The 56,911-nt window shown below is 55.7% G+C and carries 53 protein-coding genes (2 of these 53 only partly in view); 30 read left to right on the top strand and 23 right to left on the bottom strand.

The genetic code is table 11. The features are described from left to right. Together grxC and ACOTXD_RS18080 are read right to left on the bottom strand one after the other, a co-directional pair. Positions 1 to 220 carry the 5' portion of a glutaredoxin 3 gene (gene grxC / locus ACOTXD_RS18085; RefSeq protein WP_045332955.1) on the bottom strand. Its footprint begins 32 nt before the window's first position, so only the first 220 of its 252 coding nucleotides appear in the window; its start codon is at positions 218 to 220; its stop codon lies off the left edge, out of view. 11 nt (positions 221 to 231) lie between these two features. Continuing rightward, positions 232 to 663 carry a rhodanese-like domain-containing protein gene (locus ACOTXD_RS18080; protein ID WP_003860840.1) on the bottom strand — a complete coding sequence of 144 codons (432 nt, stop codon included), beginning with the start codon at positions 661 to 663 and terminating at the stop codon, positions 232 to 234. 248 nt (positions 664 to 911) lie between these two features. Between ACOTXD_RS18080 and gpmM the strand changes: the two genes are divergently transcribed. From gpmM to ACOTXD_RS18065, 3 genes are read left to right on the top strand one after another with little or no spacing between them, the layout of a single operon-like run. Further along, the gene (gpmM, locus tag ACOTXD_RS18075; protein ID WP_023323979.1) at positions 912 to 2,456 is read left to right on the top strand and encodes a 2,3-bisphosphoglycerate-independent phosphoglycerate mutase; all 1,545 of its coding nucleotides are present in this window, start codon (positions 912 to 914) and stop codon (positions 2,454 to 2,456) included. Positions 2,457 to 2,489: 33 nt separating this feature from the next. Next, positions 2,490 to 3,749 carry a murein hydrolase activator EnvC gene (gene envC / locus ACOTXD_RS18070; protein ID WP_241237773.1) on the top strand — a complete coding sequence of 420 codons (1,260 nt, stop codon included), beginning with the start codon at positions 2,490 to 2,492 and terminating at the stop codon, positions 3,747 to 3,749. Between the two features lie 3 nt (positions 3,750 to 3,752). Further along, on the top strand, positions 3,753 to 4,685 hold the full coding sequence (locus tag ACOTXD_RS18065; protein ID WP_003860850.1) for a divergent polysaccharide deacetylase family protein: 933 nt from the start codon (positions 3,753 to 3,755) through the stop codon (positions 4,683 to 4,685). Positions 4,686 to 4,696: 11 nt separating this feature from the next. On the opposite strand, the gene ACOTXD_RS18060 is transcribed toward ACOTXD_RS18065, so the two are convergent. After that, the gene (locus tag ACOTXD_RS18060; RefSeq protein ID WP_023323978.1) at positions 4,697 to 5,497 is read right to left on the bottom strand and encodes a glycosyltransferase family 2 protein; all 801 of its coding nucleotides are present in this window, start codon (positions 5,495 to 5,497) and stop codon (positions 4,697 to 4,699) included. A gap of 205 nt (positions 5,498 to 5,702) precedes the next feature. On the opposite strand from ACOTXD_RS18060, the gene ACOTXD_RS18055 reads away from it, so the two are divergent. Both ACOTXD_RS18055 and ACOTXD_RS18050 read left to right on the top strand, forming a co-directional pair. Beyond that, the gene (locus ACOTXD_RS18055) at positions 5,703 to 6,908 is read left to right on the top strand and encodes a glycosyltransferase (RefSeq protein ID WP_022650156.1); all 1,206 of its coding nucleotides are present in this window, start codon (positions 5,703 to 5,705) and stop codon (positions 6,906 to 6,908) included. 15 nt (positions 6,909 to 6,923) lie between these two features. Beyond that, the gene (locus tag ACOTXD_RS18050; RefSeq protein ID WP_061856863.1) at positions 6,924 to 7,838 is read left to right on the top strand and encodes a hypothetical protein; all 915 of its coding nucleotides are present in this window, start codon (positions 6,924 to 6,926) and stop codon (positions 7,836 to 7,838) included. Between the two features lie 27 nt (positions 7,839 to 7,865). On the opposite strand, the gene tdh is transcribed toward ACOTXD_RS18050, so the two are convergent. Beyond that, positions 7,866 to 8,894, bottom strand: a complete 1,029-nt coding sequence (gene tdh / locus ACOTXD_RS18045) for an L-threonine 3-dehydrogenase (RefSeq protein ID WP_017383610.1) — start codon at positions 8,892 to 8,894, stop codon at positions 7,866 to 7,868. Between the two features lie 9 nt (positions 8,895 to 8,903). After that, positions 8,904 to 10,100 carry a glycine C-acetyltransferase gene (gene kbl, locus ACOTXD_RS18040; protein WP_061856864.1) on the bottom strand — a complete coding sequence of 399 codons (1,197 nt, stop codon included), beginning with the start codon at positions 10,098 to 10,100 and terminating at the stop codon, positions 8,904 to 8,906. A 213-nt stretch (positions 10,101 to 10,313) separates the two neighbouring features. Between kbl and rfaD the strand changes: the two genes are divergently transcribed. The 6 genes from rfaD to ACOTXD_RS18010 are packed head-to-tail and all read left to right on the top strand — an operon-like array spanning position 10,314 to position 16,499. Continuing rightward, on the top strand, positions 10,314 to 11,246 hold the full coding sequence (gene rfaD, locus ACOTXD_RS18035; RefSeq protein WP_003860858.1) for an ADP-glyceromanno-heptose 6-epimerase: 933 nt from the start codon (positions 10,314 to 10,316) through the stop codon (positions 11,244 to 11,246). 2 nt (positions 11,247 to 11,248) lie between these two features. Further along, positions 11,249 to 12,295, top strand: coding sequence for an ADP-heptose--LPS heptosyltransferase RfaF (rfaF, locus tag ACOTXD_RS18030; protein ID WP_003860863.1), 1,047 nt, complete (start codon positions 11,249 to 11,251; stop codon positions 12,293 to 12,295). A 3-nt stretch (positions 12,296 to 12,298) separates the two neighbouring features. Beyond that, positions 12,299 to 13,282 (top strand): lipopolysaccharide heptosyltransferase RfaC, encoded by a 984-nt coding sequence (gene rfaC, locus ACOTXD_RS18025; protein ID WP_061856865.1) that lies wholly within the window; start codon positions 12,299 to 12,301, stop codon positions 13,280 to 13,282. A 3-nt stretch (positions 13,283 to 13,285) separates the two neighbouring features. Continuing rightward, positions 13,286 to 14,395 (top strand): glycosyltransferase family 9 protein, encoded by a 1,110-nt coding sequence (locus ACOTXD_RS18020; protein WP_126501154.1) that lies wholly within the window; start codon positions 13,286 to 13,288, stop codon positions 14,393 to 14,395. Between the two features lie 5 nt (positions 14,396 to 14,400). Further along, entirely contained in the window at positions 14,401 to 15,300 is a 900-nt protein-coding gene (locus ACOTXD_RS18015) for a glycosyltransferase family 2 protein (protein WP_022650152.1), read from the top strand. Continuing rightward, complete coding sequence (locus tag ACOTXD_RS18010; protein ID WP_022650151.1) at positions 15,288 to 16,499, top strand: O-antigen ligase family protein; 1,212 nt, start codon at positions 15,288 to 15,290, stop codon at positions 16,497 to 16,499. Before ACOTXD_RS18015 ends, ACOTXD_RS18010 begins: the two co-directional genes overlap by 13 nt. Before the next feature lie 26 nt (positions 16,500 to 16,525). Here ACOTXD_RS18010 and ACOTXD_RS18005 read toward each other — a convergent pair whose 3' ends face one another. Next, positions 16,526 to 17,479 (bottom strand): polysaccharide deacetylase family protein, encoded by a 954-nt coding sequence (locus tag ACOTXD_RS18005; protein ID WP_045346022.1) that lies wholly within the window; start codon positions 17,477 to 17,479, stop codon positions 16,526 to 16,528. A 150-nt stretch (positions 17,480 to 17,629) separates the two neighbouring features. Here ACOTXD_RS18005 and rfaQ point away from each other — a divergent pair, with 150 nt between their 5' ends. The 7 genes from rfaQ (at position 17,630) to coaD (ending at position 24,522) form a co-directional block, all read left to right on the top strand. Beyond that, entirely contained in the window at positions 17,630 to 18,700 is a 1,071-nt protein-coding gene (rfaQ, locus tag ACOTXD_RS18000; protein WP_003860870.1) for a putative lipopolysaccharide heptosyltransferase III, read from the top strand. Continuing rightward, positions 18,697 to 19,824: a glycosyltransferase family 4 protein gene (locus ACOTXD_RS17995; protein WP_023315168.1), complete on the top strand. Its 1,128-nt coding sequence runs from the start codon at positions 18,697 to 18,699 to the stop codon at positions 19,822 to 19,824. The genes rfaQ and ACOTXD_RS17995 overlap by 4 nt, the downstream gene beginning before the upstream one ends. 2 nt (positions 19,825 to 19,826) lie before the next feature. Beyond that, positions 19,827 to 20,927 (top strand): glycosyltransferase, encoded by a 1,101-nt coding sequence (locus tag ACOTXD_RS17990; RefSeq protein WP_061856867.1) that lies wholly within the window; start codon positions 19,827 to 19,829, stop codon positions 20,925 to 20,927. A gap of 11 nt (positions 20,928 to 20,938) precedes the next feature. Then, the gene (locus ACOTXD_RS17985; RefSeq protein WP_023323972.1) at positions 20,939 to 21,928 is read left to right on the top strand and encodes a glycosyltransferase; all 990 of its coding nucleotides are present in this window, start codon (positions 20,939 to 20,941) and stop codon (positions 21,926 to 21,928) included. 66 nt (positions 21,929 to 21,994) lie between these two features. Further along, positions 21,995 to 23,269, top strand: coding sequence for a lipid IV(A) 3-deoxy-D-manno-octulosonic acid transferase (gene waaA / locus ACOTXD_RS17980; protein ID WP_003860874.1), 1,275 nt, complete (start codon positions 21,995 to 21,997; stop codon positions 23,267 to 23,269). After that, positions 23,269 to 24,039 carry a glycosyltransferase family 2 protein gene (locus tag ACOTXD_RS17975; protein WP_023315166.1) on the top strand — a complete coding sequence of 257 codons (771 nt, stop codon included), beginning with the start codon at positions 23,269 to 23,271 and terminating at the stop codon, positions 24,037 to 24,039. The genes waaA and ACOTXD_RS17975 overlap by 1 nt, the downstream gene beginning before the upstream one ends. Positions 24,040 to 24,042: 3 nt before the next feature. Further along, complete coding sequence (gene coaD, locus ACOTXD_RS17970; RefSeq protein WP_015570040.1) at positions 24,043 to 24,522, top strand: pantetheine-phosphate adenylyltransferase; 480 nt, start codon at positions 24,043 to 24,045, stop codon at positions 24,520 to 24,522. Positions 24,523 to 24,524: 2 nt separating this feature from the next. On the opposite strand, the gene mutM is transcribed toward coaD, so the two are convergent. The 4 genes from mutM to radC all read right to left on the bottom strand — a co-directional run bounded on the left by mutM (position 24,525) and on the right by radC (position 26,716). Then, positions 24,525 to 25,334, bottom strand: coding sequence for a bifunctional DNA-formamidopyrimidine glycosylase/DNA-(apurinic or apyrimidinic site) lyase (gene mutM, locus ACOTXD_RS17965; protein ID WP_003860879.1), 810 nt, complete (start codon positions 25,332 to 25,334; stop codon positions 24,525 to 24,527). A 72-nt stretch (positions 25,335 to 25,406) separates the two neighbouring features. Then, positions 25,407 to 25,574 (bottom strand): 50S ribosomal protein L33, encoded by a 168-nt coding sequence (gene rpmG, locus ACOTXD_RS17960; protein WP_003024094.1) that lies wholly within the window; start codon positions 25,572 to 25,574, stop codon positions 25,407 to 25,409. 22 nt (positions 25,575 to 25,596) lie between these two features. Then, positions 25,597 to 25,833: a 50S ribosomal protein L28 gene (gene rpmB / locus ACOTXD_RS17955; protein ID WP_002436699.1), complete on the bottom strand. Its 237-nt coding sequence runs from the start codon at positions 25,831 to 25,833 to the stop codon at positions 25,597 to 25,599. A 217-nt stretch (positions 25,834 to 26,050) separates the two neighbouring features. Next, a complete protein-coding gene (gene radC, locus ACOTXD_RS17950) occupies positions 26,051 to 26,716 on the bottom strand; it encodes a RadC family protein (RefSeq protein ID WP_006812419.1) in 666 nt (221 codons plus the stop codon). 173 nt (positions 26,717 to 26,889) lie between these two features. Between radC and coaBC the strand changes: the two genes are divergently transcribed. The 3 genes from coaBC (at position 26,890) to slmA (ending at position 29,255) form a co-directional block, all read left to right on the top strand. Next, on the top strand, positions 26,890 to 28,101 hold the full coding sequence (gene coaBC, locus ACOTXD_RS17945) for a bifunctional phosphopantothenoylcysteine decarboxylase/phosphopantothenate--cysteine ligase CoaBC (protein WP_168714451.1): 1,212 nt from the start codon (positions 26,890 to 26,892) through the stop codon (positions 28,099 to 28,101). Then, entirely contained in the window at positions 28,079 to 28,537 is a 459-nt protein-coding gene (gene dut, locus ACOTXD_RS17940) for a dUTP diphosphatase (RefSeq protein ID WP_061856870.1), read from the top strand. Before coaBC ends, dut begins: the two co-directional genes overlap by 23 nt. Before the next feature lie 121 nt (positions 28,538 to 28,658). After that, complete coding sequence (slmA, locus tag ACOTXD_RS17935) at positions 28,659 to 29,255, top strand: nucleoid occlusion factor SlmA (protein ID WP_003860901.1); 597 nt, start codon at positions 28,659 to 28,661, stop codon at positions 29,253 to 29,255. An 82-nt stretch (positions 29,256 to 29,337) separates the two neighbouring features. Here slmA and pyrE read toward each other — a convergent pair whose 3' ends face one another. Both pyrE and rph read right to left on the bottom strand, forming a co-directional pair. Then, on the bottom strand, positions 29,338 to 29,979 hold the full coding sequence (gene pyrE, locus ACOTXD_RS17930) for an orotate phosphoribosyltransferase (protein ID WP_048209851.1): 642 nt from the start codon (positions 29,977 to 29,979) through the stop codon (positions 29,338 to 29,340). 66 nt (positions 29,980 to 30,045) lie between these two features. After that, positions 30,046 to 30,762 carry a ribonuclease PH gene (gene rph, locus ACOTXD_RS17925; RefSeq protein ID WP_015570044.1) on the bottom strand — a complete coding sequence of 239 codons (717 nt, stop codon included), beginning with the start codon at positions 30,760 to 30,762 and terminating at the stop codon, positions 30,046 to 30,048. Between the two features lie 125 nt (positions 30,763 to 30,887). Here rph and ACOTXD_RS17920 point away from each other — a divergent pair, with 125 nt between their 5' ends. Beyond that, positions 30,888 to 31,751 carry a YicC/YloC family endoribonuclease gene (locus ACOTXD_RS17920; protein ID WP_061856871.1) on the top strand — a complete coding sequence of 288 codons (864 nt, stop codon included), beginning with the start codon at positions 30,888 to 30,890 and terminating at the stop codon, positions 31,749 to 31,751. A 208-nt stretch (positions 31,752 to 31,959) separates the two neighbouring features. Beyond that, the gene (locus ACOTXD_RS17915; RefSeq protein ID WP_015570045.1) at positions 31,960 to 32,577 is read left to right on the top strand and encodes a trimeric intracellular cation channel family protein; all 618 of its coding nucleotides are present in this window, start codon (positions 31,960 to 31,962) and stop codon (positions 32,575 to 32,577) included. A gap of 26 nt (positions 32,578 to 32,603) precedes the next feature. Here ACOTXD_RS17915 and etk read toward each other — a convergent pair whose 3' ends face one another. The 8 genes from etk to ligB form a co-directional block, all read right to left on the bottom strand. Then, complete coding sequence (gene etk / locus ACOTXD_RS17910) at positions 32,604 to 34,781, bottom strand: tyrosine-protein kinase (RefSeq protein WP_061856872.1); 2,178 nt, start codon at positions 34,779 to 34,781, stop codon at positions 32,604 to 32,606. 22 nt (positions 34,782 to 34,803) lie between these two features. After that, positions 34,804 to 35,247, bottom strand: a complete 444-nt coding sequence (locus tag ACOTXD_RS17905) for a protein-tyrosine-phosphatase (RefSeq protein ID WP_015570047.1) — start codon at positions 35,245 to 35,247, stop codon at positions 34,804 to 34,806. Then, on the bottom strand, positions 35,235 to 36,368 hold the full coding sequence (locus ACOTXD_RS17900) for a polysaccharide export protein (RefSeq protein ID WP_032646765.1): 1,134 nt from the start codon (positions 36,366 to 36,368) through the stop codon (positions 35,235 to 35,237). Before ACOTXD_RS17900 ends, ACOTXD_RS17905 begins: the two co-directional genes overlap by 13 nt. A 43-nt stretch (positions 36,369 to 36,411) precedes the next feature. Then, the gene (locus tag ACOTXD_RS17895) at positions 36,412 to 38,505 is read right to left on the bottom strand and encodes a YjbH domain-containing protein (protein ID WP_073970496.1); all 2,094 of its coding nucleotides are present in this window, start codon (positions 38,503 to 38,505) and stop codon (positions 36,412 to 36,414) included. Continuing rightward, positions 38,505 to 39,242 carry a capsule biosynthesis GfcC family protein gene (locus tag ACOTXD_RS17890; protein ID WP_023323967.1) on the bottom strand — a complete coding sequence of 246 codons (738 nt, stop codon included), beginning with the start codon at positions 39,240 to 39,242 and terminating at the stop codon, positions 38,505 to 38,507. The genes ACOTXD_RS17895 and ACOTXD_RS17890 overlap by 1 nt, the downstream gene beginning before the upstream one ends. Next, on the bottom strand, positions 39,239 to 39,883 hold the full coding sequence (locus ACOTXD_RS17885; protein ID WP_022650141.1) for a YjbF family lipoprotein: 645 nt from the start codon (positions 39,881 to 39,883) through the stop codon (positions 39,239 to 39,241). Before ACOTXD_RS17885 ends, ACOTXD_RS17890 begins: the two co-directional genes overlap by 4 nt. A 115-nt stretch (positions 39,884 to 39,998) precedes the next feature. Then, complete coding sequence (locus ACOTXD_RS17880) at positions 39,999 to 40,295, bottom strand: hypothetical protein (protein WP_061856874.1); 297 nt, start codon at positions 40,293 to 40,295, stop codon at positions 39,999 to 40,001. 708 nt (positions 40,296 to 41,003) lie between these two features. After that, positions 41,004 to 42,674 (bottom strand): NAD-dependent DNA ligase LigB, encoded by a 1,671-nt coding sequence (gene ligB, locus ACOTXD_RS17875; protein WP_061856875.1) that lies wholly within the window; start codon positions 42,672 to 42,674, stop codon positions 41,004 to 41,006. Between the two features lie 250 nt (positions 42,675 to 42,924). Here ligB and gmk point away from each other — a divergent pair, with 250 nt between their 5' ends. From gmk to recG, 5 genes are read left to right on the top strand one after another with little or no spacing between them, the layout of a single operon-like run. Continuing rightward, positions 42,925 to 43,548, top strand: coding sequence for a guanylate kinase (gene gmk, locus ACOTXD_RS17870; RefSeq protein WP_421766475.1), 624 nt, complete (start codon positions 42,925 to 42,927; stop codon positions 43,546 to 43,548). Between the two features lie 54 nt (positions 43,549 to 43,602). Then, positions 43,603 to 43,878 (top strand): DNA-directed RNA polymerase subunit omega, encoded by a 276-nt coding sequence (rpoZ, locus tag ACOTXD_RS17865; protein WP_000135058.1) that lies wholly within the window; start codon positions 43,603 to 43,605, stop codon positions 43,876 to 43,878. 19 nt (positions 43,879 to 43,897) lie between these two features. Beyond that, on the top strand, positions 43,898 to 46,012 hold the full coding sequence (gene spoT, locus ACOTXD_RS17860; protein ID WP_003860921.1) for a bifunctional GTP diphosphokinase/guanosine-3',5'-bis pyrophosphate 3'-pyrophosphohydrolase: 2,115 nt from the start codon (positions 43,898 to 43,900) through the stop codon (positions 46,010 to 46,012). A 4-nt stretch (positions 46,013 to 46,016) separates the two neighbouring features. After that, the gene (trmH, locus tag ACOTXD_RS17855) at positions 46,017 to 46,706 is read left to right on the top strand and encodes a tRNA (guanosine(18)-2'-O)-methyltransferase TrmH (RefSeq protein WP_003860922.1); all 690 of its coding nucleotides are present in this window, start codon (positions 46,017 to 46,019) and stop codon (positions 46,704 to 46,706) included. A 3-nt stretch (positions 46,707 to 46,709) separates the two neighbouring features. Then, complete coding sequence (recG, locus tag ACOTXD_RS17850; protein WP_003860923.1) at positions 46,710 to 48,791, top strand: ATP-dependent DNA helicase RecG; 2,082 nt, start codon at positions 46,710 to 46,712, stop codon at positions 48,789 to 48,791. A gap of 3 nt (positions 48,792 to 48,794) precedes the next feature. On the opposite strand, the gene gltS is transcribed toward recG, so the two are convergent. Next, complete coding sequence (gene gltS / locus ACOTXD_RS17845) at positions 48,795 to 49,997, bottom strand: sodium/glutamate symporter (protein WP_023315156.1); 1,203 nt, start codon at positions 49,995 to 49,997, stop codon at positions 48,795 to 48,797. Positions 49,998 to 50,222: 225 nt separating this feature from the next. Here gltS and xanP point away from each other — a divergent pair, with 225 nt between their 5' ends. Continuing rightward, a complete protein-coding gene (gene xanP, locus ACOTXD_RS17840; RefSeq protein WP_003860925.1) occupies positions 50,223 to 51,614 on the top strand; it encodes a xanthine/proton symporter XanP in 1,392 nt (463 codons plus the stop codon). Between the two features lie 118 nt (positions 51,615 to 51,732). After that, positions 51,733 to 53,427 (top strand): AsmA family protein, encoded by a 1,695-nt coding sequence (locus ACOTXD_RS17835; protein ID WP_061856876.1) that lies wholly within the window; start codon positions 51,733 to 51,735, stop codon positions 53,425 to 53,427. Between the two features lie 84 nt (positions 53,428 to 53,511). On the opposite strand, the gene yicI is transcribed toward ACOTXD_RS17835, so the two are convergent. Both yicI and ACOTXD_RS17825 read right to left on the bottom strand, forming a co-directional pair. Then, entirely contained in the window at positions 53,512 to 55,830 is a 2,319-nt protein-coding gene (gene yicI, locus ACOTXD_RS17830; protein WP_032661006.1) for an alpha-xylosidase, read from the bottom strand. Positions 55,831 to 55,842: 12 nt separating this feature from the next. Next, positions 55,843 to 56,911, bottom strand: partial view of a glycoside-pentoside-hexuronide family transporter gene (locus ACOTXD_RS17825; protein ID WP_032646751.1) — the 3' portion only. 323 nt of this gene lie beyond the right edge of the window; only the last 1,069 of its 1,392 coding nucleotides appear in the window; its start codon lies beyond the right edge, outside the window; the stop codon is at positions 55,843 to 55,845.

Below are 56,911 nucleotides of genomic sequence, written 5' to 3'. Positions count from 1 at the left end.
CGTCGAGCGCATACAAGTCATCACAGCCGCCAATGTGCTGCGCATCAATAAAAATCTGTGGAACCGTTGTGCGACCACTGCGTTGGATCATCTCTTCGCGTTTAATCGCGTCACCATCGATCGGCAGTTCCTTGAACTTTACGCCTTTGCTGGACAGCAGCGCTTTCGCTCGGTGGCAGAACGGGCACGTTGCTTTGGTGTAGATCTCAATATTGGCCATCACTTAACTCCTTATTTACCGCGCACTAAAGGAAGATTCTCCCCGCTCCAGCCGGAGATGCCTTCTTTCAGCACCGTTACGTTTTCAAAGCCTGCTTTATGCAGTGCGTTGGCAGATTCCTGCGCCTGCATGCCAGTGCCGTCAACAACAATAATCGGCTGGGCTTTATGCTTCTCCAGCTCACCAATGTTGTTCGCTTTAATTTCCGCTGGCAGCAGGTTGATAGCACCTGCAATATGGCCCTTGCGGAAATCGTCGCGCTGACGCAGATCGACAACCACGGCGTCCTCTTTGTTGATCAGACGTGTCGCTTCACCGCGGGTGATCACCTTAATTTTAGACGTCAGTCCCTTAAATGTGGTGAACAGTACAGCGACCAGCAGGCCAATCCACGCGATGCTCAGAACCGGGTGGCGGCTAACGAATTGCATAATTTCTTGCATGGGGGGTAACAACTCCCGACTAAGTGATTAAAAAAACCAGGACAGGAGTATACCTGTGCGCTGTGGCAAATACAGCCAGCGACATAAAGCTAATCTATTTTCTGCGGCATGCCACGTAAAAAAAGCCTCAAAATGGCCTGAGAACAGCCTTGCCCCCGCGCTTTCTTTGATCTTCTGCGGCTATTTTATCGATTCAGCTGTAGTAAAATTACGCAAAATTTTTGTCTCTTGAGCATGAGGTTGTCGCAATGTCGGTTTCTAAAAAACCTATGGTACTGGTGATTCTGGATGGCTATGGCTACCGTGAAGATCAACAGGATAACGCCATTTTCAACGCCAAAACCCCGGTTATGGATGCGCTATGGGCAAAACGTCCCCACACCCTGATTGATGCGTCTGGCCTGGAAGTGGGTCTGCCGGATCGTCAGATGGGCAACTCAGAAGTGGGTCACGTTAACCTGGGTGCGGGCCGTATCGTTTATCAGGACCTGACGCGCCTGGACGTTGAAATCAAAGAACGTACATTCTTTGCCAACCCAACGCTCACCGGAGCGGTTGATAAAGCCGTTGCCGCAGGCAAGGCTGTTCACATTATGGGTCTGCTCTCTGCGGGCGGCGTTCACAGCCACGAAGATCACATCATGGCGATGGTAGAACTGGCCGCTGAGCGCGGTGCGGAAAAAATCTATCTGCACGCCTTCCTGGATGGTCGCGATACGCCACCACGCAGCGCAAAAGGTTCTCTTGAAGCGTTTGAAGACAAATTTGCCGCACTGGGCAAAGGCCGCGTGGCGTCCATCATTGGTCGTTACTATGCCATGGACCGCGACAACCGCTGGGACCGCGTTGAGCAAGCCTATGATCTGCTGACCCTGGCAAAAGGCGAGTTCCAGTTCCCGACCGCCGTTGAAGGCCTGGAAGCGGCTTACGCGCGTGATGAAAACGACGAATTTGTGAAGGCAACCGTGATCCGCGCTGAAGGCCAGGCCGATGCCGCCATGGAAGATGGCGATGCGCTGATCTTCATGAACTTCCGTGCCGATCGCGCGCGCGAAATCACCCGCGCCTTCGTCAACAGCGATTTTGACGGTTTCGCCCGTAAGAAAGTGGCGAAGATTGATTTCATCCAGTTGACCGAATATGCAGCGGATATCAAAGCCCCATGCGCGTATCCGCCCGCCTCGCTGGCAAACACCTTCGGCGAGTGGATGGCGAAAAATGACAAAACGCAGCTGCGCATCTCCGAAACTGAGAAGTATGCGCACGTGACATTCTTCTTTAACGGCGGCGTAGAAGAGCCGTTTAAAGGCGAAGACCGCATCCTGATTAACTCACCGAAAGTCGCCACTTACGATCTCCAGCCAGAAATGAGCTCTGCGGAGCTGACCGAAAAACTGGTGGCCGCGATCGAAAGCGGTAAATACGACACCATCATCTGTAACTATCCGAATGGCGATATGGTGGGCCACACCGGCGTGATGGAAGCAGCCGTTAAAGCGGTTGAAGCGCTGGACCACTGCGTTGAGCAGGTTGCGAAAGCGGTTGAATCCGTAGGCGGCCAACTGCTGATTACCGCTGACCACGGTAACGCAGAACAGATGCGTGACCCGGCAACCGGTCAGGCACATACCGCCCATACCAACCTGCCTGTTCCACTGATTTATGTGGGTAATAAATCAGTGAAAGCAGTGGAAGGCGGCAAGCTTTCCGACATCGCGCCAACCATGTTGTCGCTGATGGGTATGGAAATCCCTGAAGAGATGACTGGCAAGCCGCTGTTCATCGTGGAATAATCGCTCCCCATGAGGGGAAAGGCGATTTTTTCAATCACATGGGTCGTGAAGCCGCTTCGGTTATCAGTCAGACCTCTGCTTTGCGCCAGCGCACTCAGCGCTGGCGTATTGCTGTGCGCCGCATCCGCCCATGCGGATGACCGCGATCAGCTTAAATCCATTCAGGCCGATATCGCCGCCAAAGAGCGTGCGGTACGTCAGCAGCAACAGCAGCGCGCCACCCTGCTCGCCCAGCTTAAAAAGCAGGAAGAGGCCATTTCCGCCGCCGCGCGTAAGCTGCGTGAAACACAAAACACCCTTGCCCAGCTCAATAAGCAAATCGATGAAATGAACGCGTCGATTGCGAAACTGGAGCGTCAGCGCGATGCCCAGGAGCGGAACCTTGCTGCACAGCTTGATGCTGCTTTCCGTCAGGGTGAACACACAGGTCTTCAGCTGATCCTCAGCGGTGAAGAGAGCCAGCGAGGTCAGCGTTTACAGGCCTATTTCGGCTATCTTAACCAGGCGCGTCAGGAGACCATTGCGCAGCTGAAACAGACGCGCGAAGAAGTCACCACGCAAAAAGCCGAGCTGGAAGAGAAGCAGAGCCAGCAGCAAACGCTGCTCTACGATCAGCAGGCGCAGCAGGAGAAGCTTGAGCAGGCGCGCAATGAGCGTAAGAAGACGCTCGCCGGGCTGGAGTCCTCTATCCAGGCAGGACAAAGCCAGCTGAGCGAAATGCGCGCCAACGAATCGAGACTGCGTAACACCATTGCCCGGGCAGAAGCCGCGGCCAAAGCGCGCGCCGAAAAAGAAGCGCGCGAAGCGCAGGCGGTGCGTAACAAGCAGCAGGAAGCCTCCCGGAAAGGCACCACCTACAAACCGACTGAAAATGAACGTTCCCTGATGTCCCGTACCGGCGGCCTCGGCTCCCCGCGTGGTCAGGCTTACTGGCCCGTTCGCGGTACGATCCTGCATCGCTATGGCGAACAGTTGCAGGGTGAGCTACGTTGGAAGGGGATCGTTATCGGTGCGTCTGAAGGTAGCGAAGTGAAAGCCATCGCCGATGGCCGCGTGATCCTGGCCGACTGGCTACAGGGTTATGGGCTCGTGGTGGTGGTTGAACACGGTAAAGGCGACATGAGTCTTTACGGCTACAACCAGAGTGCGCTAGTCAGCGTTGGCACTCAGGTGCGCGCGGGTCAACCCATTGCCCTTGTGGGCAGCAGTGGCGGTCAGGGCCGCCCGTCACTCTATTTCGAAATTCGTCGTCAGGGTCAGGCGGTCAATCCACAGCCGTGGTTGGGAAGATAAGTTTTGCTTCAATTTCGTCGAATTGTTGTTTCCGTAGTCAGCGCACTGGCGCTGGCTGCACCGGTTTATGCAGGCAAACTCGCGATTGTGATTGATGACTTCGGTTATCGACCACACTATGAAAATCAGGTGCTGGCGATGCCGTCAGCCATCTCTGTCGCCGTCCTGCCTAATGCGCCTCACGCGCATGAAATGGCGACCAAAGCTCACAATGGCGGCCATCAGGTCCTTATCCATCTGCCGATGGCCCCCCTCAGCAAGCAGCCGCTGGAAAAAGATACCCTGCGCCCGGACATGAGCAGCGACGAGATCGATCGCATCATCCGCGATGCGTACAATAAAGTGCCGTATGCCGTGGGTCTGAATAACCATATGGGCAGCGCGATGACCTCCAGCCTGTACGGTATGCTGAAAGTGATGCAGGCGCTGGAGCGTTACAACCTCTATTTCCTCGACAGCATGACCATCGGCAACAGCCAGGCGATGCGTGCCGCTCAGGGAACGGGCGTGAAAGTCATCAAGCGCAAAGTATTCCTGGATGACTCCCAGAACGAAGCGGATATCCGCGTCCAGTTCAACCGCGCGGTACAGCTGGCGCGCCGTAACGGTTCGGCGATTGCCATTGGGCATCCGCATCCGTCTACCGTTCGCGTTTTGCAGCAAATGTTGCCGGGCTTACCCGCCGATATCACGCTGGTGCGTCCGAGCGATCTGCTCAATGAACCTCAGGTGGATACTTCTCGTCCGGGTAGCGCGCAACCACCCGCAACGCGGCCACGTAATCCATTCCGCGGCGTGAAGAACTGCACGCTGAAACAGCCGCCTGAACCGGTCTATGCAACCCGCTTCTTCACGGTGATTGGCGAAAGCATCAGCAGCAGTACGCTGGTTAAATACGTCCAGCAACAGTGGCAGGGTTGGGGAAAAAAAGCCTGATCGGCTAACGCCTATTCTGCCAGATAAGAGTCCGACTGCTCTTTTGCAACGGACTCTTTCTTTTCCCGATTCTGATACCAGGCCTTGAAATACTTCAAAAAACTGTACGCCGTGGCATAAAACCCTGTCACCACACCCACTTTGCCCTGACGCCAGGCACCACTAAACAGATACCATTTGAAAAATGCGCCGATAGCGCTGATCGCTCCGCGACCAAGAGAGGGACGTATCGTCTGATATTGAACCAGGCGAGTGGTATATCCGTTTAATTTATTGAAAAGTTCATGCAGTGAATAAAATGTATCATGTCTGACATAGCCAGGAATACGTTCAGAATGGAGAAAACCTTCGACCTGATCGTCTACTGGCCGGTTATTAAATCGCGACTGCGTACGGTTAAAAAGACGCACCGGATAATCCGGTGATGAGACGGGATAAATCGTTCGGACATTTTCTCCCAGAACAAACCAGTGACGACATATCCGCCACGCCATATCCGGTTCGGGTTCATCGCCCATTTTTAATTTTAAAATAGCATCAACGGTTTCTTGATCGAGTATTTCGTCGCTGTCCATGCACAGCACCCAGTCGTTGTGTGCATGGGATACGGCATGGTTCATCTGCTCGCCGTGCCAGCTATATTTTTTGAATATGGCCGACAATCCATAACTCTGGCAAATATATATCGTTGCGTCTGTACTTCCGGAATCAACTACAACGAATTCATCCGCTATTTTTAAAAGAGGAGGAATAACATCGTGCAACGTTCTTTCGGAGTTAAACGTTAATAAGCAGACCGTTATTTTAAACATTTTCTCACTCTCTCAATAACAACATAAATACTTTCGCTAATAGTATCTAATTGAGAAGAGGCGATTAAAGTCTTAAATCACACTTTTAAAATAAGCGCGTTTAAAACGTTTTCTTATAAAAAGACAAAGAAATACAAAAAATCTATTTTATTTCAACAAATTCTTTATAATGCGGTCAGATGAAGGGTAGCATACGGATTCAGACATGCCGCAAAAACGTAAAATCCTCCTCCTGGACACGGGCAAAGAATGGGGGGGAGGTACCAACAGTATGCTTGAGCTTCTGAAGCGAATCAACCGCGAAAAATTCGACATTACTTGTTGTTTTTACAGTGATTATAGTCGTGCTGAAGGTGAAACGATAGGCCAGGTGCTCAATAGCATTGGGATACCTCTACTCGTTATCCCTCAACGTAAGCAACCGGCATGGGCAAAACTCCTGAAAGAAGCGGGACGTGGTCTGCTGTTTTTCTCGCGTTCGGCGCGCAAAGCATTTACGCGACATATCGATACCCTGTGGCGCATTCGCCCCAACGTCAGCAAGATCGAGACCATTTTCAGGGAAGGTGGTTTCGATACGCTGTATATGAACAACCAGCCAGGCTCTAACGAAGAAGGGTATCTGGCGGGTGCAAACCTGCATGCGCGGATAATCCAGCACTGCCGGATTGAACCGGTGCTGACCCCGCCGCTGGTGAAGCTGGTGAATGCCCATGCCACAAAAATCATCGCCGTCTCGCACGGCGTTGAACGTGTGCTACTTCAGCATGGCGTCCGGCCAGCGCTGTGTACCACGGTCAACAATGCCATCGACATCCACCAGCCCTTGCCCGACCGACGCGCGATGCGCCAGCGCCTGAACATTGATGATGACACGTTTGTGTTCGGCAGCGTTGGCTCGTTAATCCCTCGCAAGGCCAACCATCACACGCTGGAGGCGCTGGCCCAGTTCAACCAGAGGCACCCGCAGGCAAAATGGAAGATGGTGCTGGTCGGTGAAGGGGCTGAGCGCGGCGCGCTGACGGCACAGGCTGACGCGCTGGGGATTGCTGAACACGTGATTTTTACCGGTTTCCAGAACACGCCTTTTGACTACCTTGCTACCTTTGACGCGTTTATTCTGGCCTCGAAGAGCGAAGGCCTGCCGCGCGTCGTGCTGGAGGCAATGCTGCTGAACATCCCAGTGATTGGTTCAAAAGTGACCGGCACGGCAGAATTGATCGATCATGAGTCGACCGGCCTGCTGTTTCCGTGGAGCGACGTGTCGCAACTTGCTCAACATCTGGATAATATCTGGCAGGATCCTGCTCTGCGCGCCCGGCTCGCCGCTGCCGCACACCAGAATGTCTGCAACGTGTATGCCATTGAAAGCTATGTTAACGGTGTCGAGGCCGTTCTTGGCGCGCAATAACCAAACGAGAAGAACATGTTTAAATTCCTGAATGCTCGCTACCGCCACATTACCGGGCGTCATAACATTCCCTACGCTTCCCTTCCGGTCACGCGCGATCTCGTTGCGGTTGATTCCATTGTGATCCCGTGTACGGGCGCGGATTTCGTCGAAGAGGCGTTATTATCAGCGACCTTTGCAGAGCGTTACGCCACCGACGTCAGCGAGATTGTTATCGTCAGCGATCAGCCTGAATCCGCTTTCGGCGAGCTGCCGCTAAAAACCCGCGTTGTCACCCTCACGCTTCCAAAACGTGAAGAAGACTACCGCTATAAGCAGATCTACCTCAGTCGTCTGGTGAAGCTTAATGCTCCGTTGCAGGCGCGCGGTGAAGGGGTGCTGATGATCGACTCCGATCTCAACCTGCTGAAGATGCCCCAGATCAACATGACCGATATGCACATCTACTCCAGCTTCCGTCAGGGCAAAATGATTGCCAAGCTGGACGGCGCCCCCGCAGAAAAAGTGCCGGCCTATTACAAAGAAACGGTGCGCCCGTATCTGGTCGATCACGTTAACGGCGCGTTTCTTGCGGCCACCAAAAAGACCTGGCGCCGTATCTGCCCGCTGTGGCTGACGCTGTTCCAGGATACCTGGGAGCTGATGGACGATACGCAGCCGCCGACCGATCAGCTGCCGCTCGCTGCGCTGCTGGACATGCTGGATGTAAAAACGGTTAACCTGGGCGACTGGATGAACTGGCCGGTCTCCAAGAAGATCGGCGGTCAGGAAGCCGTTGTGCCGAAAGAGGTGATTGGCGCGCACGGTGGTTTCCCGCTTTCCGAGTGGCAGAAGTATCTGGAATCGCCGGATAACAAACTGCTGTTCAAAGGTCAGGACTACACCCGCAAGGTGCGTTACCTGACGGACGAAGAGAAAAAGAATCAGTAAAATAAGGGGCCGCTGGCCCCTTTTTCATTATTTATCCCAGCTCAGGATCACTTTCCCTGACTGGCCGGAACGCATCGCGTCAAAGCCCTGCTGGAACTCATCGATGGAGAAACGGTGAGTGATAATCGGGGACAGATCCAGACCAGACTGGATCAGCGCGGCCATCTTGTACCAGGTCTCAAACATCTCGCGGCCATAGATGCCCTTAATGAATAGCCCCTTGAAGATGACTTTGTTCCAGTCGATGGACATATCTGACGGCGGAATACCCAGCATCGCGATACGACCACCGTGGTTCATGGTGTCGAGCATGGTGCGGAACGCGGGTGGCGCGCCGGACATCTCCAGACCCACGTCAAAGCCTTCGGTCATGCCCAGCTCTTCCATCACGTCGGTCAGGCTCTCTTTCGAGACATCCACCGCGCGGGTGACGCCCATTTTGCGCGCCAGCGACAGGCGGTATTCGTTCACGTCGGTGATCACCACGTTGCGCGCACCCACATGCTTCGCCACGGCTGCCGCCATAATACCGATGGGGCCTGCGCCGGAGACCAGCACGTCTTCCCCCACCAGGTCGAAGGAGAGCGCCGTATGTACCGCGTTGCCGAACGGGTCGAAGATGGAGGCCAGATCGTCAGAGATATTGTCCGGGATTTTGAACGCGTTAAACGCCGGGATCACCAGGTATTCCGCGAAGCAGCCCGGACGGTTCACGCCCACGCCGACGGTGTTGCGGCACAGGTGGGTACGCCCACCGCGACAGTTGCGGCAGTGACCACAGGTAATGTGGCCTTCACCGGAGACGCGGTCGCCAATGTTGAAGCCTTTCACTTCCTGGCCGATGCCGACTACTTCGCCGACATATTCGTGGCCGACTACCATTGGCACGGGAATAGTTTTTTGCGACCACTGGTCCCAGTTGTAGATGTGAACGTCAGTACCGCAGATGGCGGTTTTACGAATTTTGATCAGCAGATCGTTATGACCGACTTCCGGCTCCGGTACGTCGGTCATCCAAATCCCTTCTTCCGCTTTCAGTTTGGATAACGCTTTCATCACACGTCCTCAGGCAATTACGCCCAGCTGTTTGCCGATGCGGGTAAAGGCTTCCACCGCACGTTCAATTTGTTCAGGCGAGTGCGCCGCAGACATCTGGGTGCGGATACGCGCCTGACCTTTTGGTACCACCGGGAAGAAGAACCCGGTCACGTAAATCCCTTCTTTCTGAAGCTCACGAGCAAATTGCTGCGCGACAACCGCGTCGCCCAGCATCACCGGAATGATCGCGTGGTCAGCACCGGCCAGGGTGAACCCTGCTGCGCTCATTTTTTCACGGAACAGGCGGGCGTTAGCCCACAGGCGGTCGCGCAGCTCAGCGCCGGATTCCACCATCTCCAGCACTTTAATAGAGGCAGCCACAATCGCCGGCGCCAGGGAGTTGGAGAACAGGTACGGGCGGGAGCGCTGACGCAGCCACTCAACCACCTCTTTACGCGCAGCGGTATAACCGCCAGACGCGCCGCCGAGCGCTTTGCCCAGCGTACCGGTGATGATGTCCACGCGGCCCATTACGTCACAGTATTCGTGGGAGCCGCGACCGTTTTCGCCGACAAAGCCAACCGCGTGAGAGTCATCCACCATCACCAGCGCGTCGTATTTATCCGCCAGATCGCACACGCCCTTCAGGTTGGCGATCACGCCATCCATGGAGAACACGCCGTCGGTGGCGATCAGCACGTGGCGGGCACCGGCTTCACGGGCCTCTTTCAGGCGGGCTTCCAGCTCAACCATGTCGTTGTTGGCGTAGCGGAAACGCTTCGCTTTACACAGGCGAACACCGTCGATGATGGAGGCGTGGTTCAGGGCGTCGGAGATAATCGCATCTTCTGCGCCGAGCAGGGTTTCAAACAGACCGCCGTTGGCGTCGAAGCAGGATGAGTACAGAATCGCGTCTTCCATTCCGAGGAAGTTCGCCAGCTTTTGCTCAAGCTGCTTGTGGCTGTCCTGGGTACCGCAGATAAAGCGAACGGAGGCCATACCGAAACCGTGGGTGTCCATGCCGCTTTTCGCCGCGGCAATCAGCTCAGGGTGATTCGCAAGACCTAAGTAGTTGTTCGCGCAAAAGTTGATCACATGGCTGCCGTCGGCAACGGTGATGTCCGCCTGCTGGGCAGACGTGATAATACGCTCTTCTTTGAACAACCCTTCCGCACGTGCGGACTCGAGGTCGCTGTTTAACTGTTTGTAAAAATCACCACGCATTGCAATTCTCCAGACTCGGCAAATTTTGGCACATATTACCCAAACCAATAGTTCATGACGAGATGACGCAGTATCTCTTCTCGTTTTTGCAGCATAAATCACGCGTACCCCTGCTGCATATCGGTGAATGGCTGAAGCCTGAGCATTGTGATGATATGATAAAGAGATTAGCGTTCGGGATATTCCCCGACTCATACTTCAAAGGTTACAGTTATGATTATCGTTACTGGCGGCGCGGGCTTTATCGGCAGCAATATTGTTAAGGCCCTCAATGACAAAGGCATCACCGACATTCTGGTGGTGGACAACCTGAAAGACGGCACCAAGTTCGTGAACCTGGTGGATCTGAACATCGCTGACTACATGGATAAAGAAGACTTCCTTATCCAGATTATGGCGGGTGAAGAGTTCGGCGAGATCGAAGCCATCTTCCACGAAGGTGCGTGCTCCTCCACCACCGAGTGGGACGGCAAGTACATGATGGATAACAACTATCAGTACTCCAAAGAGCTCCTGCACTACTGCCTGGAGCGTGAAATTCCGTTCCTGTATGCCTCTTCCGCGGCAACCTACGGTGGGCGCACTTCAGATTTCATCGAATCCCGCGAATATGAGCAGCCGCTGAACGTCTACGGTTACTCCAAATTCCTGTTTGATGAGTACGTGCGTCAGATCCTGCCAGAAGCGAACTCGCAAATTGTCGGCTTCCGCTACTTCAACGTCTACGGGCCGCGCGAAGGCCACAAAGGCAGCATGGCGAGCGTGGCGTTCCACCTGAACACCCAGTTAAATAACGGCGAAAGCCCGAAACTGTTCGAAGGCAGCGACGGCTTCAAGCGTGACTTCGTCTACGTGGGCGACGTGGCGGCAGTGAACCTGTGGTTCCTGGAAAATGGCGTGTCCGGCATTTTCAACCTGGGCACCGGCCGCGCGGAATCCTTCCAGGCGGTGGCAGACGCGACGCTGGCGTACCATAAGAAAGGCAGCATCGAGTACATTCCGTTCCCGGATAAGCTGAAAGGCCGCTACCAGGCATTCACTCAGGCGGACCTGACTAACCTGCGCGCCGCAGGCTATGACAAGCCGTTCAAGACCGTTGCCGAAGGCGTAACGGAATATATGGCCTGGCTGAACCGCGACGCATAAGTATGAAAATTCTGGTGATCGGCCCGTCATGGGTGGGCGACATGATGATGTCGCAAAGTCTCTATCGCACGCTCAAGGCGCGTTATCCCCAGGCGATAATCGACGTGATGGCACCCGCATGGTGCCGTCCGCTGTTATCGCGTATGCCGGAAGTGAACGAGGCGATCCCGATGCCGCTCGGCCACGGGGCGCTGGAAATCGGTGAACGCCGCAAACTCGGCCACAGCCTGCGCGAGAAACGCTATGACCGCGCCTACGTGCTGCCTAACTCCTTCAAATCTGCCCTTGTGCCCTTCTTTGCGGGCATCCCGCATCGTACCGGCTGGCGCGGTGAAATGCGCTACGGCCTGCTGAACGATGCCCGTGTGCTGGATAAAGAGGCCTGGCCGCTGATGGTCGAGCGCTACGTGGCGCTGGCCTACGACAAAGGCGTGATGCGCAGCGCGAAAGATCTGCCGCAGCCGCTGCTGTGGCCGCAGCTCCAGGTAAGCGATGGGGAGAAATCCCACACCTGCAACGCATTTGGCATTTCGTCCGAACGCCCGATGATTGGGTTCTGCCCTGGCGCGGAGTTTGGTCCGGCAAAACGCTGGCCGCACTATCACTATGCAGAGCTGGCGAAACAGCTTATCGATGAAGGCTATCAGATTGTGCTGTTTGGCTCGGCGAAAGATCATGAGGCGGGCAATGAAATTCTCGCCACGCTCAGTACCGAGCAACAGGCCTGGTGCCGAAACCTGGCCGGGGAAACGCAGCTCGAGCAGGCGGTTATTTTGATTGCCGCCTGTAAAGCCGTGGTGACGAACGACTCCGGTTTAATGCACGTCGCCGCCGCGCTGGATCGTCCCCTGGTTGCGCTGTATGGCCCAAGCAGCCCGGACTTCACGCCGCCGCTGTCGCACAAGGCGCGCGTGATCCGTTTAATCACCGGCTACCACAAGGTGCGTAAAGGCGATGCCGCAGAAGGCTATCATCAGAGCCTGATCGACATCACGCCGCAGCGCGTCCTTGAAGAACTCAACGCATTGCTGTTGAGCGAAGAAGGATAACGGATGCGGGTATTGATCGTTAAAACCTCCTCAATGGGTGATGTTCTGCATACGCTGCCGTCGCTGACGGACGCCATGCGGGCCATTCCCGGCATCCGTTTTGACTGGGTGGTGGAAGAAGGCTTCGCGCAGATCCCCACCTGGCATGAAGCGGTTGATCGCGTGATCCCGGTGGCCATTCGCCGCTGGCGCAAAGCGTGGTTCTCCGCACCGATTAAAGCCGAACGCAAAGCCTTCCGCGAAGCGGTGCAGGCCCGGCGTTACGACGCGATCGTCGACGCCCAGGGGCTGGTGAAAAGCGCCGCGCTGGTCACGCGTCTGGCGCACGGCGTAAAGCACGGCATGGACTGGCAAACCGCCCGCGAACCGCTGGCGAGCCTGTTCTATAACCGTCGACACCATATTGCGAAACAACAGCACGCCGTGGAGCGCACCCGCGAGCTGTTCGCGAAAAGCCTGGGCTATGCAAAACCTGAAGCCCAGGGTGACTACGCTATTGCACAGCATTTTTTGCGCGAGACGGAGGAGCATGCCGAGCCGTATCTGGTGTTCCTGCATGCCACAACGCGCGACGATAAGCACTGGCCGGAAACGCACTGGCGAAGGCTGATTGAACTAATGCAACCTTGCGGTATCCATATTAAACTCCCGTGGGGCGCTGAACATGAGCGTCAGCGTGCGGAGCGTCTGGCAGCCGGTTTTTCCCATGTCGAGGTGTTACCCAAACTCACACTGGCGCAAGTTGCCGCACAGCTGGCGGGCGCAAACGCCGTCGTTTCTGTGGATACAGGGTTAAGCCATTTAACCGCCGCACTGGCTCGACCTAATATCACGATTTTCGGCCCGACCGATCCGGGGTTGATCGGGGGTTACGGTAAAAACCAGCATCAGATGGTCAGCCCTACGCAACAAACGAAGGATATTAGCGCAGATGCTATTTTTTCATTTTTACAGGGCAGCCATCGGCTTTCCAACAGGGATATTTAACCCATGAGTTATGTATTTCTGCTGATTTTACTCTTTCCGGTGAAACTCATCCGGAAGCTGTTTCGAAAGGACACGGGCAAGAACCTTGTCATTCAAACAGCCAAAATCGGTGACTTTATTAATGCGACGCCTCTTCTGGCCTGGCTGCAAAAAAGCGATGTGTTGATCAGTCGCAGCGTTGGCGCGCTGGCGAAGCATGATGAGACTATCGAGCAGATCTATTTTATTGAGCAGCATAAGCGCAACCTGTGGCGTAAACTGTGCTTCGCGTGCAGGATCATGAACCGCTACGACAACGTCTACCTGCTACAGCCCAACAGCGTGAACCTCTTTTTTGCCGCCGTCTGCAATGCCAAAAACAAACAATTTTTAAGCATTTATACGCGCAGGTGGTATCACGGGATTTTCTATCTCGCGGCCGACGGTACCGTTGAGCATGGCAAAAAAACGCTTTCGGTGACGAACTACCTGAAACTGGCCGACCGCTCGCTCACATGGCAAGACTCTCCCAAGCACGCCACAAAGCCGCTCTTCAAGCCGACGACCTGGCCGGCTATTCTTGATAAACCTGACGTTATCCGCATCGGCATCAGTATTGCGGCAGGCAATAAAGCCAAAACCGTCCCTCCGGTTATCTGGAAGCGGATTGTTGATCAACTCGCTGATTTACCCTGCGAGTTTTATGTCTTCGGCGCGCCAAACGAACAGTCGTGGATGGATGATATCACCCGCCTTTACGGTGAAATCCCTAATTTTATTAATCTTATTGGCAAAATTTCGCTAGAAGAGCTTCCCTGGGCCATTTCAAAGATGGACTGCTATATCGCGTCTGACTCGGGGAATGTCTATATCGCAGACGCCGTCGGCGTGCCGGTGGTCCTGCTGTTTGGACCGTGTTGTCATTACGAACAGCGTCCGCTTGGCAATGTGATGCTGATCGGGAATGACGACAACATTTGTTCTTATGTGTTTGAAACGCGCTATTACTTCCCGCAAGAACGGGAAGCGCTATTCTCTGTCACTGACTCCGCGTTACACGATCTTCAGCAGTTTGTCCGTACATTACCCAAAGCCCGCTCACTGGGTAGCGCTACCGACGCTCAAGGAAACTAATTTTTATGGCTTTTTTAAGCGTCATTATTGCTGCGCATAACGCTGAAGCTACGCTGCACGCCACGCTTTCAAGCCTGCTGGCAGCAATCGGTCAGGACACTGAAGTCATTATTTTCAATGACAGTTCTGAGGATGCCACGCAGGCAATAATTGAAGAGTGGTCGCCGAAATTTCCTCAGATCATCACGCGCACCGTGAACTTTCGTAACGTAGGCCGGGTACGAAACAGCGCTGTCGCGCTGGCATCGGGAGAGTATATTACGATGCTCGACAGTGACGATTGCTTAAAGCCGGGCAGCCTCGGGGACGCAATAGCCTTCCTGAAAGCGCAACGTCCGGATATGTTACTGACACGTTTGCTTGAGATTCGCGATCCCCGGAAAATGACTTCAGACTGGCAGGGATTTAATCCTGTGCCATTGCCACGAAATGAAGCAGTCGCTCGTTTCTTACGCCATAAAGACTTTCAGGCACATCTCATTGGCCAGTTTATTCATCGTAGCCTGTACGAGAGTAACCCTATTCCTCCGATGTTATGTTATGAGGATTTCGCTGTCTTCCCTGGAATGCTGATGCAATCGAACAAAATAGTCTATCAACGCCAGGGGCATTATTATTACATCAAGCGTCGCGACAGTTTGTCGAGCACTCTGGACGCCAGCAAAATTTCAACGCTTGTCGAATGCACGTTACAGATGGAAAGAACATTTCCGTCAAGCTACAAGCATCTCGTCAATTGCCACTGGTTTGATATTTACAGCAACCATCGGTCCTGTCTTACAGACCAACAATTGCAGCTCGTGAAACAACGCGTAAAGGCCATGTATACATTGTCTTTTTTCCTCTCCACCGATGTTCGTTTTAGCTATAAAAAAAGGGTTATTGAGGCATTATGGAAAAAATAAAACCACGGCTCTATCAACTGACGATCGCTTTGAGCCTCATCTCTTTGATACTGGCTTTAGTCAGTTCAGGGAAGCAAAGAGAGTTTTTCTATATTGCTATTTACGTCAGTATTATTGGCCTGGCTTTCGAATATAAAAAAATCACTCTGCGACCTTTTACTATAGCGCTGCCCATTCTGCTGATTGGATTACTTAACCTCGGCTGGTATTTACTCTATGAGTATCATAACGAGGGACTCAACCTTTACAGCGACTATCTCGGTGCCAGCAAAAAATTAATTTTAGCGAGTGTCCTGATTTTCTATATTGACCGCTTTAAGTTTTATATCGATAAGGACACCTTCAGGAAATTTTTCTTCTTCGCAACGGCCTTAGGGTTTGTGCTCGCCACAGGGTATGGCTTGTGGCAGGCCTCACAAGGTATGACTCGCGTTGAGATGGCAATTAACCGTGCCACCGTTTCAGCCTATGTTTATTCTGTCCTGTCACTGGCTTTCGTATACAGTCTTTACCTTCAACAGAACGTGAAGCTGTATGTTGTTGCGGGCTTCACTATATTAATCTCTTACTTCGTCATACTGTTGACGGGGACCCGTGCTGCGATGGGTTTATATCTGCTTCTGGCAATTGTGCTCACGCTTTATCATTTCAGAAAGATTCATCTTAAATCAGCCCTCATCTTTCTATGCATTGTTGCAGGCGTTGTAATCGTGAGCTACAAGCCATTGATTTCGCCGAAAATAAAACAAACCCAACATGAGGTTGAACGTTATCAACAAGGTTTTGACCGCACGTCATTGGGCGCACGTTTTTCGATGTGGACTGTCGGGATCGAGAATGGTCTTGCGCATCCGTTAGGGCAATCGCTGGAACAGCGTGAAGCGTGGACGCGGCAGTATATTAAAGACGGACATCCGCACCTTGGCAGTGCACTCGAATACATCAAAGTTCATCTGCATAATGAATTTATTGAGAAATACTCTTTGCAGGGGATCCCCGGCGTAGCGGTAATGCTCTTTTTCTTCGTTTCGATGATTGCGTATGCCCTACGAAACAGAAACGCGCTGCTGCTAACGTCAATGCTTCTTTTGCTTTTGTATGGACTGACGGATGTCATACTGCTCAGTTCAGAAGCCTTAATCTTCTTTATGATTTTGTTTGCGTTAAGTACACCTTTCTCACAAACAAAGCAGCAATAATAAATATGCCCGCCTGGCGGGCATAACTATTTTTTGTACTGGTAAAACTCCGCAAGCGTCATCCCCACGGTCTTATCTGATAACCAGGTAAAGAGCTGCTCCAGATCCTGATACAGTCCCTCAATCGCGGCCTGGTCTTTAAAAGTAGGGCTGCCGCCAGGCATAAATTCCGACGAATGCAGCATGAACTCTACGTAGTCATTCCCCTGAGCCAGGCACTGCTGCGCAACCTTAATCATCTCCTGCGCGTTACCGCCGGACGGGCGTAACCAGTTAACTGACGGAGAACGGTATTTACCGCGCAGACGATCGTAACCCTGCTTCAGGGAATTCAGCCATGCCGGGTGTTTATACTGGATACTCATCGGCACTTCGAGGAGAGGGCTGTTTCCCGGCCGGGAAATGTCGTCTACGTCCAAAAAATAGGCGCGATCGGGAAAATGCTGGTAATTCGTTCCGCCATTACCCTGCGGGGCACCTTTCGCGTTGCGCCAGTTCACGCGCGGCGTAACGGAACAATCTACCTGATACCCCAGCTCAATCAGCAACCGGGCGTAACGGCTGTCGAATGCCCAGCGCCCGGCGCGATGGCTGAGCATTTTTGTCTGGAAAGTCTCTTCCAGTAAGCGGGTCATGAACAGCACTTTCTCACGCATGACCTCGTCTGAAAACTCAATCAGATAAGGCTGCCAGCGCCAGTCATCACCGGTCAGATCGTGCTCCGGAGGGCTATTCCAGGCATGGAGATGCATTCCCACCTCACCCTGGCCGCGGGCTATGACCTCTTTCGCGAACTCAATGAATACCGGTTCGACGGCCATCTCGTAGTTGGTCAGCCAGACGGGCTTAAAGCCGAAGCGTTCACAAAGCGCCTGAAACCGCGCCAGGTAGCGCGCGTTTTCCGTTTTGATCATCCGGTGGTTCTGCCAGAGATTATCCCCTTCGGTATCGATCGTGATGATAAACGCTGGTTTTTTCATAATAAGTCCGCAAGACAAAATAGTTAGCGCTATGTTACGCACGCCCGAAAGCAGGAGTAAACCCTTCCAGGGAAATTCCTGACATTATGGAGAAAGAGTGCAAGTCGTTACCAGGTCTATTAGAATTGCCAATAGTACAACGCCGATAAGATGATGATGAATAACTTACCTGACACGCCTGATTTGCGCATTTTACTGATCAAACTTCGCCATCATGGCGACATGTTACTCACCACCCCCGTCATCAATTCATTACGCCAGAAATGGCCTGAAGCCCAAATCGACGTGCTTCTCTATGAAGAGACGCGAGACATGCTCGCCGCGCATCCGGCAATCGGGACGATCTATGGTATCGATCGTAAATGGAAGCAGCTGGGGACGCTGAAGCACCTGCAAAAAGAGTGGCAGTTGCTTCGTGCTTTACGCGCTCAGCATTATCATCTGGTGATCAATCTTGCCGATCAGTGGCGCAGCGCGATTGTTACCCGCTTCACCGGCGCACCGGTTCGGCTCGGGTTCGCTTTTAACAAGCGCAAGAATGCCTTCTGGCGTTTTTGTCACAGTGAACTGGTCTCGGTCGCCAGCCATCAGTCGCTGCACACCGTTGAACAAAATCTCTCCATACTGTCAGCGCTGCCGGTAATGGCCAACCCTACCGTCACCATGGCTTACAGCGCGGATGACTGGCGCCATGCTCACCAAAAGCTGACACAAAAGGGCGTGGGAGACCGCTACATCGTTATTCAACCCACGTCACGCTGGTTCTTTAAGTGCTGGGACGAAGGCAAAATGGCGCAAACTATCGCCGCGTTGCAGCAGGACGGCCACACTATCGTCCTTACGGCGGGACCGGATAAGAAAGAGCTGGCGATGATTGACCGCATTCTTGCCGCCTCCCCGCAGACGGGTGTTGTATCGCTGGCAGGGCAGTTAACCCTGCGCCAGCTGGCCTCGCTAATCGATCACGCGATCCTGTTCATTGGCGTTGACTCCGTACCCATGCACATGGCCGCCGCCCTTCAGACGCCCTGCGTGGCGCTGTTTGGCCCGTCAAAATTGACGTTCTGGTCGCCATGGCAGGTTAACGGCGAGGTCATCTGGGCAGGTAACTACGGCCCGCTTCCCAACCCTGACGCCATTGATACAAAAACGACGGAACGTTATCTCGACGCCATCCCCGTTGATGCTGTCGTCTCCGCCGCAAGGAGATACCTGCAATGAAGCTTCATCGTCTGGCCATTGTGCGCCAAAAATATCGTCCGGATGGAGGAGCAGAACGTTTTGTCTCCAGGGCACTTACCGCGCTGAGCAATCAAAATCTTGAGCTCAACGTCATCACCCGCGAGTGGCAGGGCGAAAAGCAGGACGACTGGCATATTCATATTTGCGATCCACGAAAGTGGGGCCGCATCAGCCGTGAGCGCGGCTTTGCACACGCCGCACGCGCGCTGTGGCAGCAACAGCAGTTTGATATTGTCCAGAGCCACGAACGTATTCCGGGCTGCGATATTTACCGCGCCGGGGATGGTGTACATCGACGCTGGCTGCTACAGCGTACGCGTATTCTTCCCGCCTGGCGTGCGAAGCTGCTTATGCACGATCGTTATCACCGCTACGTGATGAACGCAGAACGTGAAATGTACCAGGCTCCCGAGTTGAAAGCCGTTATCTGTAATGCGGAGATGATCAAACGCGAAATCGTCGAAGACTTTGATATTGACGCAAAAAAGATACATGTGATTTATAATTCAATAGATTCCAGCCGCTTCGTTCCGGCAGAAGAGAGACAACGCGCTGTACTGCGTCAGCAATTTGGCTTACCCGCTGATGCCGTCATTTTCTGCTTCGTGGGTTCAGGGTTTGAACGCAAGGGGCTGGCAAGCGCTATTCGGGCTATAGCAGGAACATCGGCATGGCTGGTTGTGGTCGGTCAGGATAAAGCGGAAAGCCGTTATCGCGACCTCGCCCGTTCATTAGGCTGTGAGGGGCAAATCCGTTTCCTGGGGATGCAAAAAGAGACGCTGCCATTTTATCAGCTTTCTGATGGTTTACTGCTGCCGACGCTGTATGATCCTTTCCCTAACGTCATACTTGAAGCAATGGCCTGTGGATTGCCCGTCATTACGTCAGAGAGTTGCGGTGGTTCAGAATTTATTGAGCAAGGCCAGAACGGGTTTTACTGTGATGCACTTGATATCCACACATTGAAGGAGGCCGTCATGTCCATCCCTTCACTGGAAAAAAATAATAATATGGGGCTTGCGGCGCGTGAACGCGTCAGAGAAGCAACCCCTGAAAAACTATCAAGTCAGCTTATTTCGCTTTATCAAAAATTACTGGATTAATAATGCGCATCCTAATGATTATTGATGGTTTACCCGGTGGAGGAGCCGAAAAAACGGTTCTCACCCTCTCCAGCGGACTGACAGAACTGGGGCATCAGGTCACCCTTTTCTCCTTACGGAAGGTGTGCGACTACGCCATTCCGGAAGGCATCGATTTTCAGATTGTGCAGGATACCTGTAAAAAACCCTGGCGGAAGCTGATCGAGATCCCGCGTCGCGCCCGTTTGCTGGATCGCGCCATCGAGAATGCAGAACGCAGCGGTAAATTTGACGTCGTGTTCTCGCATCTGCATAAAACCGACCGTATCGTGGCGCACAGCCGCGTGCTGGATCGGGATAAGGTCTGGTTCTGCGTTCACGGGATGTTCTCCTTCTCCTATTTGCGCCATCGCAGCGGGCTTTCTCGCTGGTTTAAGCATTATAAAATTCGGCATACCTATGAAAACCGCAACGTGGTGGCGGTTTCCGGCGCCGTGCTGCACGACCTCTCTCAAGTACTCGCGATCCCCCTGCGGCGCAAAGCGGTTATCCATAACCCCTTTGATATCCCTGAAATTCAGCGTCTGGCGGAAGCGCCCTTTGAGATGCAGGGGCAGGATTACATTATCCACGTTGGCCGTTTTCATGAACACAAACGTCACGACCGGCTGCTGCGGGCGTTTGCGCTGAGCAAGATCGACGCATCGCTGGTGTTGATGGGCAAAGGTTCTGACGCGAAAATAAACCAGCTCAAACAGCTTGCCGCTAAGCTGGGAATTGAAAACAAGATCGTCTTCCGCCCGTTCGAAACCAACCCCTACCCGTGGATCAAAGGGGCACGCCTTTTAGTGTTAAGTTCCGACTGCGAAGGTTTTGGTAATGTACTGGTAGAGTCCATTATCTGTCAGACCCCACCGGTGAGTACAAACTGCCCTGGCGGTCCTGCTGAGATCCTTACTGGCCCCCTGGCGCGAGGTCTGACAGCGTTAACCGACGAATCACTGGCGAAAACACTGGCAGAATTGTATGCCTCTCCGCCAGTTGTTGATCGCGAAACGATCGCATCGTTCGGTATTAACGCCATTTGCCAGCAATACATTGCTTTGGTCGACAACCAAAAATAATCAGGTTTCATATGCAAAATTCAGCGCCTTTATTAAGCGTGGTGGTTGCCGTTTATAACGGTGAAGCTTTTCTCGATCAGTTCTTTACCTGCCTTGTAAATCAACACATCGACAGTATGGAAGTCATCATCGTGAATGACGGCTCCACTGACCGCTCGATGCAGATTGTCGAAAAATGGCGCGAAAAGCTGCCACAGATGCAGGTTATTGAACAACCTAATCAGGGCGTGTCCATCGCGCGTAATACCGGCCTGGCGGTTGCGACCGGGCAGTATCTCTCTTTCCCGGATATTGATGATGTCTTCAAACCCGGCATGTACCAGCGTCTGCTGGATATGGCCGTCACGCAGAACCTGGATGTCGCCACCTGCAATGGCAACTACGTCTGGGAAAATAACAAAAAACCGTCTCGCCCTATCTTCCCTGAAGATAAGCTCGCCTCGACGGGCGTCATGAATGGTGCGGTATGGTTAAAAAAGGCGCTGGATTCACGTAAGTTCCTGCATGTGACCTGGCTGAATATCTATCGTCACGATTTTATTCGTCAGCACGGCTTCCGTTTCGAGCCTGGCCTGCGCCATCAGGATATTCCGTGGACGACTGAGGTGCTGCTTGCTGCGGAACGCGTTCAGTACACCAGCGAACGCTTTTACGACTACTACATTCACTCCGCCTCGGTATCGCACACCCCGGATAATGACGACACGCTGATTCGCTCTGCGCGCCATTACATGAAGATACTGAAGATGCTTGATGCCATTAACCAGCGCTACCCGGATAAAGTGAAAAATATCCCGGCCTGCCACTGGCAAATCGCCAAAGAGGGTCTGGGAATTATTCATACCTTCGACAACATGAAGGATGAGGCGAAGAAAGCAATGATAATCAAAGAGTTCTTCGACACCGGGATCTGGAAGCTCATCTGGAAAAGTGCCAAAAGCCCGCGTTTGCGCTGGCGCCTGGGTCGACGCTACTTCCGTTTAAAACGGTATCTGGCATAAGAGATAGCTTTAGCACGCTTAAATGCTTAGAATTTCCCGGCCGAAACTAAAAAAACGGATAATCGCTTGGAATTGTTGTATACCGCCCTGCTCTACATCATTCAGCCACTGGTGTGGCTGCGACTGTTGCTTCGTAGCCGTAAAGCGCCTGCGTACCGTAAACGCTGGGCCGAACGCTATGGCTACTGCCGCAATAAAGTGGCGCCGGACGGTATTCTGCTGCATTCCGTGTCAGTCGGGGAAACGCTGGCCGCCATTCCACTGGTGCGTGCCCTGCGCCACCGTTATCCGTCACTGCCCATCACCGTCACCACGATGACGCCAACCGGCTCAGAGCGCGTGATGTCTGCCTTCGGTAAAGACGTGCATCACGTCTACCTGCCGTACGATCTCCCCTGCGCCATGAACCGTTTCCTGAATACCGTGCGCCCTAAACTGGTGATCGTCATGGAAACCGAACTGTGGCCGAATATGATTTCCGCCCTGCATGCCCGTAAAATTCCTTTGGTTATCGCCAACGCGCGTCTGTCGGAACGCTCGGCTAAAGGGTACGGCAAGCTGGGTAAATTTATGCGTCGCCTGCTCAGCAAAATCACGCTGATCGCCGCGCAGAACGAAGAAGATGCCGCGCGTTTTATCGCCCTAGGCCTGAAGCGCAACCAGCTTGCGGTCACGGGTAGCCTGAAGTTCGATATTTCCGTCACCCCTGAACTCGCCGCCCGTGCGGTAACGCTGCGTCGTCAGTGGGCGCCGCGTCGCCAGGTCTGGATTGCCACCAGCACCCATGACGGCGAAGAAGCCATTATCCTTCAGGCTCACCGCCAGCTGCTGGAAAAATTCCCTGATTTACTGCTGATTCTGGTTCCTCGCCATCCGGAGCGTTTTAAAGATGCCCGCGAGATGGTGCAAAAAGGCGGTTTCAGCTTTACCCTGCGCAGCAGCGGCGAAATCCCCTCTGGCAGCACGCAGGTGGTGATTGGCGATACGATGGGCGAACTGATGCTGCTGTACGGCATTGCAGACCTCGCCTTTGTTGGAGGTAGCCTGGTGGAGCGAGGTGGTCATAACCCGCTGGAGCCGGCAGCCCACGCCATTCCCGTGCTGATGGGTCCACACACGTTTAACTTCAAAGATATCTGCGCGAAATTGCAGCAAGCCGATGGCTTAATCACCGTGACCGATGCGGACTCGGTGGTCAAAGAGGTCTCAACCCTTCTGACTGACGAAGATTACCGCCTGTGGTACGGTCGTCACGCCGTTGAAGTCCTGCATCAGAACCAGGGCGCACTGACCCGTCTGCTGCAACTTCTGCAACCTTATCTGCCGCAGCGGAGCCACTAATGTCAACGCGTCTGTCGGTCGTGATGATCGCCAAAAACGCCGCCGACCTGCTTCCGGATTGCCTGGCCTCTGTTGCCTGGGCTGACGAAATCGTCATTCTCGACTCCGGAAGTACGGACAATACGGCGGACGTTGCCCGTGCAGCCGGGGCAAAAGTCTTTACCGACACCGACTGGCAGGGCTACGGTATTCAGCGTCAGCGTGCGCAGGGTTACGCCACGGGCGATTACGTGTTGATGATCGATACCGATGAGCGCGTCACCCCAGAACTCCGACAGGCCATTCAAACGGTGCTTGCCGCGCCACAGCCTGGCGCGGTCTACAGTATCGCGCGTCGTAACTATTTCCTGGGCCGCTTTATGCGCCACAGCGGCTGGTACCCCGACCGCGTGATGCGCCTCTATGCCCGCGAGCGTTATCAGTACAACGACAACCTGGTCCATGAATCTCTGGCCTGCGATGGCGCTCAGGTCATCCCCCTGACGGGCGATCTGCTTCATCTGACCTGCCGCGATTTCGCCAGCTTCCAGCGTAAACAGCTGAACTATGCCACCGCCTGGGCACAGGAGCGGCATGCGCGCGGCAAGAAGGCCACGCTGACCGGCATCTTCACCCACACGCTGGGCGCGTTTCTGAAAACGCTGCTGCTGCGTGGCGGCGTGCTGGACGGCAAACAGGGCTGGTTACTGGCCGTAGTGAATGCCCAGTATACTTTTAACAAATACACCGAGCTGTGGGCGCTGAACCGCGGCTACTCAGAGAAAACGTGAGCCATGAGCACAAAAGCGATTTATCCGGGTACCTTCGATCCGATCACTAACGGTCATCTTGATATCATCACCCGAGCGGCGTGTATGTTCGACAAGGTGATTCTGGCCATTGCCGCCAGCCCGAGCAAAAAGCCGATGTTCGACCTGAACGAACGCGTGCAGCTTGCCACCGATGCGATTTCGCATCTGTCGAATGTTGAGGTCGTCGGATTCAGCGACTTGATGGCAAACTTTGCCCGTGACCGGCAGGCCAATATCCTGATCCGCGGTCTTCGCGCGGTAGCAGACTTCGAATATGAGATGCAGCTGGCACACATGAACCGCCATCTGATGCCGGAGCTGGAGAGCGTATTCCTGATGCCCTCCAAAGAGTGGTCCTTCATCTCTTCTTCGCTGGTGAAAGAGGTGGCGCGCCATCACGGGGACGTTACTCACTTCCTGCCGGTTAACGTCCACCAGGCGTTGATGGAAAAGCTAAAGTAACCCTACTTCTGGCACTGACGGCAGTAAAACGTGGCGCGCTGAGCGTGCTTCGTGGCAATAATCGGCGTCCCGCAGGCTCTGCACGGCTCACCCTTACGGCCATAAACCTGCAACTCCTGCGCAAAATAACCCGGCTTCCCGTCGCTTTGCAGGAAATCCTTCAGCGTCGTCCCGCCCTGCTCAATTGAGCGCAGCAGTACCGCTTTAATAACCCTGACCAGCAGTTCGCACTCCTGCGCCGACAGCGAGGAGGCCAGCCGATCGGGATGGATCCCGGCGGCAAACAACGATTCGCTGGCGTAGATATTCCCCACGCCCACCACCAGCTTGTTATCCATCAGCCAGGGTTTAATCGGGGTTTTCTTTTTCGCGCACTTCTCTTTGAGATAATCTGCGTTAAACGCCTCTGAGAGCGGCTCAGGTCCGAGATGCGCCAGCACGTTGTGTCCTTCCAGCTCTTTGGTCCACAGCCATGCGCCAAAGCGACGCGGGTCGGTGTAACGCAGCACTTTGCCGTTACTCATCACCAGATCAACGTGGTCGTGCTTTTCCGCAGGCAACTCTTCGGTAAGAATACGCAGGCTTCCCGACATGCCCAGATGGATAATGATCCAGCCGTCAGGCAGCTCCAGCAGCAGGTATTTCGCGCGGCGCTGCACGCTCAGGACGGGTTTGTCACTTAACGCGTGGATCTCATCGGACACCGGCCAGCGCAGACGCCCGTTGCGAACGACAGCATGAAGAATAGTCGCGCCAACCAGATGGGGCTCAATGCCGCGGCGGCTGGTCTCTACCTCAGGTAATTCAGGCATGGTTCCTCCGTTGAGATGCAGAATGCAAAAAACCCCGCAGTTGCGGGGTTTTTCAATACAAGGAGACTAAAATTATTTGATTTTAGCTTCTTTGTACAGTACGTGCTGGCGTACAACTGGATCGAATTTTTTCAGTTCCAGTTTTTCCGGCTTAGTACGTTTGTTCTTCGTGGTGGTGTAGAAGTGACCTGTACCAGCAGAAGAAACCAGCTTGATTTTCTCGCGAATACCTTTAGCCATGATTTATTTCCTCTTTAAGTACTTAGTACTTTTCGCCACGGGCACGCAGTTCGGACAGAACTGTATCGATGCCTTTCTTATCGATTACACGCATACCTTTAGCAGATACGCGCAGGGTGACAAAACGCTTCTCGCTCTCAACCCAGAAACGGTGAGAGTGCAGGTTCGGCAGGAAACGGCGTTTAGTCGCGTTCAGTGCGTGGGAACGGTTGTTACCGGTCACCGGACGCTTGCCAGTAACTTGGCAGACTCGGGACATGTCTATTCTCCAAAAATCAAATTAGCTCGAGCTTCGTATGGGGTATCGGCGCCTCGTCAGGCTTTACAGCCCGGTCATCGCATAGTTCTATTGAACTCTCGATTGCCAGGCCCAAATGCCAAACCCGAGATTCTCAAAGGTGGCGTAGTATACGCTGACTCGGCGGTGTGCTCAAGTCCCGAACAGACAAAGATCCCGATGGATCGCGAGAAAAGGCCTAAATCCAGCCACGTTCGGCAAAAGAAATGTACTCTCCGCGGCCAATTATCAGATGGTCCAGCACACGAATGTCCATGAATTGACAGCATTTGATAATACGTTCGGTAATTGCTTTGTCAGCTCTGCTTGGTTCCGCACAGCCAGAGGGGTGATTATGCGCGAGGATCACGCCGGCTGCATTCACTTTTATCGCTTCCCGCACAATTTCACGCGGATGCACCTCAACATGGCTCAATGTTCCCGAAAAAAGGCGGGTATGTTTCAGTACCCGGTTTTTGTTGTCGAGAAAGATCACCATAAAGATCTCCCGCTCCAGATCGGAGAGCTGGCTTTGCAGAAATTCGCGGGTCATGTCGGGGGTGAGGATCGGGTCTTCTTCCTCCATACGCACGTTGTAAAATCGCCGGGCCAGCTCGGCAATGCCCCGCAACTGGGCATATTTCGCCACGCCAATGCCCTCAACGTGCGTAAACGCCTCCAGCTCAGCGGTCAGCAATCCATACAGTGAACCGAAATGGTCTATCAGTTCTTTCGCCAGCGTAAATACCGTTTTCCCCGGCGTGCCTGTGCGTAAAAAGAGCGCCAGCAGCTCGTCGTCCTTTAACAACGTGACGCCATGACGCAGCATTTTTTCACGCGGTAGCAGCAGTTCAGTCTCTTCCATGCCTGGCCTCCTTCTGTTTGCCATTATGCTGCCACAGGCAAATTCGGGGTTCGATGCTGGCATTTCGTTCTTGCGTAACGCCTCGCAAAGTGAATTAAGGACATCATCACCCCGTTTTAGGGATTGTGATAAAATGCCCGCTCTCTGGTGAAACCCAACAGGAAAGAATCATGATGAGCCTGGCCGGTAAAAAAATCGTTCTTGGCGTCAGCGGCGGTATTGCTGCCTATAAAACGCCAGACCTGGTGCGCCGTTTGCGCGAGCGCGGGGCCGACGTACGGGTCGCGATCACCGAAGGCGGCAAAGCCTTTATCACCCCGCTGAGCCTGCAAGCCGTCTCGGGATACCCGGTATCCGACAGCCTTCTCGACCCGGCGGCCGAAGCCGCAATGGGCCACATTGAGCTGGGGAAATGGGCCGATCTGGTTATCCTTGCCCCCGCCACGGCAGATTTAATTGCCCGCCTGGCAGCCGGTATGGCGAACGATCTGGTAACGACCATTTGCCTCGCCACGCCTGCGCCCGTCGCGGTTGTGCCCGCAATGAACCAGCAGATGTACCGCAACGCCGCTACCCAGCACAATCTGGACACGCTGGCCTCGCGCGGCCTGCTGATTTGGGGACCGGACAGCGGCAGCCAGGCCTGCGGCGACGTGGGGCCAGGGCGTATGCTCGACCCATTAACGATTGTTGATATGGCCGCCGCCCATTTCTCGCCTGTCAACGATCTGCAACATCTCAACATCATGATTACCGCGGGCCCCACGCGCGAGCCGCTGGATCCGGTGCGTTACATCACCAACCACAGCTCCGGCAAAATGGGCTTTGCGATTGCTGCCGCGGCAGCCAAACGCGGCGCGAACGTCACGCTGGTGAGCGGCCCGGTGTCGCTTACCACCCCTGCGTTTGTGCAGCGTATTGATGTGACGACCGCGCTGGAAATGAACGCCGCCGTACAGGCACATGCTCAACAGCAGCATATTTTTATCGGCTGTGCGGCCGTCGCTGATTACCGCGCCGAAACTATTGCTGACGCCAAAATTAAAAAGCAAGGCGATGAATTAACAATAAAAATGGTGAAGAACCCGGATATCGTTGCCGGTGTCGCCGCACTGAAAACTCATCGTCCTTACGTTGTTGGGTTTGCCGCAGAAACGAATAATGTGGAAGAATATGCCCGGCAAAAACGTACCCGCAAAAACCTCGATTTAATTTGCGCGAACGACGTATCGCTGTCCACGCAAGGATTTAACAGCGACAGCAACGCATTGCACCTTTTCTGGCAGGATGGAGATAAAGTCTTACCGCTTGAGCGCAAAGAACTCCTGGGCCAACACTTACTGGACGAGATCGTTACCCGTTATGATGAAAAAAATCGACGTTAAGATTCTGGACCCGCGCGTTGGCGAGCAATTTCCGCTGCCAACGTATGCCACCTCCGGCTCTGCCGGTCTTGACCTGCGCGCCTGTCTCGATGACGCCGTAGAACTGGCGCCGGGTGCAACGACCCTGATCCCGACCGGGCTGGCGATTCACATTGCTGAACCGTCACTGGCAGCGGTGATCCTGCCGCGCTCTGGCCTGGGCCATAAGCATGGCGTCGTGCTGGGTAACCTGGTCGGCCTGATCGACTCTGACTATCAGGGTCAGCTGATGGTATCCGTATGGAACCGTGGCCAGGACAGCTTCACCATTGAGCCGGGCGAGCGTATCGCGCAGATGGTGTTTGTACCGGTGGTGCAGGCAGAATTTAACCTGGTGGCAGACTTCGACGCTACCGACCGTGGCGAAGGCGGCTTCGGCCATTCCGGGCGCAAATAACCGCCCGACAAACACGCATCTCACAGCGCCATAATGCAATAACAAACCGCAAACGTCAGTTTGCGGGTCGCTGTGTGGTTGCCAGCCTGACAAGTGCTTATTTTCAGGGGTATTTTGTAACATGGCAGAAAAACAAACCGCGAAAAGGAATCGTCGCGAAGAAATACTTCAATCTCTGGCTCTGATGCTTGAATCCAGCGACGGCAGTCAACGCATCACCACCGCAAAACTGGCGGCCTCTGTGGGCGTGTCAGAGGCGGCGCTGTATCGTCATTTCCCGAGCAAAACCCGGATGTTTGACAGCCTGATCGAGTTTATCGAAGACAGCCTGATCACGCGCATCAACCTGATTCTGAAGGATGAAAAAGACACCAGCACGCGTCTGCGTCTGATTGTGCTGCTGATTCTGGGCTTTGGTGAACGTAACCCGGGTCTGACCCGTATTCTGACCGGCCACGCGCTGATGTTTGAACAGGATCGTCTGCAAGGCCGTATAAACCAGCTTTTTGAGCGTATCGAAGCCCAGCTGCGTCAGGTTCTGCGCGAGAAGAAAATGCGGGAAGGCGAGGGATATAATACGGATGAGACCCTGCTGGCAAGCCAGATCCTGGCATTTTGCGAAGGGATGCTCTCCCGGTTTGTACGCAGCGAGTTTAAATATCGACCAACGGACGATTTTGACGCCCGCTGGCCGTTAGTGGCTGCTCAGTTACAGTAACGCCATCGCCGGATGGCGGCTTCGCCTTATCCGGCCTACGAACGGGTAGGCCCGGTAAGCGCAGCGCCACCAGGCAATTGAATTATACGCCAAACTCTTCGCGGTATTGACGCACCGCCGCCAGATGATCAGCCATCTCAGGCTTCTCTTCCAGATACGCAATCAGGTCTTTCAGCGTGATAATCGACGTGACCTTGCAGCCATAATCGCACTCCACTTCCTGAATAGCAGAGATGTCGCCGCGCCCACGCTCCTGACGATCGAGCGAAATCAGCACGCCCGCAAGCGTTGCACCGTTAGCCTGGATTATCTCCATCGATTCACGGATCGCGGTACCTGCGGTGATCACGTCATCCACCAGCATCACACGGCCCTGCAACGCGCTGCCTACCAGATTGCCGCCTTCACCGTGGGTTTTGGCTTCTTTACGGTTAAAGCAGTACGGTACGTCGCGGTCATGGTGCTCCGCCAGCGCCACCGCCGTGGTGGTTGCGATTGGAATGCCTTTGTACGCGGGGCCAAACAGCAGGTCGAAATCAATCCCGGAATCCACCAGCGCTTCGGCATAGAAGCGGCCTAACAGTGCCAGGTCGCGCCCGGTATTAAACAGCCCGGCGTTGAAGAAATACGGGCTTTTACGCCCGGATTTCAGCGTGAACTCGCCAAACTTAAGTACCTGCTTGTTTAGCGCAAACTCAATAAACTGGCGCTGATACGATTTCATGGATTTGCTCCTTTGTCTTTTCAGTCTTACAGGCAAAAAAAAGGCGACTCATTGGTCGCCTTAAAATCAATTTTCTAACGCCGCTTTCTGCGTCGCTACAATAGATTCGATTCCCCCTCGGGCCAATGCCAGCAAGGTGAGCAGTTCTTCGTGGGTGAATGGCTCGCCTTCTGCCGTACCCTGCACTTCAATGATGCGACCATCTTCGGTCATCACCACGTTCATGTCGGTTTCTGCGGCAGAATCTTCAACGTATTCCAGATCGCAAAGCGCTTCGCCGTTAACGATACCAACGGAGACAGCAGCAACCATCCCTTTCATTGGGTTGGTTTTCAGCTTACCGGCGGCAACCAGCTTGTTCAGGGCGTCTGCCAGCGCCACACAGGCACCGGTAATAGAGGCCGTACGCGTGCCACCATCAGCCTGGATCACGTCGCAGTCCAGCGTGATGGTGAACTCACCCAACGTTTTCAGGTCAACCGCGGCGCGGAGCGCACGCGCGATCAGGCGCTGAATCTCCATAGTACGGCCGCCCTGCTTACCTTTTGCCGCTTCACGGGCATTACGGGTATGGGTTGCGCGCGGCAACATACCGTATTCGGCGGTGATCCACCCCTGGCCCTGACCTTTCAGGAAGCGAGGCACCCCCTCTTCAATGGACGCGGTGCAAAGCACCTTGGTGTCACCAAACTCAACCAGCACGGAGCCTTCAGCGTGTTTTGTATAGTTACGGGTCAGGGTGACGGGACGCACCTGGTTGGCGCTACGACCTGCTGGACGCATGATGGATTCTCCGGCTTGAAACGAATGTGGCTGCGCATTATACGGATAAAGGACGCTTATTCCTATCCTGAGAAGCCCCTGAAAGCTATAATCCCCCCATCTCTCCTTTAAAAACGGGAATGTCTATGATCCGCAGTATGACCGCCTACGCCCGGCGTGAAATCAAGGGTAGCTGGGGTAGCGCTACCTGGGAAATGCGCTCGGTAAACCAGCGCTATCTGGAAACGTATTTCCGTATGCCGGAACAGTTCCGCAGCCTGGAGCCTGTGGTGCGTGAGCGTATCCGTACGCGTCTGACCCGCGGGAAAGTGGAATGTAATTTGCGTTTTGAGCCTGATGCCAGTGCACAGGGCGAACTGATCCTGAACGAAAAGTTGGCAAAACAGCTGGTTAATGCGGCGAACTGGGTCAAAATGCAAAGCGATGAAGGCGAGATCAACCCGGTTGATATTCTGCGCTGGCCTGGCGTGATGGCCGCCGGAGAGCAGGATCTGGACGCGATTACCGCTGAGATCCTGGCTGCACTCGACGGCACGCTGGACGACTTTATCGTTGCCCGCGAAACCGAAGGCCAGGCGCTGAAAGCGATGATTGAGCAACGCCTTGAGGGCGTGAACGCCGAAGTCGCTAAAGTGCGCGCTCATATGCCAGAAGTGCTGCAATGGCAGCGTGAGCGTCTTGTCGCCAAACTGGAAGAGGCGGAAGTCCAGCTGGAAAACAACCGTCTGGAACAAGAGCTGGTGCTGATGGCGCAGCGTGTGGACGTGGCTGAAGAGCTGGATCGTCTGGAAGCGCACGTTAAAGAGACCTACAACATTCTGAAGAAGAAAGAAGCGGTAGGCCGCCGTCTCGACTTTATGATGCAGGAGTTCAATCGCGAGTCGAACACGCTGGCGTCTAAGTCTATCAATGCAGAGGTAACCAATTCAGCGATTGAACTGAAGGTCCTGATTGAGCAGATGCGCGAGCAGATCCAGAATATCGAGTAATTCCTTTCAGGGTGGTATTGCCTCGCATACCACCCATTACTTTTTCTAATCCTTTCTTAGCCCTACTTCCTTTCTATCCCGCCTTATATCAAGCCTGCCTGGCTTGCGTTGATAATTTTCTGTAGGGCAAACTCCCTCACCTTAGAAAATCTCAATCGTGATCTTCCGCACAAATCGCTAATCTCCTTCTCTTCATTCCGGAGGGTTTATGCTGCTTCACATTCTTTATCTTATTGGCATTACCGCAGAAGCCATGACCGGCGCGCTCGCTGCCGGACGTCGCCGTATGGACACCTTCGGCGTGATTATCATTGCCACAGCCACCGCGCTCGGCGGCGGGTCCGTACGCGATATCCTGCTTGGCCATTATCCGCTCGGCTGGGTAAAAAACCCTGAGTACGTCATTATCGTGGCAACGGCAGCCGTGCTAACCACGATTGTGGCCCCGGTGATGCCTCATCTGCGCCGCGTGTTCCTGGTGCTGGATGCGCTTGGGCTGATTGTTTTTTCCATCATTGGCGCACAAATCGCTCTCGATATGGGTGAAGGCCCGGTTATCGCCACCATTGCTGCCGTGATCACGGGCGTGTTTGGCGGGGTGCTGCGGGATATGTTCTGCAAACGTATCCCGCTGGTTTTCCAGAAGGAACTGTATGCCGGCATCTCCTTTGCCGCGGCAGTGCTTTATGTCGCCTTGCAGCACTATGTCACCAGCCACGATGTGGTGGTTATCTCCACCCTGCTGTTTGGCTTCACCGCGCGTATGCTGGCATTGCGCCTTAAGCTGGGCCTGCCCGTTTTTCATTACAAACACAATGCGCATTAATGTCAGAACGGGCAGGCGCCGGATAATCAGTTATTCGAGTAGTTGTAACCGTAGTGATGATAGCCGTAGCCGTAAGCGTTGCTTGCCCGCTTAACGACGCCGTTGAGAATCACTCCTTTGGTATTGACGCCACTCTGCTCCAGACGCTGTACACAGACCAGCATCTCCTTCACGCTGTTCATCCCGAAGCGGGCGACCAGCAGCGTGGTGCCTGCGCGACGGCCGACAACCGCCGCGTCGGTGACCGCCAGGATCGGTGGCGTATCGATAATCACCAGATCGTAGCGTTCATTCGCCCAGTCCAGCAGCTGCTGGAAACGCGTATGCATCAGAAGCTCCGCCGGATTAGGAGGGATCTGCCCGCGCACGATGGTATCGAACCCGCCTTTATCGAAGGTCTGAACGCCCTGGGTATACTCCGCCTTACCGGACAACATCTCCGACAAGCCGCAGGTATTGTCGAGCTTAAACAGATCATGGGCATACCCGCGACGCATATCCGCATCAATATAGAGCACTTTCTGGCCCGCCTGCGCCACGACGGCCGCCAGGGTACTGCTGACAAAGGTTTTACCGCTGTCAGGCGTGGCGCCAGAGATCATCAGTATATTGTTCGCTGACTCCATCATCGCGAAATGCAGGCTGGTGCGCAGGCCGCGAATCGCCTCCACGGAGAGATCGACCGGATTATCCGCCGCCAGGAAGGGGATATGTTTGGTCTTATGGCGCAGCCCTGGGGACATAAAGTCTTTTTTACGCAAACGCATCTTTTTAGCCAGCCATTCTGACAGCGGTACGGTGGCATAGACGTTAATCCCGTGCTCCTCCAGCTGCTCCGGCGTTTCAATGCCCATACGCAGCATACTGCGCGCCAGGATCCAGCCCGCAGAGACGAACAGACCCAGGAGAACCCCCAGAACGATGACCAGCGCTTTTTTCGGCTTGACTGGCTGCGGCCGGGTCACGGCCGGATCGATAATGCGGACGTTACCAATTGCGCTCGACCGGGCGATGCTCAGCTCCTGTTCGCGGTTAAGCAGCTGCTGGTAGATAACGCGTCCCGACTCCACATCACGGCTCAGGCGCAACACCTCCTGCTGAGTTGACGGCATGGACGATACCCGTTTATTCAGGCGGTTTTTTTCCTGCTCCAGCGTCTGGCGTTTCTCAATCAGCGCCCGGTAGGTGGGGTGATCTTTTTTGTAGAGCTGCGAAATTTCCGCTTCCCGGAAGGTCAGTTCATTGAGCTGATTGTCCGCATTCACAATCTGCTCCAGCACCGCTTTTGCCTCCAGGTTCAGGTCAACGGAGTCGTTTTGCTGGCGATAGCGGTTGAGCTTCTCCTCGGCCTGGTCCAGCTCGCTGCGCACCTGCGGAAGCTGCTGCTTCAAAAATTGCAGGCTTTTCGCATCCTGCGCCGCCTGGCGAGCCACGTTCTGTTGTAAATAGTTGTCGGCAATGCAGTTAAGCACGCGAGCCATCTCGTCGGGGTCTTCCCCCGTGATGGTCAGGCCAAGCATCCCGCTGTCCTTGCTGCGCTCGCTCACGGAAAAACGCAGCTGTAGCGCGTCAATGGCCTCCAGCTCACTCTGCTGTGTAATCGTAAATTGCGTACCCGGCTTCGCCTGGATATCGGCAATGGTAATGGCGATATTCGCCGCGCTCAGGGATTGTCCCACAACGCCCTGTAACGTCACATTATCGCCTTCCAGCTGATAGTGGCCCTTCTCGCCGACGGTCAGCGTCAGCTTTTGCGCCCGGCCCGCAACAGGGGGAAGATTGAGCATACGGATATCGACGATGCCAGGCTGTTGCCCGGTGAGCCGCGCCCAGCCGCGTCCGACAAGGGGAAAATAGTTTTCACTTACCTGCGTGCGCAGGTTCAGGTCATCAATCGTTTTACCGAGGATCATGCGCGACTGGAGAAGCTGAAGCTCCGGTGCCGACTCCGGCGAGGAGTCAGGGATGAACTCGCTAAGGTTACTGAGTAGCGCGTTGCCCTGCTTCTGTTCCACCTGTATCAGCGCATCGGCCTGATAAACCGGTGTGGCAAAGAGCGCATAAAGCAGGGCCACCAGCGTGAACAGCGCGGTAAGGATGAGAATGAATTTTCGGTGGTCGAGCAGCTCACCCAACAGGCGCACAAGATCGATCTCGTTATTCGCGGCAGACGCATCATGGGCGTGAAGGTTATTTGTTGACATAAAACGTAACTATCCCGTGTGATTAACTGAGCCGTTTCGCCCATTCCAGACTGGCCTGCTCCAGCAGCCCATAAACATATTCAAATGCGTCCCGGTTTTTACGGTAGGGGTCCGGGATCTCTTTTCTGCCCGTCCAGTGACCAAAGAGCATCATTTTGCCGCGCGCCTCCGGTGCGATAGCCGTGACCTGCTCGATATGTTCCAGCTCCATCGCCAGAATCAGATCGTAGTCGCGCACCATGGCGGGGGTGAGCCTGCGCGCCACGTGGCCCTCAAGCAGGGTGCCGCGTTCGGCGGCGATCTCTGTCGCCTGTGAATCGGCGGTGCGCCCTTCCAGGCCACACGTTCCCGCTGAATCGACCCGGGCAGCGGGAAGCAGCCGGCGCAGCAGCCGTTCCCCAATGGGGGAGCGGCAGATATTGCCGGTACAGATCACCAGGATGGCGTTAAACGTTAGTTTGGCCATGTTCTGATATATCTCCCTGTTTCAGTCAGGTCATGTACGCCGGTAATGGTCGGCACAAGCTGAGAGATCACGCGGTTCCAGCGCACCAGCGGCGCGGTGGTGACATAGACGATGTCGTAAGGCTCAAGCTGAAATTCGGTGCTCAACACCATCGCGGTGGCATCCCGGGCGTTAAGCTGGTAGACGTTGGCGATTTTGCCGTTCTGCTTGCCCTGCAACGGACGAATCACAAAGATTCCGGTGGCGTCGGCCATATCCTGATTCACGCCCTGTGCATTACCCAGCGCTTCCGCCAGCGTCATGCCGCTACGGTCCATCTTCAGGGTGCTCTGTTTACCCACCTCGCCCATGACAAACACTTTCAGGTCGTCATTACGGGGAATGAAGAGAATATCGCCCGGATAGAGGAGTTTGTTCTGGGTGAGATCGCCGCGCTGCATCAGCGCGTAGAGCGAAATGTGCGTGTCCTGGCCGTTGTGGGTCAGCACCACGTGCCGCCAGTCCGCCTCTGACGTCAGGCCGCCTGCCGCATTGATCGCATCCATTATCGTCAGCGGAATGTTGGTGATGGGCTGCTGGCCCGACTTAGCCACTTCGCCCGTCACGTAGGCTTTTTGCGAGCGGAACGCCGCGACGCTGACATCCACCTGCGGGCTCTCAATCACCGAGTCCAGCCGGGCGGCGATCTCATCGCGCACCTGGGCCAGCGTTTTGCCGACGACGCGAATTTTGCCGATATAGGGATAGAAGATCGTGCCATCGGCATTCACCCAGTTGCCCGTATCGCTGGCGCTACGGTACTGACCTGCGGGGGTGGTCAGCTCCGGGTGGTCCCAGACGGTAACCATCAGCACGTCGCCGACGCCGATGCGATATTGGTAGTTCTGGAGCTGGCGATCCAGTTCAGGATTCGCGCGGGAGTCGACTTTGCCAGGCAGCAACTGCTCCACCAGCCCCGGCGTGAGCGGATAGACGTTGACCATCTTATTCAGATCGTAATTGCTGTCAGGCAGATCGATAATATCTTTGCCCTGGGTGCTAAGTCCCTGGCCCGGTACGATAGTACAACCGCTTAACGCCATCATAGCCAACGCAAGCACGGAAAATTTAACGTTTTTCATTCAGGAAAATCATCTGGTTAAGTAATGCCTGTTTCATCCGGTACTACTGCCCTACCGGGGTTTCGCGTTCTGACGTCATGTCATAGAGCTGATATTTACGGCCTAACATCTGGCCGCCATCACGCGTGAGAGGCGTCCAAGAGACCACCGCCCGGTTGCGATTTGGGCCGATCGTCATCAGATCAAGCGGGATCGAGATGTAGAAGCCTTTGCTAAAGCCACCTTCGCCATAATCCTCTTTCGAGACGTTGGTCAGCGCCGCCCAGACGCCTACCGTCACGCCGCTGTCGAATCGCTTCGCGACGTCGAGGGTGGCGCCTTTATCCTTCGCCAGGTACTGCCCGACGCTCAGCTTCATTAGCACACTGTTGAGCTTCGCCGGGTTCCAGTAGGCGGTGATAAATCCGGTTGGCACGCTGTAGTCGGTGAAGCGCATCATGTCGTCCCAGTCGCGCTGCTTGACGTAATTCGCATCCACGCCCAGCGCCCAGTCGCTATCCAGCGGGCGCCAGAGCGCCTCTGCTCCCACGCCGCCGTACATGGTTTCGAGGTAGCCGCCATAAATCTGGGCATAGAAGCCGTTCCCCAGCGCATCGACATAGTTGGCTTGTAAGTTGTTGATGTAGACGTCATTGCTGACATAATCGCGAATATGGGTTCTGACGCGCGGCAGGCTGGAGTCAGCGGGAAGTAGCGAGGATTTGAACTTGTCGTAGTTGTTATAGAGGTTGGCGAACACGCCGCCGTCGAGCAGCAGACGATCGGTCAGCCAGTAGCTGGCGCTGGCCATCACCCCCACCTGGAACATATAGAAATCTTCCGGACCGCCCAGCGACTGCGCCAGCGTCGGTTTAACGCTGTAGCTGAAGCGATCGGCGCGAATACGGTAGCCACGCCCGAATGCTGTGGTATCCACAGGCTCGACGCGCTGCTGCCTGAGCGCCTCCTCCTGGCCGAGCGGCTGCCCCGCCAACTGTTTGCGCAGGCTGGCGACATCGGTTTGCGTCGTGACGAGCGGCAGATGATCACGCTGCTGGGTGATAGCGATCGTGTCGACCCCGTCGGGCAGGTTATTGATCAGAATACGGTTGGCACGATCCACCGCTTCGCGCGGATCGCGATAGCGATACTGTTCGCCGGTCATGTATAAGGTATTGCCGTGCTGAAGGATCTCCGGCGCATCGAAGCCTGCGTTGTACTTAAGCGCGGTGAGCTGGTTCGCCGCAGAGGTATAGTCCAGCGTCTCGCCTGCCGGTGCCGGTTGCCAGGCCGGTTTCGGGTTATCACGCAGCGCGGGGCGCAGGTCGTTAAAGTTGGTCCGCAGGGTGAAGCCAAACATCAGCGTATTGCCGCGCTCGTAGCTGAGGTTGAGATCGGCCCAGTCGGCAACGCGATAGACCGCCCCCACGTTAATATGGCTCGACTGCTTAATGGAGCCGGCAAAATCATCGGCATAATTGTTGCCGTCATACTCAAGCTTCAGGCGCAGGGGCTGCCAGGGCGTCTGATACTGGAGGCCGCCAAACAGAGACGCCGGACCACGAAACATATCGCTAAAGCTGATATCTCCGGCATCATGCGACTCGCCGCGGGTGCAATACTTATTGTTGTCATGGCAAAGCGGGTTACCCACGTTGTCGCTATTACCGGGATATCCCCAGGCTATTCCAAAGGTAAAATCGACCGGTCCGGCCATTTTACTGGCAACCAGATATTCACCATCGAACAGGCCGGTGCCTGCAATATCACGCTTGCCGAGCGCCACCTGCGGCAGGCTATAGTCCTCTTCCCACAGACGCACTTTAAAGTCGAACGACTTATCCTTGTAGCTTTGATCGCCGCTGAAATCCTCGTCGCTGCTGTATTTACGGGTGCGGACGTCGGTATAGCGAATTGTCCCTTCCAGCCACGGGAAGAGCACGACCGAAGAGGAGTAAAAACGGTACTGGTTGTTATCGCGGTAGTTGACGCTGAATTCCCCTTCCCGGCCAAAGCGCGCGTCGGGCATTTGCATCAGGCCGGTGCCGCCAAAATCGGACTGTGACGGTCCGATCGGATCGGGCCAGGTACGCAGCTCCGCGTGGCAGGCAGAAGAGATCGCCAGAGCAAGGCCGCTCAGTAAAAAAAGTTTGTTCATCAGTCAGGTATCCGCCGCGTCAGGAGCGCAACGATTTGCTCATTCAGACCGGTAAAATCGTCCGGTACCGCCCGGGGATCAAACCCCACCCACAGAACAGCGCCCGGCTCTGCTTCAATATGGCGTGCGTTCCAGTACGCCACCGGCGCAACAACCGTACTGCCGTCAGGATCGATAACGGTCACGTTATTCCTGTCGGCGCCGGCCAGCCGCAACTGCCCCTGTAAGTAGTCCCGGATGCTTGCGCCCGGTCGCCAGGCCCGTTTCCCCGGCGTGACGACCGCCCCCATCAGCGTGACGGTACGGGGCGCAGGAGAGAGCCACAGATCGTAACGGCCCTCAAGGGAGCGATCGCCGCGGGCGTCGGTACGCACGGCATCTGGGTCGAGGCTGACAAACTGCCGCCCGACGATCCGCAGGGAGCGGATCTGTGCAGCGACAGCGCGAATGGTCGCGATCCGCTCGTCATCGGCGCGATTCTGCCAGGCTGAAAGCGACGCCAGCACCTGCTGTTGCGTCTGTTGCGCGCGCAGCGTGGCGGAAGGGGTTGCGATGACAGCCCCCTGCCACCAGACGTTGTTCAGCTGCGGCTGGGTGACCAGCCGGGAGAGCGTATCAGCCGGTTCAGCAGACCACGTTTTGCCCGGCTGATGCACGGTAACGACACTTGCGCATAAGGCGGACAGGCTGAAGAGAGATAGCCCTACGCCAGGTAACCATTTTCTGAGTCTGTTCATGGGGCGGGCTTCAACATCGTCATGGCGACAGGGAATACGCCCGCGCCGAGCATCTGTTCGCTCTGGCGTACCTGGCCGGTAGCGGAATCAATCCAGAAGGTGTTATGCCAGCGACGATCGAGGCCGTCGGCCTGCACCGCCTCCTGCCAGACCTGACAACGTAGCGTGTTTCCGGCAAGGGTCAGGTTTTCCGTCCCGCTCAGGGAGAAGCGCGAGGTCAGGTGTGCGGAGCGATACCGCCCCTCTTCCTGCCAGCGCACATCACGCGACCACTGGCTGCCGTCGCGGAGCTGCGGCGTGTGGCGCAGCGGATCGTGCTCAAGATTGGTTACCTCAAGCAGGTTATAAGGAAGCTTGAGCGTGTGGATAAGGCGACCGTTATGCGTGACGATCATCGCATTATCCTGCGATAACCATTTACTGTTTCCCTGTTCGATGTATCCGAGAACCACCAGGATCCTCGGGCCATTATCCAGTCGCAGGTACATGGTTGAGTATGGGAGCGCCTGAATCTGCCCGTCCGTTACCGTCACATCCTGGCGCCCGTCCAGACTGGCGTTAAAGGTCTCAATAATGCTCTGCTGGCTCGGCGTACACCCCTGGATCAGCAGAGTCATGATGAGCAGAATAAACAGTCTCACCAGAAATCCTTGATTAAATAACATTGAAATCAATCAAATACCCGGCTTTGATATCGACGCCGGGTCAAGTCGTTGCGCTGTTCAGCGCAAGGCTATATCGCCTTGCGCACCAGCCTTAGCGGGTAACTGTCGTCGTGGAAGTACCATTGCTTGAGTCATCGCCACTGTCGCTTGCCGCGACAACGGCTAACGTCGCTACGCCGGCAATCGCAGCGGTGGTGACAACAGCGGTTGTCCCAATCGCCCCTGCCGCCAGTCCCCCCGTAGTGCCAGCGGTAGTTCCCACCGTTGCTCCGGTTGTTGTTCCGATTGTTGCTGCGCTGGTGCTACCTGCTTCGGTGGTAGCACCTATAGCAGGCAAGGCAGTCGCCAGCGTGAGTGCCGTCAGCACTGTACAAAGCGTCCTTTTCATTTTTGGTCCTCATTCAAATGAAGGAAAATATGAGCACCTGGAAACCAGGTCCCGGTTAACGGGCATAAAGCCCGGGGCTGAATTCCGGCCCGACAGGGACGGAAAATCATCCATGTAAAAGCCCTGGGCTCTGAACACCAGCGCATATAAACCGCCAGGATATATTTCGGTACCCTTAATTGCTTCAATTGGAGTTCAGATAGTTAACTCCCTCACGGGGTGCAAAAAGAAAGGAAAACGCAGAAGTGATGCAAAATGCACCCCAGCGGTAACTACCTTAAAAATTTTGGATAAGATAATTCTTATAATAATTTGACGCAATGATTTCCGGCAGAATAAATATGACCAATTGTTAACCAGAAAAAACTCAAAATATTATTAATTAAAAATTTAACCAAATGATATTAAAAGAAAAACCACGTCAAGCACACAGACTACATCACCTATAACGCCTTCATTACCGGCTAGTGTTCTCGATTAATAATGATTGAGATCAATTAAACCAACCTCTCGAGAAAAATAAAAACACAAGCAGAGCAAACCCTGAAATCAGGATCGGGAATAATATTTCCTCAAAATATATTTATCATGAATAATTCATTTATATTCATAATTATTGCGTATATAAACCGCGTCTCATAAATACGCTATTTCACGGCAGCGAAAATGTTTTCCTCCCTCGCCAGTCTGTTCAGGAGCGCACGCAGATTAAAATCCACCGATGTGCTCTGCGGCCAGCCACTTTGCCAGGGCATCAATCTGAGGCTGATGCAGCCAGTTTACGATCTGGCGGGCTTTCTCCTGCCCGACACCCGGTAGCATCCGCCACTCCGCTTCGCTTCGCTGAATCAGCGCCTGCCAGGTGCGATCCCCTGCCGCCTTGATCGTCGACCGGGCCAGTGGTATTCCCATCGCGGTGATCCAGCGGATAAAAGGACGCTCCCGCGCCAGGTTAAACTGATGCCACAGCGCAGCGCCATGCGATGCCGATATCCCCGGCGTCGCGGTGAGCTGCGCCTGCGTGAGCTGTAGCCAGGAGAAGAGGTGCTCAAACCGATGCGCCTGATAGAGGGTCCGCCATCCTGATTCGCCCATACCTTCGATATCTAACGCCTGCCTGGAACTTAGCCACGTCAGCCGGGCAAAAAATTGCTCCATGCACTCCGGGGAGGCATAGAAACAGGTTAAGCCGTTATAGCGCGATGAGGGCGGCTGTGGTTTACGGCGATCCACATTGCGCCACACCACGTTATCCAGCCGGGGAATACCTTGTCCCGCCAGGCTTACCAGCACCTGATCGCCGGGGGCAATATCCAGCCTCTGCCAGCGGTTAACTGACCCTAAGCTGACGCGCTGTACGCGTTTATCGTCGAGCATCAGCGGCTCAAGCTGCGCAATCGCGGTGATCCGCCCGGTACGGCCAACGGTAAAGTGAATCGCTTTGACTTCCGTCACCTGGGCCACAGGAAGGTATTTCCATGCGACGACCCAACTTCCTTCCCCCGGCAGCCACTCCTCGCCCGGCGGCTCTGCCGAGGCGCGGACCACGATGCCATCCGTGGCGAAGGGCAACGAAGCCTTAAACCAGGCCGTCCGCTGCGCTTCCACGTCAGCCGCGTTTTTAACCGGCAGGGTATAGCGCGCCGTCAGGGTAAAACCAGCCTCCGCCAGCGCGGAAAGGCGTGCTTTCATCACTTTTGGGCCGTTCGGCCAGGCCCAGATAAAAATGCCTGTCTGCTTCAGCGCTGCGCGATCGGTCGCGCGCATCATCGCCCCCGCTACCTTCGCACGCGCGTTCATCCCCCCCATCCGCTGCTGGATATGCCCCTCGCGCAGCAGAAAAAGTTCCCCCTGCAACACGCTGTTGGCAAGCGGCCCGGCCAGCGTTTGCGGAATAGCGGAGATCATTCGCGCCTGTGCCGTCCACTCTTCCCCCTGTAAGCCGTCGCCCCGGCTGATCGCCTGCGCCAGCTTGCCGTTTTTGTAGACCAGGGTGACCGCAACACCATCCACCTTTGGCTGTACCCAGAGATCCTGCTGCGTCGCCATCCAGCGGCTAAGCGCCTGCTTGCTTTCTACTTTATGCACGCCGGTATGGGCGAAGGGATGCTTCACCGTCCCGCTGGCGGCAGGGCGATCGTCGTGCAGCGGCTCATCGTGAAAACAGCGCTGCCACTGTTTTAAGCGGCCGTTAAGCCTGTCGTAAACGTCGTCGCTCACCTCGCTGCTGCCCTGCTTCCAGTAATCTTCATTCCAGCGGGTCAGCTGCGCCTTCAGGGCCGCGATCTCCTGCCCGGCTTTAGCCGGTGACCAGACCGGGCAGATAGCCATCGCCCCGCTGCTTAAGAAGATCATCAGTATGCTTATCCATTTCACCATTATTACCCCTCCCTGTTTTGCGAAGGGTATACCCTGCCCGGGAGCCGCAGACCAGCTGCAAAAATGCATTTTACGAGCGCGCTTCAGCGCATTGTTTTTGTTGCAGCAAAAGGAAGGTAAAAGCTGAAAACGGCACGCAAAATTTAATCATCCGGGGGAAAAAGTGTGACAAAGGCTACGTCACACAGCGGCGACGTGTATAATAAGCCCGTATGTAGGACTTCTTCGTTAACACATACAAAAGACTCTCATGGCTCAAGGCACGCTTTATATTGTTTCTGCCCCTAGTGGCGCGGGTAAATCCAGCCTTATTCAGGCACTGTTAAAAACCCAACCGTTGTACGATACGCAGGTTTCTGTTTCTCACACCACGCGAGCACCGCGTCCGGGTGAAGTGCACGGTGAACACTATTTCTTTGTGAATCACGACGAATTCAGAGCGATGATTGGCAGAGACGCGTTTCTTGAACACGCAGAAGTATTCGGTAACTACTACGGTACTTCGCGTGAAACCATTGAGCAGGTTCTGGCGACCGGCGTGAACGTGTTCCTGGATATCGACTGGCAGGGCGCGCAGCAAATTCGTAAGAAAATGCCGGATTCGCGCAGTATCTTTATTTTACCGCCATCGAAAGATGAACTGGATCGCCGCCTGCGTGGTCGCGGCCAGGACAGCGAAGAAGTTATCGCGAAGCGTATGGCGCAGGCTGTTGCAGAAATGAGCCATTACGCGGAATATGATTACCTTATTGTGAATGATGATTTTGATGCCGCGCTGAGCGATCTCAAAACTATCCTTCGCGCAGAACGCCTGCGTATGAACCGCCAGAAGCAGCGACATGACGCATTAATCACCAAACTGTTGGCAGACTGAACCCACTTTCAGTATCATGCCCAGTCATTTCTTCACCTGTGGAGCATTTTAAGTATGGCACGCGTAACTGTTCAGGACGCTGTAGAGAAAATTGGTAACCGTTTTGACCTGGTGCTGGTCGCCGCGCGTCGCGCTCGTCAGATGCAGGTAGGCGGTAAAGATCCGCTGGTACCGGAAGAAAACGATAAAACCACCGTTATTGCACTTCGCGAAATCGAAGAAGGTCTGATCAACAACCAGATCCTCGACGTGCGTGAGCGCCAGGAGCAGCAAGAGCAGGAAGCCGCTGAATTACAAGCTGTTACCGCTATTGCTGAAGGTCGTCGTTAATTAAACCTGCGGGTCGCCCTTGTATCTGTTTGAAAGCCTGAATCAACTGATTCAAACCTACCTGCCTGAAGACCAGATTAAGCGTCTTCAGCAGGCGTATCTCGTTGCACGTGACGCTCACGAGGGCCAGACACGTTCAAGCGGTGAACCCTATATCACGCACCCGGTAGCGGTGGCCTGTATTCTGGCCGAGATGAAACTCGACTACGAAACGCTGATGGCCGCCCTGCTGCATGACGTGATTGAAGATACCCCTGCCACCTACCAGGACATGGAACAGCTGTTTGGCAAAAGCGTTGCCGAGCTGGTGGAAGGGGTCTCTAAGCTTGATAAGCTGAAATTCCGCGATAAGAAAGAGGCGCAGGCCGAAAACTTCCGCAAGATGATCATGGCGATGGTGCAGGATATCCGCGTCATTCTCATCAAACTCGCTGACCGCACCCACAATATGCGCACGCTGGGCTCACTTCGCCCGGATAAACGTCGCCGCATCGCCCGTGAAACCCTCGAAATCTACAGTCCGCTGGCGCACCGTTTAGGTATTCATCACATTAAAACCGAGCTGGAAGAGCTGGGTTTTGAGGCATTGTACCCGAACCGCTATCGCGTGATTAAAGAGGTGGTGAAAGCCGCTCGCGGTAACCGTAAAGAGATGATTCAAAAGATCCTCTCTGAAATCGAAGGGCGTTTGCAGGAAGCGGGCATTCCGTGCCGCGTGAGCGGTCGCGAAAAGCATTTGTACTCTATCTACTGCAAAATGGTGCTCAAAGAGCAGCGTTTTCACTCGATCATGGATATCTACGCATTCCGCGTGATCGTCCACGACTCGGACACCTGCTACCGCGTGCTGGGGCAGATGCATAGCCTGTACAAGCCACGCCCGGGGCGCGTCAAAGATTACATCGCCATTCCAAAAGCGAACGGATACCAGTCTTTGCACACCTCGATGATTGGCCCGCACGGCGTTCCGGTTGAGGTGCAAATTCGTACCGAAGACATGGATCAGATGGCGGAAATGGGTGTCGCGGCACACTGGGCCTATAAAGAGCACGGTGGTGAAAGCAGCACCACCGCGCAAATCCGCGCCCAGCGCTGGATGCAGAGCCTGCTGGAGCTGCAACAGAGCGCAGGTAGCTCGTTTGAATTTATCGAGAGCGTTAAATCCGATCTCTTCCCGGATGAGATTTACGTTTTCACGCCGGAAGGGCGCATTGTCGAACTGCCTGCGGGCGCGACACCGGTCGACTTCGCTTACGCCGTGCATACCGATATCGGCCATGCCTGCGTAGGTGCCCGCGTCGACAGGCAGCCTTATCCGCTGTCGCAGCCGCTCTTCAGCGGACAGACGGTGGAGATCATTACCGCGCCGGGGGCACGTCCTAACGCCGCCTGGCTGAACTTTGTCGTGAGCTCAAAAGCGCGCGCAAAAATCCGCCAGCTGCTGAAAAACCTCAAGCGCGACGACTCCGTTAGCCTGGGGCGTCGTCTGCTCAATCACGCGCTGGGTGGCAGCCGCAAACTGGCAGAGATCCCGCCAGAAAACATTCAGCATGAGCTGGAGCGTATGAAGCTCGCCTCGCTGGATGACCTGCTGGCAGAGATTGGTCTCGGCAACGCCATGAGCGTGGTCGTGGCGAAGAACCTGCAACAAGGTGAAACGACAGCCGTTCCTGCCACCACGCAAAATCATGGTCACCTGCCGATCAAAGGCGCTGACGGTGTGCTCATCACCTTCGCCAAATGCTGCCGTCCTATCCCGGGCGACCCGATTATTGCGCACGTCAGCCCGGGTAAAGGGCTGGTGATCCACCACGAATCCTGCCGTAACATCCGTGGCTATCAGAAAGAGCCTGAGAAGTTCATGGCGGTCGAGTGGGATAAAGAGACGGCGCAGGAATTTATCACTGAAATCAAGGTGGATATGTTCAACCACCAGGGTGCACTGGCGAACCTGACGGCAGCGATTAACACGGCCTCGTCCAACATTCAAAGCCTGAATACGGAAGAAAAAGATGGCCGCGTTTACAGCGCCTTTATTCGCCTGACCGCCCGTGACCGCGTGCATCTGGCCAATATTATGCGCAAGATCCGCGTGATGCCGGATGTCATTAAAGTCACCCGTAACCGAAACTAGCATTATGAATTCAAAACGTTACGAGCGAATCTGCGAAATGCTCGCCAGGCGTCAGCCTGATCTGACGGTCTGCATGGAGCAGGTCCATAAACCTCATAACGTCTCTGCTATCGTCCGCACCGCAGATGCCGTCGGCGTGCATGAAGTCCACGCCGTCTGGCCAGGCGCACGTATGCGTACCATGGCCTCCACCGCCGCAGGCAGCAACAGCTGGGTATCCGTGAAAACTCACCAGACTATTGGTGAAGCGGTCTCGCACCTGAAAGGGCGTGGCATGCAGGTTCTGGCAACCAACCTCTCTGCTAAAGCCGTGGATTTCCGTGAGATCGACTACACCCGTCCGACCTGTATTTTAATGGGCCAGGAGAAAACGGGGATCACGCAGGAAGCACTGGATTTGGCCGATCGGGACATCATCATTCCGATGATTGGCATGGTCCAGTCACTCAACGTGTCGGTCGCCTCAGCGCTGATCCTGTATGAAGCGCAGCGCCAGCGTCAGAATGCCGGAATGTACGAGCGCAGCAACAGTATGCTGCCGGAAGAGGAGCAGCAGCGCCTGCTGTTTGAAGGTGGCTATCCGGTTCTGGCTCGCGTTGCGAAGCAGAAGAAATTGCCTTACCCCCACGTCAACGCGCAGGGCGAAATTGAAGCCGATGCCGAGTGGTGGTCCACCATGCAGTACGCAGGGTAAATCATGAAAGGCCGCCTGCTGGACGCCATACCGCTCAACAGCCTGACGGGCGTGGGCGCGGCACAAAGCAGTAAACTGGCGAAGATTGGCCTGCACACCGTGCAGGATCTCCTGCTCCACCTCCCCCTGCGTTACGAAGACCGTACTCAGCTTTATAAAATTGGCGATCTGCTGCCCGCTATTTACGCCACCGTTGAAGGGGAAGTGCTGAACTGCAACATCACCTTTGGCGGACGCAGGATGATGACCTGCCAGATCAGCGACGGCACCGGTATTCTTACCCTGCGCTTTTTCAACTTCAATGCGGCAATGAAAAACAGCCTTGCCACTGGACGACGCGTACTTGCGTACGGTGAAGCCAAACGGGGCAAATACGGCGCGGAGATGATCCACCCGGAATACCGCGTGCAGGGCGATCTCAGCTCACCTGAGCTACAGGAGACGCTCACGCCGGTCTATCCAACCACTGAAGGCATTAAGCAGGCTACGCTGCGCAAGCTCACCGACCAGGCGCTGGAGCTGCTCGATACCTGCGCCATTAACGAGCTGCTGCCGCCGGAGCTGGCGCAGGGCATGATGAGCCTGCCAGAGGCGTTGCGCACCCTGCACCGCCCACCGCCAACGCTTCAGCTTGTTGATTTAGAGAGCGGTAAACACCCCGCCCAACGGCGTCTTATCCTTGAGGAATTACTGGCTCACAACCTGAGCATGCTGGCCCTGCGCGCAGGTGCGCAGCGTTTCCACGCGCAGCCATTAAGCCAGCGTGATGAGCTCAAAGATAAGCTGCTGGCCTCACTGCCGTTTAAACCCACCGGCGCCCAGGCGCGGGTGACCGCCGAGATCGAACGCGATATGGCGCTGGATGTGCCGATGATGCGCCTGGTGCAGGGCGATGTGGGTTCCGGTAAAACGCTGGTCGCCGCGCTGGCCGCTTTGCGCGCTATCGCCCACGGCAAGCAGGTGGCGCTGATGGCACCGACGGAACTGCTGGCCGAGCAGCACGCCAACAATTTCCGTAACTGGTTTGCCCCGCTGGGAATTGAAGTGGGCTGGCTGGCCGGGAAGCAGAAGGGCAAAGCGCGCCTTGCGCAGCAGGAGGCGATAGCCAGCGGGCAGGTGCAGATGATTGTCGGCACGCACGCCATTTTCCAGGAACAGGTGCAGTTTAACGGCCTGGCGCTGGTGATTATCGACGAACAGCACCGCTTTGGTGTTCATCAGCGTCTGGCGTTGTGGGAGAAAGGTCTGCAACAGGGCTTCCACCCGCATCAGCTGATCATGACCGCCACGCCGATTCCGCGCACCCTGGCGATGACGGCCTATGCCGATCTGGATACCTCCACCATCGACGAACTCCCCCCGGGTCGTACGCCGGTGACAACGGTCGCCATTCCGGACACGCGCCGCAGCGACATCATTGACCGCGTGCGCAACGCCTGCACCCACGAAGGACGTCAGGCTTACTGGGTCTGTACCCTGATTGAAGAGTCTGAGCTGCTGGAAGCGCAGGCTGCCGAAGCCACATGGGAAGAGTTAAAGCTCGCCCTGCCGGAGCTGAACGTCGGTCTGGTTCACGGGCGCATGAAGCCTGCCGAAAAGCAGGCGGTGATGCAGTCGTTCAAACAGGGTGAACTTCATTTACTCGTTGCGACCACGGTTATCGAAGTGGGCGTGGACGTGCCGAACTCCAGCCTGATGATTATTGAGAACCCGGAGCGCCTGGGCCTGGCGCAGCTCCACCAGCTACGAGGCCGCGTGGGCCGTGGCGCGATCGCCTCTCACTGCGTGCTGCTCTACAAAGCCCCGCTGTCGAAAACCGCGCAGATGCGTTTGCAGGTATTACGCGACAGCAATGACGGCTTCGTCATTGCGCAAAAAGATCTGGAGATCCGCGGCCCGGGTGAACTGCTGGGCACGCGTCAGACGGGTAACGCCGAATTTAAAGTGGCGGATTTGTTGCGCGATCAGGCCATGATCCCCGAAGTACAACGCCTTGCGCGTCATATTCATGAACGCTACCCCGAACAGGCGGCAGCGTTAATTGAACGCTGGATGCCGGAAACCGAGCGGTATTCCAACGCCTGACGATCAGCCAAACATCGGCAGCATCAGGTAGAGCTTAATGACCAGCGCGTTGACGATATCAATGAAGAATGCCCCCACCATCGGCACCACCAGAAACGCCATGTGCGACGGACCGAACCGTTCAGTGATCGCCTGCATGTTTGCGATGGCCGTTGGCGTTGCCCCCAGTCCAAACCCACAGTGACCCGCTGCCAGTACCGCCGCATCATAGTTTTTGCCCATCATGCGCCAGGTAACAAAGATGGCATACAGCGCCATAAACACGGCCTGTACCGCCAGGATCGCCACCATCGGCAGCGCCAGCGAGGCCAGTTCCCACAGCTTGAGGCTCATCAGCGCCATCGCCAGGAACAGCGACAGGCTGACGTTCCCCAGCACGGACACTGCGCGCTCAAAGACGCGGTAGAAGCCCATCTGCGCCAGACCGTTGCTCAGGATCACCCCGATAAACAGCACGCAGACAAAGGTTGGCAGTTCGAAAGCCGTTCCCGCCAGCCATTGCGCAACGATTTTGCCCACGGTGAGGCAGATAGCAATCATGGCGATGGTTTCAATCATCACCAGCGAGGTGATACTACGGCCAACGTCCGGTTTTTCAAATGCGGTCGGCACCATTTCATCGTCTGGCCTGCCTTCCGGCGTGGTGGAGTGTTTCACCAGATAGCGCGCCACCGGGCCGCCAATCAGCCCGCCAAGCACCAGGCCAAAGGTCGCGCAGGCCATCGCCACTTCCGTTGCGTTTTCAAAGCCATAGCGTTCGATGAACAGCTTGCTCCACGCCGCGCCAGTTCCGTGGCCACCTGACAGGGTAATCGACCCCGCCAGCAGACCCATCAGCGGATCCAGCCCCAGCAATGACGCCATACCGATGCCGATGGCGTTTTGCATCAGAAGCAGGCCCACCACAACAATCAGAAACACGCCCAGCACCTTGCCACCCGAACGCAGGCTTGCGAGGTTAGCGTTCAGGCCGATAGTGGCAAAGAAGGCCAGCATCAACGGATCTTTCAGGGACATATCAAAATCGATTTCCCAGCCCATGCTTTTTTTCAGTATCAGCAGGGCCAGCGCCACCAGCAAACCACCGGCGACGGGTTCAGGAATGGTGTACTTTTTCAGAAAGGAAACACTGTGTACCAGCTTGCGACCAAGCAGAAGAACCAGCGTTGCGGCAACAAGGGTCGACAACGTATCGAGATGAATCATAAAAGGCTCCTGTTATGCGCGTATTCCATACACACGCGGCGTTATCCTGGGCCGGGTGATGCTCGTCATGAGCCGCCGGCGCGAAAAGTGTAATTTTTTTTTCCTGTTCGTTGTAGAAAAGCTGCTCACACCGGCAGATTTTCTCTCTTTTTTTTGCTGGCAATCGTTTGCTTTTACCAGGTGGTCAGCTAAAATGCCCGCTTTTCCACCGTGGGATTGCCGCCGATGTCTGTTAACACTCTGGAGTCTGCTGATGCGCAACCGATTGCGCAGAAGCAAAACAGCGAACTGATTTACCGCCTTGAAGATCGTCCCCCGCTGCCACAAACCCTGTTTGCCGCCTGCCAGCACCTGCTGGCGATGTTCGTTGCGGTCATCACGCCGGCTCTGCTGATTTGCCAGGCGCTAGGGTTACCGGCGCAGGATACGCAACACATCATCAGTATGTCTCTGTTCGCTTCCGGCGTGGCCTCCATCATTCAAATTAAAGCCTGGGGTCCGGTGGGTTCAGGTTTGCTGTCGATTCAGGGCACCAGCTTTAACTTTGTGGCTCCGCTGATCATGGGCGGTACGGCACTGAAAACCGGCGGCGCAGATGTCCCGACGATGATGGCGGCGCTTTTCGGCACCCTGATGCTGGCAAGCTGCACAGAGATGTTCATCTCCCGCGTTCTGCACCTGGCGCGCCGGGTGATTACCCCGCTGGTCTCCGGCGTGGTGGTGATGATTATCGGCCTGTCGCTGATTCAGGTGGGTCTGACCTCCATCGGGGGCGGCTACGCGGCAATGAGCGACCATACCTTCGGCGCGCCGAAAAACCTGCTGCTGGCAGGCGTGGTGCTGGCGATCATTATTCTGCTTAACCGTCAGCGTAACCCGTACCTGCGCGTGGCATCGCTGGTGATCGCCATGGCGGCCGGTTACCTGCTGGCGTGGGCGCTGGGTATGCTCCCGGAGAACACCACCCCAACCAACAGCGCGTTGATTACCGTGCCAACGCCGCTCTACTATGGCCTGGGCATTGACTGGAGTCTGCTCCTGCCGCTGATGCTGGTCTTTATGATTACCTCGCTGGAAACCATTGGCGATATCACCGCCACCTCCGACGTGTCCGAGCAGCCGGTCTCCGGCCCGCTGTACATGAAACGTCTTAAAGGTGGCGTGCTGGCGAACGGACTGAACTCGTTTGTCTCGGCGGTGTTCAACACCTTCCCGAACTCCTGCTTCGGCCAGAACAACGGCGTGATCCAGCTGACCGGCGTGGCCAGCCGCTACGTGGGCTTCGTGGTGGCGCTGATGCTCGTGGTCCTCGGCCTGTTCCCGGCGGTAAGCGGATTTGTACAGCACATTCCCGAGCCGGTGCTGGGCGGCGCGACGCTGGTCATGTTCGGTACCATCGCGGCCTCCGGCGTGCGTATCGTCTCCCGCGAGCCGCTGAACCGCCGCGCAATCATGATTATTGCGCTGTCTCTCGCCGTAGGGCTTGGCGTCTCCCAGCAGCCGATGATTTTGCAGTTTGCCCCGGACTGGGTGAAAAACCTGCTCTCTTCCGGCATCGCCGCGGGCGGTATTACCGCTATCGTGCTGAATCTCATTTTCCCGCCTGAAAAGAACTGATCCCCACACGGCAGGCTGTCAATGCCTGCCGTGACATCTCTTTACACCATTCCCGCCTTGAGCATTGCGCATAATTCGTGCATAACACCCTTATGTGCGTTTCGCGGGAAGGAAGACCATGAAATTTATTGGAAAGCTGCTTATCTATCTTCTGGTAGCCCTGCTCATTGTAGTGCTAGCCTTTTATTTTCTGCTCCAGACCCGCTGGGGCGCATCGCAGGTCAGCAGCTGGATCACGGTGAATACCGATTACGAGCTCAACTTTGACCTGATGGATCACCGCTTTTCATCCCCTTCTCACATCCTTCTGGAAAACGTTACCTTCGGACGAGATGGCAAACCGGCCACGCTGGTCGCTAAAAAAGTGGATATTGGCTTAAACAGCCGCCAGATCACCGACCCGCTACATATGGATGCCATCATCCTGTTCGATGGCACGCTGAATTTATCGCCGCAGACGGCGCCGCTGCCGTTCCAGGCCGACCGTCTGCAACTGAATAACATGGCCTTTAACAGCCCGAATACGGAGTGGGATCTCAGTGCGCAAAAGGTGACCGGCGGCGTCAGCCCGTGGCAGCCCGAGGCGGGGAACGTACTGGGGAAAAATGCGCAAATCCAGATGAGCGCCGGGTCGCTCACCCTCAACGGCATACCGGCCAACAACGTGCTGATTCAGGGACAACTCAACGGCAAAGAGGTGGCGCTGAATACCATCGGTGCCGATATGGCGCGCGGCTCGCTTACGGGCTCGGCTCTGCGTAATGCCGACGGTGGCTGGGTTATCAACACCCTGCGTCTGAATGAGATCCGCCTGCAAAGCGACAAATCGCTGCTGGATTTCTTCGCCCCTCTCTCCACCCTGCCTTCGTTACAGATTGGGCGGCTGGAAGTGACCGATGCCCGTCTACAGGGGCCAGACTGGGCGGTAACCGACCTCGATCTCAGCCTGCGTAACCTCACCCTGAGTAAAGGAGACTGGCAAAGCCAGGAGGGACGGTTATCCATGAACGCCAGCGAATTTATCTACGGCTCGCTGCATCTGTTTGACCCTATCCTGAATGCGGAATTCTCGCCGCAGGGCATTGCGCTGCGTCAGTTCACCTCCCGCTGGGAAGGGGGCATGGTGCGCACCTCCGGCAACTGGCTGCGCGAGGGTCAGGCGCTGGTGCTGGACGACGTTGCGATTGCCGGGCTGGAATATACGCTTCCGGAAAACTGGAAAACGCTGTGGATGGACCCGCTCCCGGCATGGCTGAACAGCGTGACGCTGAAAAAATTCGGCCTGAGCCGCAACCTGGTGATCGACATCGATCCGGCGTTCCCGTGGCAGATCACCTCCCTCGACGGTTATGGCGCTAATTTGCGGCTGGCGCAGGATCACAAGTGGGGCGTGTGGGGCGGTAACGCAACCCTCAACGGGGCGGCAGCGACCTTTAACCGCGTCGACGTGCGTCGCCCGTCGCTGGCGCTGAATGCCAACGCCGCAACGGTAAATATTACCGATCTGAGCGCCTTTACCGAGAAAGGGATCCTGGAGGCGACCGCCACGGTTTCACAGCTGCCGCAGCGGCAGACCACCGTGAGCCTGAACGGGCGCGGTGTACCACTCAACGTCTTGCAGCAGTGGGGCTGGCCAGCGCTGCCGATTACGGGCGACGGCAATATTCAGCTCACCGCCAGCGGCAGCGTGCAGGCGAATGCGCCGCTGAAGCCGACGGTGAACGGGAAGCTGAGCGCGGTGAATATGGATAAACAGCAGGTGCAACAGACGATGACGGGTGGTGTGGTGTCGACGGTGGCTCCGGCACAGTAAATAGCCGGGTGGCGGCTTCGCCTTACCCGGCCTACGATCTCATGTAGGCCCGGTAAGCTAAGCGCCACCGGGCATTTTTCCAGCTCAGAGGTGAACCACCACCTCATCCCCCTCGGCTTTCACCACCACACCCCACTCGCTGCCCGCATGTGAACCGCCTTTTACGCCGCCGACCTTCTGCACGTTGCGCAAGCACACCGACCAGTTTTGCGCATCTCCCGTGCCGGTAAAGGTCACGACGTCGCCCTGACGTGACGCCTTCAGCGTAAACAACACGGAACCGTCCGCCGCAGGCACTTCACTCACCGCCGTTGCGCCATCGCTCAGGTTGAAGAGCTGGAAGGCTGTCCCCTCATGCCACGCATAGTCCGGCTTCTGGTTATTATTGCCGAGCGCCAGCAGCGTGTTGTCGCGCACATAGACCGGCAGGCTCTGGAAATCGTGCTGCTGCTTATGCCAGCGGCTACCCTCGATTTCGTCGTTGTGCCACAGGTGCGTCCAGCGCCCTTCCGGCAGCCAGAACTGCACGTCGCCCGCCTCGGAGAACACCGGCGCCACCATCATTGAATCCCCCAGCATGTACTGACGGTCAAGATAGTCACACGCCGGATCGTCCGGGAACTCCAGCATCATCGCCCGCAGCATCGGCGTGCCGAACTCACGCGCCAGAGCCGCCTGACGATACAGGTACGGCATCAGCTGGCATTTCAGCTGCGTGAAGTGGCGCACCACGTCGCAGGACTCGTCATCGTACGCCCACGGCACGCGGTAGGATTTGCTGCCGTGCAGGCGGCTGTGGCTGGAGAACAGCCCGAACGCGCACCAGCGTTTGTAGACGTGCGCCGGAGCGGTGTTTTCGAACCCGCCGATATCGTGGCTCCAGAACCCGAAGCCGGACAGGCCAATCGACAGCCCGCCGCGCAGGCTTTCGGCCATCGATTCATAGTTGGCGTAGCAGTCGCCGCCCCAGTGTACCGGGAACTGTTGCGCCCCCAAGGACGCGGAGCGGGCAAACAGCACCGCCTCTTCTTCTCCCACCGTCTCTTTCAGCACGTTCCACACCAGTTCGTTGTAGATGTAGGCGTAATGGTTGTGCATCTTCTGCGGATCGGAACCGTCAAACCACTGGACGTCCGTCGGGATACGCTCGCCGAAATCGGTCTTGAAGCAGTCGACTCCGATCTCCACCAGGCCTTTCAACTTGTCGGCGTACCACCGGCACGCGTCCGGGTTGGTGAAGTCGTAGATCGCCAGCCCCGGCTGCCATTTGTCCCACTGCCACAGGGAGCCGTCCGGGCGCTTCAGCAGGTAGCCCTTCTCTTTCAACTCGCGGAAGATCGGCGATTTCTGGCCGATGTACGGGTTGATCCACACGCAGACCTTCAGCCCTTTCTCTTTCAGGCGGCGGATCATCCCTTCCGGATCCGGGAAGGTCACCGGGTCCCACTCGAAGTCGCACCACTGGAAGGCCTTCATCCAGAAGCAGTCGAAGTGGAAGACGTGCAGCGGCAGGTCGCGCTCGGCCATGCCGTCGATAAAGCTGTTCACCGTGGCTTCGTCGTAGTTGGTGGTGAAGGAGGTGGTGAGCCACAGGCCGAACGACCACGCAGGCGGCAGCGCCGGACGGCCAGTGAAGCGGGTATAGCGGTTCAGCACTTCTTTCGGCGTCGGGCCGTCGATCACAAAGTACTCGAGATATTCCCCTTCCACGCTGAACTGCACTTTGGACACTTTCTCGGAGCCGACTTCAAACGAGACGTTTTCCGGGTGATTCACCAGCACGCCGTAGCCGCGGTTGGTCAGGTAGAACGGGATGTTTTTGTAGGACTGCTCGGTGCTGGTGCCCCCGTCGCGGTTCCAGGTCTCGACCGTCTGACCGTTGCGCACCAGGGCGGTGAAGCGCTCGCCCAGGCCGTAGACCGTTTCCCCCACGCCCAGATCCAGACGTTCAAACACATAGTTGCGATCGGTATTGCTGTCCTGTACGTAGCCGTTGTTTTTCAGCTGGCTGCCGGTAATGCGCTGGCCGTTGCGCAGGAAATCCAGCGCCCAGAACTCGCCTTTGGTGACGCGCACGCTGACGCTGCCGCTTTTCAGCTCGGCAAACTCGGCGTTGTTTTCAATCTCTACCTTCACGTCTTTCAGAACGTTCAGCGGATAGTGCGGGCCTTTATTCAGCGCGCCCTGGAAGTGCTCAATGCGCACCCCGACAATCCCTTCCTGCGGGGCAAACAGGCGCACCGTGAACATCAACGTGTCGAGCTGCCAGGTGCGTTCGCGCACGTCACGCGGCGCGACGTACACCACCAGGTCATTGCCCTGCTGCTCCACGTCGAACACCTGCACCGGATAGGTCACGTTCAGGCCCGGTTGAATAAGCCAGTTTCCATCACTGATTTTCATGCTTTCGTCCTCTTAGTTCTGCAATTCTTTGCTGACCGGCAGGTTTTCAAACTCCTGCTGATTGCGGCGCGCGCCCTGCGCCAGCTCGCCCAGGATTTTGGTCAGGAAGGGGGTTTTCAGCGTGTAGTAGCGTTTGGCGATAATGGCGCTCAGCACGTAGCAGATCGCCGGTGCCAGCGTAAACAGGCCGATAATGATACTGATGGTCGCGCTGTTCTGGGTTTTGGCCGCCGCGTCGTAGCCGCCGCCTGCCAGCATCCAGCCGATCATCGCCCCGCCCAGCGCCAGGCCGAGCTTCAGCACGAACAGCGTGCCCGCAAAGCTGATGCCGGTCAGACGTTTGCCATTGGTCCATTCGCCGTAGTCGACGGTATCGGACATCATTACCCACTGAATCGGCGTCACCAGCTGGTGCAGCACGCCGATAACGAAGATGAAGCCGAACATCAGCACGGTGGCATGCATCGGCACGAAGAACATCGCCACGCTGACCACCGCCAGCGCGGCGTTGGTCCACCAGAAGATGCTCACCTTGCACTTCCAGTCGGTGAGCGGTTTCGCCAGCGCCGAGCCGATCAGGTTACCGACGCAGTAGGTGGTGAGGAAGGCGACGAACACCTCCGGCGAGCCCATGATCCAGGTGCAGTAGTACATCATCGCGCCGCCGCGCACGCAGACGGCGAGGATGTTGAGGATGGTGAGCACGCCGACGATACGCCACTGGTCGTTTTGCCAGATGTCGCGCAGATCTTCACGCATGGAGGTGGTGCTCGGCGGCACCTGGATGCGCTCTTTGGTGGTGAAGAAGCAGAACGCCAGCATCAGGAACGCGACCACCGACAGCACGGCGATCCCGCCCTGGAAGCCGAACGCTTTATCGTCGCCGCCAATCAGGTTCACCAGCGGCATCATCAGCACCGTAGAGAGCATGCCGCCCGCCGTCGCCAGCACAAAGCGCCAGGACTGGAGGGAGATACGCTGCGTCGGGTCGTTGGTGATCACGCCGCCCAGCGCGCAGTACGGGATGTTGACCACGGTATAGAGCAGGGTCAGCAGCGTGTAGGTGATGGCGGCGTAAACC

It is taken from the genome of Enterobacter cloacae complex sp. CDL013 (assembly GCF_049238805.1).
In the GTDB taxonomy this organism is placed as follows: Bacteria; Pseudomonadota; Gammaproteobacteria; order Enterobacterales; family Enterobacteriaceae; genus Enterobacter; species Enterobacter hormaechei_C.
Note: the sequence above shows the minus strand (reverse complement) of the source record. Positions and strands in the feature narration are given on the sequence as shown.

Excerpts from the sequence above, each read along its gene's own strand:
- xanP (WP_003860925.1), top strand. The coding sequence starts at position 50,223 with ATGTCTGTTAACACTCTGGAGTCTGCTGATGCGCAACCGATTGCGCAG.
- ACOTXD_RS17985 (WP_023323972.1), top strand. The coding sequence starts at position 20,939 with ATGCAAAATTCAGCGCCTTTATTAAGCGTGGTGGTTGCCGTTTATAAC.
- ACOTXD_RS18005 (WP_045346022.1), bottom strand. The coding sequence starts at position 17,479 with ATGAAAAAACCAGCGTTTATCATCACGATCGATACCGAAGGGGATAAT.
- gpmM (WP_023323979.1), top strand. The coding sequence starts at position 912 with ATGTCGGTTTCTAAAAAACCTATGGTACTGGTGATTCTGGATGGCTAT.
- rph (WP_015570044.1), bottom strand. The coding sequence starts at position 30,762 with ATGCGTCCAGCAGGTCGTAGCGCCAACCAGGTGCGTCCCGTCACCCTG.
- kbl (WP_061856864.1), bottom strand. The coding sequence starts at position 10,100 with ATGCGTGGTGATTTTTACAAACAGTTAAACAGCGACCTCGAGTCCGCA.
- ACOTXD_RS17990 (WP_061856867.1), top strand. The coding sequence starts at position 19,827 with ATGCGCATCCTAATGATTATTGATGGTTTACCCGGTGGAGGAGCCGAA.
- yicI (WP_032661006.1), bottom strand. The coding sequence starts at position 55,830 with ATGAAAATCAGTGATGGAAACTGGCTTATTCAACCGGGCCTGAACGTG.
- ligB (WP_061856875.1), bottom strand. The coding sequence starts at position 42,674 with ATGGTGAAATGGATAAGCATACTGATGATCTTCTTAAGCAGCGGGGCG.
- ACOTXD_RS18080 (WP_003860840.1), bottom strand. The coding sequence starts at position 663 with ATGCAAGAAATTATGCAATTCGTTAGCCGCCACCCGGTTCTGAGCATC.
- ACOTXD_RS18015 (WP_022650152.1), top strand. The coding sequence starts at position 14,401 with ATGGCTTTTTTAAGCGTCATTATTGCTGCGCATAACGCTGAAGCTACG.
- ACOTXD_RS17915 (WP_015570045.1), top strand. The coding sequence starts at position 31,960 with ATGCTGCTTCACATTCTTTATCTTATTGGCATTACCGCAGAAGCCATG.
- ACOTXD_RS17905 (WP_015570047.1), bottom strand. The coding sequence starts at position 35,247 with ATGGCCAAACTAACGTTTAACGCCATCCTGGTGATCTGTACCGGCAAT.
- rfaD (WP_003860858.1), top strand. The coding sequence starts at position 10,314 with ATGATTATCGTTACTGGCGGCGCGGGCTTTATCGGCAGCAATATTGTT.
- ACOTXD_RS17900 (WP_032646765.1), bottom strand. The coding sequence starts at position 36,368 with ATGAAAAACGTTAAATTTTCCGTGCTTGCGTTGGCTATGATGGCGTTA.
- ACOTXD_RS17880 (WP_061856874.1), bottom strand. The coding sequence starts at position 40,295 with ATGAAAAGGACGCTTTGTACAGTGCTGACGGCACTCACGCTGGCGACT.
- rfaF (WP_003860863.1), top strand. The coding sequence starts at position 11,249 with ATGAAAATTCTGGTGATCGGCCCGTCATGGGTGGGCGACATGATGATG.
- tdh (WP_017383610.1), bottom strand. The coding sequence starts at position 8,894 with ATGAAAGCGTTATCCAAACTGAAAGCGGAAGAAGGGATTTGGATGACC.
- gmk (WP_421766475.1), top strand. The coding sequence starts at position 42,925 with ATGGCTCAAGGCACGCTTTATATTGTTTCTGCCCCTAGTGGCGCGGGT.
- recG (WP_003860923.1), top strand. The coding sequence starts at position 46,710 with ATGAAAGGCCGCCTGCTGGACGCCATACCGCTCAACAGCCTGACGGGC.
- etk (WP_061856872.1), bottom strand. The coding sequence starts at position 34,781 with ATGTCAACAAATAACCTTCACGCCCATGATGCGTCTGCCGCGAATAAC.
- ACOTXD_RS17895 (WP_073970496.1), bottom strand. The coding sequence starts at position 38,505 with ATGAACAAACTTTTTTTACTGAGCGGCCTTGCTCTGGCGATCTCTTCT.
- coaBC (WP_168714451.1), top strand. The coding sequence starts at position 26,890 with ATGAGCCTGGCCGGTAAAAAAATCGTTCTTGGCGTCAGCGGCGGTATT.
- slmA (WP_003860901.1), top strand. The coding sequence starts at position 28,659 with ATGGCAGAAAAACAAACCGCGAAAAGGAATCGTCGCGAAGAAATACTT.
- trmH (WP_003860922.1), top strand. The coding sequence starts at position 46,017 with ATGAATTCAAAACGTTACGAGCGAATCTGCGAAATGCTCGCCAGGCGT.
- ACOTXD_RS17920 (WP_061856871.1), top strand. The coding sequence starts at position 30,888 with ATGATCCGCAGTATGACCGCCTACGCCCGGCGTGAAATCAAGGGTAGC.
- ACOTXD_RS18060 (WP_023323978.1), bottom strand. The coding sequence starts at position 5,497 with ATGTTTAAAATAACGGTCTGCTTATTAACGTTTAACTCCGAAAGAACG.
- ACOTXD_RS17995 (WP_023315168.1), top strand. The coding sequence starts at position 18,697 with ATGAAGCTTCATCGTCTGGCCATTGTGCGCCAAAAATATCGTCCGGAT.
- rpoZ (WP_000135058.1), top strand. The coding sequence starts at position 43,603 with ATGGCACGCGTAACTGTTCAGGACGCTGTAGAGAAAATTGGTAACCGT.
- mutM (WP_003860879.1), bottom strand. The coding sequence starts at position 25,334 with ATGCCTGAATTACCTGAGGTAGAGACCAGCCGCCGCGGCATTGAGCCC.
- rpmB (WP_002436699.1), bottom strand. The coding sequence starts at position 25,833 with ATGTCCCGAGTCTGCCAAGTTACTGGCAAGCGTCCGGTGACCGGTAAC.
- ACOTXD_RS18010 (WP_022650151.1), top strand. The coding sequence starts at position 15,288 with ATGGAAAAAATAAAACCACGGCTCTATCAACTGACGATCGCTTTGAGC.
- radC (WP_006812419.1), bottom strand. The coding sequence starts at position 26,716 with ATGGAAGAGACTGAACTGCTGCTACCGCGTGAAAAAATGCTGCGTCAT.
- ACOTXD_RS17975 (WP_023315166.1), top strand. The coding sequence starts at position 23,269 with ATGTCAACGCGTCTGTCGGTCGTGATGATCGCCAAAAACGCCGCCGAC.
- coaD (WP_015570040.1), top strand. The coding sequence starts at position 24,043 with ATGAGCACAAAAGCGATTTATCCGGGTACCTTCGATCCGATCACTAAC.
- rpmG (WP_003024094.1), bottom strand. The coding sequence starts at position 25,574 with ATGGCTAAAGGTATTCGCGAGAAAATCAAGCTGGTTTCTTCTGCTGGT.
- pyrE (WP_048209851.1), bottom strand. The coding sequence starts at position 29,979 with ATGAAATCGTATCAGCGCCAGTTTATTGAGTTTGCGCTAAACAAGCAG.
- ACOTXD_RS18055 (WP_022650156.1), top strand. The coding sequence starts at position 5,703 with ATGCCGCAAAAACGTAAAATCCTCCTCCTGGACACGGGCAAAGAATGG.
- dut (WP_061856870.1), top strand. The coding sequence starts at position 28,079 with ATGATGAAAAAAATCGACGTTAAGATTCTGGACCCGCGCGTTGGCGAG.
- rfaC (WP_061856865.1), top strand. The coding sequence starts at position 12,299 with ATGCGGGTATTGATCGTTAAAACCTCCTCAATGGGTGATGTTCTGCAT.
- gltS (WP_023315156.1), bottom strand. The coding sequence starts at position 49,997 with ATGATTCATCTCGATACGTTGTCGACCCTTGTTGCCGCAACGCTGGTT.
- ACOTXD_RS17835 (WP_061856876.1), top strand. The coding sequence starts at position 51,733 with ATGAAATTTATTGGAAAGCTGCTTATCTATCTTCTGGTAGCCCTGCTC.
- ACOTXD_RS18020 (WP_126501154.1), top strand. The coding sequence starts at position 13,286 with ATGAGTTATGTATTTCTGCTGATTTTACTCTTTCCGGTGAAACTCATC.
- ACOTXD_RS18050 (WP_061856863.1), top strand. The coding sequence starts at position 6,924 with ATGTTTAAATTCCTGAATGCTCGCTACCGCCACATTACCGGGCGTCAT.
- ACOTXD_RS17890 (WP_023323967.1), bottom strand. The coding sequence starts at position 39,242 with ATGAACAGACTCAGAAAATGGTTACCTGGCGTAGGGCTATCTCTCTTC.
- rfaQ (WP_003860870.1), top strand. The coding sequence starts at position 17,630 with ATGATGATGAATAACTTACCTGACACGCCTGATTTGCGCATTTTACTG.